We start from the raw sequence: 56890 nt of genomic DNA, 5'->3' as shown, positions 1-56890 counted from the left end.
AGCGTGCCGAGTGCGGCGGTGGACGCGGCCTGCAGGCCGATGACGAAGAACTGGGGGATGCCGCGGGCGGTCAGCCCCCGGCCGGACGTCATGATGCCGATCATCACCACGAAGGCGCCGACGGCGGCCTGCCACGTGCCGCCGGCCTGCAGCGTCACGGAGACGCCGAGCAGGCCCATCGCCAGGTCGGTCATCCATGAGGGCCACCGGGGCGGGGACTTCAAGACCTCGACGAGGCCGGCCACCGCCTCGGTCATGTCGCGGTCGTCGTGCAGCAGGTCGTCGACGATCTGGTAGACCCTCGACAGCCGGTGCAGGTTCGACCCCTCGGCGTAGATGACCCGGGTCTTGACCAACGGGTTGACGCCGGCCGGGGCGTACTGGATGGTGATCGCCGTGCCCGTGATGTCGAGTTCGAGCGGGGCCAGGTTCCACTTGGTGCTCACGGCCACGATCGCGACCTCGGTGCTGCGGACGTCGGCACCCGACGACAGCATGACGTCGCCCAGGTCGAGGCAGAAGTCGACGATCTGACGGGGCGAGTAGAGGTCGCCCCCGATGCCGTGCTCGGGCGTCGTGCCCTCGTAGATGGTGCCGCGCAGTCGCGCCCGGACGTCGCGCAGTTCGTGCTGGTTGACCAGTCGTGACTGGGCGGGCCCCTTCGGCCTGCCCTTCGGGGCCTTGGGCACCCGCGGCGGTCGGGGCTTGACCGGGGTGGGCCGCTCAGGGCGCCTGGTGTCCGACACGCTGACCTCTTCCTCGCTCACGACCGTCGGGCCGGGGCACTGCCGAGGCGGTCCCCGCGGACCCGTCCGTCGAGTCTAGGAGGCGCGGTGCCGGACGTCCGATCCCGTCGCGTCGAGCAGGTCGTCGCCCCTAGGACGCGTGGTCGGCGTCGTCGTCGTCGCCGCGCTCGGCCCGCGCCTCGCCCGCGTCGCCCCGCTCGCGACCGGCGTCGGCCATGTCACGGTGACCGTGGTCCGCGCGCATGGGGGCGTCGTCGCGGTCCCGCTCGGCGGCGTGCGCCCGGGCGTCGCGTTCGGCCTGCGCGACGAGCTCGGCGTCGTCGTCCATGTCGTCCTGCCCGCCGGCGAACGGCGACTGCGTCTGGGCCACGATGGCCTGCGAGGTCGAGCCGAGGATCACTCCCGGGTCGACTCCCTTCTCGTGGGCGAGGGCGGCGGTGAGGCCGGCCGCGAGGCTGCCGCCGGCGGTGCCGAGGGTCGCCATGACGTCCTCCTGTCGAGGCGTCAGCGGTTCGTCGGTCAGCTCGGCGACGACCTCGCGGAGGTTCTCGTCGCTGGCCTCGACGGCCTCGGGGTCGCCCTGCGTGATGGCCGCGGCCTGGGACACGATGGCGAGCGCGAGGGCGGCCGCCTCGTCTTCGGGCGTGCGACCGGTGGGCTCGTTCGTGTCCTGATCCATGGGCCGACCGTACGCCCGGGCCTCGTGGGGCCTGTCAGGCGCGAGGGGCGGGGTACGTCGGTGTGGACGCGCCGGCCGGGAATGCCGGGAGGCGCGATCGGCTTGGACCACGGATGAGCACCACCGAGACCCCCCAGACCGACAGCACCCGGCCCGCCGCCCCGACAGTTCCGGGCACCGCCCTCGTGGTGGGCGCCAGCGGCATCACCGGCACCGCCCTCGTCGAGCAGTTGACGCGCGAGGGGTGGGACGTCCTGGCCCTCTCGCGCCGCGCCTCCTCGTCCGACGGGGTGACGGGCATCGCCGCCGACCTGACGAGTGCCGAGAGCCTGCGCACGGCGCTGGCGGACGCGAAGCCGACCCACGTGTTCTTCGCCGCCTGGCAGAAGCGCGACACCGAGGCGGAGAACATCGCGGTGAACGGCGCCATGGTCCGCGACCTGCTGGCCGCCCTCGACCACGCCCCCGTGCGGCACGTGTCGCTCGTCACCGGGCTGAAGCACTACCTCGGCCCGTTCGAGGCCTACGGCACGGGCGACATGCCCGACACGCCGTTCCACGAGGACGAGGAGCGCCTGCCCTACCCGAACTTCTACTACGCGCAGGAGGACGAGCTCTTCGCCGCCGCCGAGCGCCAGGGGTTCACCTGGTCGGTGCACCGCTCGCACACCGTCATCGGGTTCGCCGTCGGCAACGCCATGAACATGGGGCTGACCATCGCCGTGCAGGCCGCGCTGAGCAAGCGCCTCGGCCGCCCGTTCACGTTCCCGGGCAGCGAGACCCAGTGGAACTCGCTCGTCGACGTCACCGACGCGGGCGTCCTCGCCGAGCAGATGATCTGGGCCGCGACCGACCCGGCGGGTGCCGACGAGCCGTTCAACATCGTCAACGGCGACGTCTTCCGGTGGCGCTGGCTGTGGCCCCGTCTCGCTGGCCACCTCGGCATCGACCCGGCCCTCGTCGAGGGCTTCGAGGGCGAGCCGCGTCCGCTCGAGCAGCAGATGGTCGGCCTCGAGCAGGAGTGGCGCGACCTCGTCGCCGAGCACGACCTCGCCGAGCCCGACCTGTCGCGCGTCGCCTCGTGGTGGCACACCGACGGCGACCTCGGTCGCGACATCGAGGTCGTCACCGACATGGGCAAGGCCCGCGACGCCGGGTTCACCCGGTACCGCCGCACCGAGCAGGCGTTCGTCGACCTGTTCGAGCGCTACCGCGCCGCCCGCCTGATCCCGTAGGGCTCGATCCGCCGAGGAGGCGCGGTGCCGGTGGCGAGACCGGCGCCGCGCCTCCTGCCGTCTACGCCCGGGGGTCGGCGCGCTCGGCGTCGGCGATCGCGTTGCTCGGCACCGGCTTCCCCCGCCGCGACACGAAGGTCACGAGCCAGAGGACGACGCCGATCGCGAGCAGGCCGCCGGCGATCGTGTACTGCTCGGCGCCGCGACCGGAGGACACCGGCAGCACCAGCCAGAGGCAGGCCACGACGCCGACGATCGGCAGGACCGTCCCCGCCCGGAAGTGTCCGTGCGACACCGTGTCGCGACGCAACACGAGGACGACGACGTTGACCAGGGCGAACACCGTCAGCAGCAGCAGGGACGTCGTGCCGCCGAGCACGGCCACGATCGGCGACTCGGGCGAGAGCGAGACGTAGCCGATCAGCACCAGGCTGAGCGCCGTCGTGAAGACGATCGACGCCCACGGGGTCTGCCGCTTCCGGTGCACCCTGCCGAGGAAGCCCGGCAACACGCCCTGCTTGCTCATGCCGTAGAGCAACCGGCTCGCCATCATCATGTTGATCAGGGCGCTGTTGGCGACGGCGAACATCGAGATGTACGGCAGCAACCCGCCGATCGGGAAGTCCGGGGCGGCGGTGTTCACCACGGTGACCAGGGGGGTCTCGTTGTCGGCCAGGTCGCCGATCGGCACGATCGCCACGGCGCAGATCGAGACGAGCACGTAGATCACGGCGGTGATGCCGAGGCCGGTCAGCATGACCTTGGGGAAGACGCGGCTCGGGTCCTTGGTCTCCTCGGCCATGTTGACCGAGTCCTCGAAGCCGACCATGGCGAAGAAGGCGAGCGACGTCGCGGTGCTGACGCTCAGCAGCAGCGACTTGTCGCCCGGCGTCTCGAAGAGCACCACCTGGCCCCAGTCGGCGTTGCCGCCGGCGATGAACCAGAACCCGATCAGGATCACCATGACGAGGCCCGACAGCTCGATCAGGGTGAGGACGACGTTCGCCTTGACGCTCTCGCTGACCCCGCGGAAGTTCACGGCCATCACGAGCAGCATGAAGGCCATCGCGATCAGCATCACCGCCGAGTTCGACAGCTCGACGCCGATGCCCGCCGCCAGGTTGGCCGCGAACGCCCGTGACGCCGTCGACGCGCTCGTGATGCCCGAACACATCACCACGAAGCACACGATGAACGTCACGAAGTGGATGCCGAACGCCTTGTGCACGTAGAGGGCCGCGCCGGCGGTCTGCGGGTACTTCGTCACGAGCTCGAGGTACGAGAACGCCGTCACGAGGGCCACGGTGAACGCGATCAGGAACGGCAACCACGCCGCACCGCCGACCTCGGCCGCGACCTGCCCGGTCAGGGCGTAGACGCCCGTGCCGAGGATGTCGCCGACGATGAACAGCAGCAGCAGCTTCGGACCGATCGCCCGCTTCAGCTCGGTGGGGCTCTCGCCCGTGTCGGTCGTGGGCGGCTGCGCCTGGTTCGCGGACCGGGGGTTCGGGGGCTGCTGGTTCGTCGTCGACATGCTGACCTCCGGGGCGCATCGGTGTGTCTCGGGCGTTCCGGTCATCCTGCTCCCGCCGGAGCGGCAGCGGAAGAGGCGGCCGGACATCGTCACACCCCCGACACAGAGGCGGCGTCCACCCAACACCAGGAGGCGCGTCCCCGGTCCCCGGGACGCAGGCGGTTCCCGAGCCACGCGTCGTACCCTGAGCCCATGTCGGTCCGCCTGTCCCCACCCGAGTCGTCGACGTCCGGCCCCGCACCGACGCCCGGCCCCACCGACCCGATGACCCCCCGCGCCGCCGGGCTGTGGGCCGCCCTCGCCGGCATCATGTCGATGGCCGCGTTCCTCGCCGCCGCGGAGGTCGTCGCCCTCGTCACCGGGCCCACCGGCAGCCCGCTCTTCGCCGTCGGCTCGGCCGTCGTCGACCTCGCCCCCGCCGGCGTGAAGGACGCCATGGTGTCCCTGTTCGGCACCGGCGACAAGGTCGCCCTCTTCGTGCTGATGGGCGTGCTGCTCGTCGTCATCACCGGCGCTGCCGGCTACGGCGAGTACCGCCGCCAGCCGATCGGCAAGATCGCCTTCGTGGCGGGCGGGGCGCTCGCCGTGATCGCGGTCCTGACCCGCGCGGACGCCGGCCAGGTCGACGCCATCCCGAGCCTCGTCGGCACCTTCGCCGCCGTGCTGCTGGTCGACAAGCTCGCCTCGCGCCTCCGTCGATGGGTCCGTTCGACGTCGGCCGGGTGGGCCGAGCAGACCCAGCCCGTCCCGCCGTTGCGCGGTCCCGGGCTCGAACGCCGGTCGTTCCTGACGTACACGGTCGTGGCCGGCGTGGCCGCGGTCGTCGTCGGCACGGGGGCCCGCGTCGTGAACGCCGGCCGGGCGAACGCCGCGGCCCTGCGGCGTGCCCTGACGCTGCCCCGCGCGAGCGTGACCGAGGCCGCGGTCCCGGCCGGCGCCTCCTTGGACGTCGAGGGCATCACGCCCTACGTCACGCCCGCCGCCGACTTCTACCGCATCGACACGGCCCTGCAGGTGCCGTCGATCGACCCGGGCGACTGGAGTCTGCGCATCCACGGCCTGGTCGATCGCGAGGTGACGATCTCGTTCGACGAGCTGCTCGCCCTGCCGCTCGAGGAGCACATGGCGACCCTCAGCTGCGTCTCGAACGACGTCGGCGGCGACCTGATCGGCAACGCGCTCTGGCTCGGCTACCCGATCCGCTCGCTGCTCGAGCGCGCGGGGCCGAACGGCGGCGCCGACATGGTGCTGTCGCGCAGCATCGACGGCTTCTCGGCCGGTACGCCGCTCGACGTGCTGCAGGACGACGGCACGGACGCCCTGCTCGCGGTCGGCATGAACGGCCAGCCGCTGCCGATCGAGCACGGCTTCCCGGTGCGGATGGTCGTACCCGGCCTGTTCGGCTACGTGTCGGCGACCAAGTGGGTCGTCGAGATGGAGGTCACGCGGTTCTCCGACGCCCAGGGCTACTGGACGCCTCGCGGCTGGGACGCCCTGGGGCCGGTCAAGCTCGAGTCGCGCATCGACGTGCCCCGCGACGGGGCCTCCGTCGACGCCGGGACGGTCTCGATCGCGGGGGTGGCCTGGCAGCCGCACACGGGCGTCGAGGCGGTCCAGGTACGGATCGACGGCGGCTCGTGGCTCGACGCGACCCTGGCCGACTCGGTCTCGGCCGACACGTGGCGCCAGTGGGTCCATCGCTGGGACGCCGGGGCCGCGGGCTCGGGGTCGCACACGATCGACGTGCGGGCGCAGGGCGCGGACGGCACCTGGCAGCGCGAGCAGTACGTCCAGCCGGCTCCGAACGGGGCCGAGGGCTGGCACCGCGTGACCGTCGAGGTCGCCTGACCCGGCGGACGAGGAGGCGCGGGTGCCAGGGTGGGAGGTCGCGGCCCGTCCGCCGCGCGGCCCGCTCCCGGGGCCGCCGCCCGATCGAAGGGACCACCATGTCCACCACCGTCCACCTCGAACTGCACGTCGACCCCGCCCGGCTCGACGTCGCCCACGAGATCGCCCGCGAGACCCTCGTCGCCACGCGCGCCTGGCCCGGCTGCGAGGGGCTCGAGGTGCTGATCGACGACGCCGACCCGTCGGTCATGATCGTCGTCGAGACGTGGGCCTCGTCGGCCGACCACGACGCCTACGTCGCCTGGCGCGCCACGCCCGAGGGGGCCAACCGCCTGCCCGAGGTCTTGCTGGCGCCGCCGACCACGCGGACCTTCGCCGAGACGGTGTCGCTGGCCTGACGCCCGCTGCCCCGGCTCGGGTCAGGCGTCGAGCAGGCCGCGGATGTCGTCGGCGGTGAGCGCCGCGTTGAACACGGCGTCGTCGTCCATCACGGCGTCGAAGAGCTGCGACTTCTGGGCCTGGAGGGCCAGGACCTTCTCCTCGATGGTGTCGTTCGCGATCATCCGGTAGACCATCACGTTGTCGGTCTGCCCGATGCGGTGCGTGCGGTCGACCGCCTGGGCCTCCGTGGCCGGGTTCCACCACGGGTCGAGGATGAACACGTAGTCCGCCTCGGTCAGGTTGAGGCCGAACCCACCCGCCTTCAGGCTGATGAGGAACGCGGGTGCGTCGCCGGTCTTGAACCGATCGATCACCTCGGCCCGACGTCGGGTCGACCCGTCGAGGTACTCGAACGCGACCCCACGCTGTTCGAGCCGGGCGGCGACCTTGTGCAAGAACGTCGTGAACTGGCTGAAGATCAAGGCGCGGTGTCCTTCGGCGATCACGTCCTCGAGTTCGTCGAGCAACTGGTCGAGCTTCGCCGAGGGGATGTCGGCGTAGGCCTCGTCGACGAGTGAGGCGTCGAGCGAGAGGAGGCGCAGCAGGGTGAGCGACCGGAAGACGATGAACCGGTTGCGGTCGAGGTCGTCCATCAGGCCGAGCAGCTTCTGTCGTTCACGCTGCAGGAAGGCGTCGTAGAGGTCGCGGTGCGCGGGGTCGAGGTCGACGCGGAGGACCTGCTCCTGCTTGGCGGGCAGGTCGGACGCGACCTGTTCTTTCGTCCGGCGCATCATCAGGGGTCGGATGCGCCGGCGGAGCTTCTGGAGCAGGTCGGGTGCCTCGCCCGTGGCGATGGGCTTGACGTAGTCGTCGGCGAAGCGGACGCTGCTGCCGAGCAGTCCGGGCGCCACCACGTGCAGCAAGGACCACAGGTCGGTCAGGCTGTTCTCGAGCGGCGTGCCGGTGATGGCGAGCTTGAACGGCACGTCGAGGTCGACCGCGCACCGGTGGGCCTGCGAGGCACGGTTCTTGACGAACTGTGCCTCGTCGAGGATCAGCCCCGCCCACCCTTCGGCCTGGTAGGCGGCGAAGTCGAGGCGGAACAGGGCGTACGAGGTGACGACGACGTCGGCATCCCGGGCGAGGTCGTGCACCGAACCGCGTCCGCCCTTGGCCTGCGTGGCGGTCACGGCGCGGACGGTCAGCCCTGGTGTGAAGCGGGCGGCCTCGGCCACCCAGTTCGACACGACCGACGTCGGGGCCACGACGAGGAAGGGCGCGGGAGGAGCGCCGGGACCGTCGGCCGCGGCCGCGGCCGGGGCCGCCTCGGCCGTGGCCGTGGCCGCTGCCGTGGCCGTGGCCGGTGCCGGGTCCGCGGCGGCTGCCGGGCCGCCTGCCCGCACCCGTTCGGTCTCGCGCACGTGCGCGACGAGGGCGAGCGTCTGCAGGGTCTTGCCGAGGCCCATGTCGTCGGCCAGCACCCCGCCGAGCCCCTGCTCGTGGAGGAAGGCGAGCCAGGCGAACCCCTCGTGCTGGTACGGGCGGAGGGTCGCGTCGACCGTGGCCGGCACGGGGGTCGCCGTGGCGGCTGCGAGGCCGCCGGCGTCGGCCAGGGCGAGCAGTCCGCCGACCGACCGCTGCCACTCGGCGGCGGGCACCGTCTCGTCGGCGAGTTCGTCGAGCTCGGACCAGAGGCTGGCCTGGTAGCGGTTGATGCGCGGCGCGACCTCCCATTCGTCGAGTGCCGACGCCTCGTCGATGAGCCTCTTGAGCTCGTCGAAGGCCGGGTGGTCGAGGGACAGGTACGAGTGGTCGACCAGCAGCAGCTTCTTGCGCCCCTTCGCGAGGGCGGTGATGAGCGGCGTGAAGGGCACGGTCCGTCCCTCGACGGTGACCAGCACGCCGAGGTCGAACCAGTCGCGCTTGTCGGTCGGCATCGTGGTGATGGTCAGTCGGGGCTCGTCGGTCAGCTCGTGGTAGTCGGGCCGCGTGCCGACGAGGTCGACCTGCACGTCGGGTCGCGCCTCGAGTGCCGGCAGCGTGCCGGTCGCGAACTCGGCTGCGGTCACCCCCTTCAGCACCTGGTCGCGGGGGACGACGTCGAGTTCGGCCAGGTCGGGGACGGGGGAGTGGGCCGTCAGCGGTCGGGGTGCCCCGTCGATCGTCCACCGCCAGGTCAGGCGGATGGTCTGCCCCTTCTCGAACCCGACGGTGAGCGTCAGCACGGGCGGCACGATCGTCGGGAACTCGATCGACGCGTCCGAGCTGACGACGTCGACGCGCCGGCGGAGGGTGGGGTAGTAGTCGCGGAGGAACTCGTCGGAGTCGGCGGCCGGGACCACGACCTCGGGCGTGATGGTCAGCAACCGCCGTTGCTCGTCGTCGAGCGGCCCCGCGGTCGGCGCGAGCGTGAAGGTCGGTGCGGGTTCGTGGGCGACGCACCACACCCCGTGGTCGGCGATGACGCCGGTCGACTCCGCGCGACGGGCCACGCCGTCGACGGTGACCCCGGCGGTCAGCAGCATCGAGCCGTCGTCGCCCCGCACCGCGTCGACCGTGACGCGGGCCTCGTCGCCGACGACGACGTCGGTCGCGCGCTTGCCCGTCACGAGCGAGATGCCCAGGCGACCGGCCTCGGCCAGCAGCGGCCACAGCAACGGGCTGGCGAAGTCGTCGACGAACAACCAGTCGGCGTCGCCCGGCGTGTAGGTCGAGACCGCCGACCGGTGGAGCGCCGCGAACTGGCCGAACCAGGCGTGCTGATCGGGCTCGATGGCCAGCCGGTTGAGCTGGTACGGCAGCGACGTCCAGGTCAGGTTGCCGCGCACCCAGTTGCCCGTGCCGCTCAGGGTGACCGGCCGTACGCCGAGTCGCTGCACCGTCGGTCCGCCCTGCCGCCGGGCCGAGGGCGCGACCGCGCGCCCCCGGGTCGAGTGCGCCCGGTCGCGCAGTTCGAAGAGCAGACCCATGCGCGTCGTCCGGACCGAGGAGGCGCGGGTCGGCTGCCCGATCGCCCCCACCGTCGACCGCCAGTCGCTCGCTCCCGTGCCGGACCGGGCCGCCCCGAGCGCGGTCACGCCCCCGGTCGTCAGCTCGTCGACGGTGGGGGCCGGGGCGCTGCGATCGGCCACGGCCCGGGAGTTGCTCTGCAACAGCGTCGCCGCGACGTGCTTGCAGTCGCTGCCGATCGGGCAGGTGCAGCGGCTGCGGACCGGTCGGCTGTACTCGCCGCGGGTCGCCCGCAGGTCGACGACGACCTGGTAGGGCGTCGACTCGGCCCCTCGGACGGTGCCCTCGAGGCGCTCGTCCGCGGGGTGCCAGGCGGTGTCGAGCACGGATCCGTCGCGGACGTATTCTTTCGCCCGGTTGAAGGCGCGCGGTCCGACGAGCCGGATGACGTCGACGGCGTCGACCATCGGCACGGCCGTCGAGTGGACGGGGCCGTCGGCGTCGCCGTCACCGGCCGGGAAGCCGTCGTGCACGTCGAACTCGTCGCCCAGGTCCATGCCGCCCATGATGTCAGCCGCCGCCGACACCTCCGGCTCGCTCCCCAGGTGTCGTGGTCCTCCCCTGGATCGTCCGCCGGCCCCCGTCGTCCCGCCCCCAGGGCGTGCGTCGTCCACACCCCCGGACGTGTGGCTAGGTGTCGGGGCGCAGCGGTGCCACACTTGACCCGTGGGGCCCACCCCGCATCACCCCGTCGGCACAGCAGCTGGCCCGCACCACCCGCTCGTCCCGTCGCCCCGCGTCATCGTCCTGCCCGAAACGTTCCCGCCTCACCGGCACCGAGCCGTCGTCGCCCCGGTGCCTCTCACCCTGCCCGCACGCTCGAAGGGATCGGCACCCCGTGTCCATCGCCACGCCCCGCGACGCCTCGCGCCTCTCGCACCTCCGCGCCCTGCTCTTCGACCTGGACGGCGTCCTGACGCCGACCGCCGAGGTCCACATGCGCGCGTGGGCCCGCCTCTTCGGCGACTACTTCGCCGCGCACGACCTCGCGCCCTACACCGAGGCCGACTACTTCGAGCACGTCGACGGTCGGCCCCGTTACGACGGCGTCCGGGCGATGCTCGCGGCCCGCGACGTCGTCCTGCCCGAGGGGTCACCCGACGACGACCCCGAGGCCGAGACGGTGTGCGGTCTCGGCAACCGCAAGAACGCGGCCTTCGCCGCCGAGCTCGCCGAGAACGGCGTCACGCCGTACCCGGGGTCGGTGGCCTTCCTCGACCGGGCCCTCGCCGAGGGCGTCCGGGTCGCCGTGGTCTCCAGCTCGCGCAACGCCGTGCCGGTGCTCGAGGCCGCGGGCCTCCGCGACCGCTTCGACGTGATCGTCGACGGCGTCGTGGCCGCGGCCGAGGGCATCGCCGGCAAGCCCGCCCCCGACACGTACCTCGAAGGCGCCCGCCGCCTCGGCCTCACCGCCGACGATTGCGTCGTCGTCGAGGACGCGCAGTCCGGCGTCGAGGCCGGTCGCCGCGGTTCCTTCGGCCTCGTGCTCGGGGTCGACCGCGGCACGGGCGCGCAGACCCTCCTCGACTTCGGGGCCGACCTGGTGGTCGACGACCTCGGCGAGTTGGTCGAGGCGCTCGACCGAACCCGCGCCTCCTCGGCTCCGAATCCCGACCAGGCGACACCGGGCACCCCCTCGACCAGCAGCAGCAGCACCGGCACCACGGAGGCACAGTCGTGAACCACATCACGTCCGACCCGCTCGACCGCTCTCGGTTCCCCGTCGACGAGTGGGCATTCGTCGAGGACGAGTACATCCAAGGCGACGAGGGCCTCACGGAGACCGTCTTCGCGGTCGGCAACGGGTACCTCGGCCTCCGCGGCAACCCCGACGAGGGGCGCGGCGGTCACTCGTTCGGCACCTTCGTCAACGGGTTCCACGAGACCTGGCCCATCCGGCACGCCGAAGAGGCCTTCGGGTTCGCCCGGGTCGGCCAGACGATCGTCAACGTGCCCGACGCGAAGGTCATCCGCCTCTACGTCGACGACGAACCGTTCGTGCTCTTCGAGGCCGACATCCTCCGCCACACGCGACGCCTCGACTTCCGCGACGGCGTCCTCACCCGCGAGATCGACTGGCGCACGCCCTCGGGCAAGCGCGTCCTGGTGACCAGCCGCCGTCTGGTGAGCTTCGAGGACCGCCACCTGGTCGTCATCGAGTACGAAGTCACGATGCTCGACTCGTCGGCGTCGCTGCTGATCTCGAGCCAGATCCTCAACCGTCAGGACATGGGCGACCAGTACCACGCCGGCATGCGGGCCGCGGCCGAGGCGTTCGACCCGCGCAAGGCCGAGTCGTTCGACGACCGGGTGCTCCAGCCCGTGCTCAACCGCAACGGCGGCACGCGGGCCGTGCTCGGCTACCGCACGACGAACTCGGGCATGACGATCGCGGTCGGCGCCGAGCACCGCATCGAGACCGACGCCGAGTGGGACCAGTCCTCGCAGATCGACGACGACATCGCCAAGCACGTCTACCGCGTGAAGGCGCAGGCCGGCCAGAAGGTCCGCCTGACCAAGACGATCACCTACCACACGAGTCGCGGCGTGCCGCCTCGCGAACTGGCCGACCGGTGCGACCGCACCCTCGACCGGGCCGCCGAGACGCCCACGGCCGAGATCTTCGAGCACCAGCGCGCCTGGCTCGACGACTTCTGGCAGCGCAGCGACGTCCAGGTCGCCGGCCAACCCGAGATCCAGCAGGCCGTCCGCTGGAACCTCTTCCAGCTCGCGCAGGCGACGGCCCGGACCGACGGTCAGGGGGTCGCGGCCAAGGGCGTGACGGGGTCGGGCTACGGCGGACACTACTTCTGGGACACCGAGATCTACGTCCTGCCGTTCCTGACGTACACCTCGCCCAACGTGGCCCGGAACGCCCTGCGCTTCCGTCTGGGCATGCTCGACGCCGCCCGTGACCGGGCCGTCGAGTTGAACCAGCGCGGCGCGCTGTTCCCGTGGCGCACCATCAACGGGCTCGAGTCGAGCGCGTACTACGCCGCCGGCACGGCCCAGTACCACATCGACGCCGACATCAGCCACGCCCTCAGCCAGTACGTCCAGGCGACCGGCGACGAGGACTTCCTGCAGAGAGGTGCCGTCGACATCCTCGTCGAGACGGCGCGCCTGTGGGCCGACCTCGGCTTCTGGCGCTCGAACGGCGACCAGCGGTTCCACATCGACGGGGTCACCGGGCCCGACGAGTACACGACCGTCGTCGACGACAACCTCTACACGAACGTCATGGCGCGGGCGAACCTCCGGGCGGCCGTCCGGGCGGTCACCCGCCTGAAGGACGACTCTCCCGTCGCGTTCGACCGGATGGTCGACCGCCTCGGCCTCGAGGAGCACGAGATCACGGGGTGGCAGCTCGCCGCCGAGGCGATGCACATCCCGTACGACGACCACCGGGGCATCCACCCGCAGGACGCCCAGTTCCTCGACAAGGAGCTCTGGGACCTCGAGGCCACCCCGGCGAACAAGCGACCGCTGCTGTTGCACTACCACCCGCTGGTCATCTACCGCTTCCAGGTGCTCAAGCAGGCGGACGTCGTGCTCGCGCTCTACCTGCAGGGCGACGAGTTCACGCCCGAGCAGAAGCTGCGCAACTTCGAGTACTACGACGCGCTGACGACGGGCGACTCGACCCTGTCCGGCGTCGTGCAGTCGATCATCGCGGCCGAGGTGGGCCACCACCAGCTGTCGCAGCAGTACTTCCTGTCGTCCCTCTACGTCGACCTGGCCGACCTGCACAAGAACACGTCCGACGGCGTCCACGTGGCGTCGACCGGCGGCATCTGGAGCGCGCTGGTCAACGGGTACGGCGGCATGCGCGACTGGCTCGGCTCGATCACCTTCGACCCGCGCCTGCCGGCCGACTGGGACGAGCTCTCGTTCCGCGTCGCGATCAAGGGCAGCCGGGTGCGCGTCGACCTCGCCCAGCACGAGATCGTCTTCACCGTCGAGACGGGCGACGCCGTGACGTTGTCCGTCCGCGGCGACGAGTTCCGGGTCACCCCCGAGGCTCCGGTGCGGGTGGCCCTCGAGGGCCAGGGGCCGCGCATCACCACGCGCGTCCCCACGACGAGCGACCTCCGCGGGCTGATGCGCGCCGACGGTTCGGTCATCACGGCGTCGATCCCGACGATCAGCGTCGACCGCTACGACGAGGACGAAGCCGCGTCCTGACCGACGCGACGTCCGACGCCCGGACGACCCGCGCCTCCCCGGCCCCGAGGGCTGAGGAGGCGCGGGTCGTCCGGGCGAGGGGGTCGCGTCAGTGCACCGGGACCGATGCGTCCACGGCGGGCGAGGCCGACGCGTCCACCTCGTCCGACTGCGGGATGCGGCGACGGAACAGCAGGGCCGCGATGACCGCGCCGACCGCGAAGAACCCTGCTCCCCACCAGTACGCCGTGGCGTAGCCGGTCACGGCGGCCTCGGCCGCGACGGCCCCGGTCGCGGGCAGGTGGTCGGCCACGTAGTTCGCGGCCGCGGTCGCCGCCAGGGTGTTGAGCAGTGCCGTGCCGATCGACCCGCCGACCTGCTGGCTCGTGTTGACCATGGCCGAGGCGACGCCCGCGTGTCCGCGGTCGACGCCGAGCGTGGCGGTCTGGATCGACGCGGGCATGATCGAGCCCATGCCGAAGCCCAACACCATCAACGCCGGCAGGACGTTGGCGGCGTACATGCTCTCGAGGTCGAGCCGGGTGAGCAGCAACATGCCGACCACGCCGAGGGACATGCCGAACGGCACCATGATCTTGGGCCCGAAGCGCGGCACGAAGATGTTCGTCGACAGCTGGGCCGCGAGGACGAGCATCGCGATCATGGGCAGGAAGGCCAGGCCGGTCTTGGTCGGCGTGTACCCGAGCGAGGTCTGCAGGTAGTACGTCACGAACAGGAAGATGCCGAACATGCCCGCACCCGCGATGGTCACCGACGCGTAGGCGGCACCCCGGTTGCGGTCGAGCACGATCGACAGGGGCAGCAGGGGGTGCTCGGCCCGGCGCTGCCACGTGACGAACGAGGTGAGCAGCACGACGGCCGCCGCCAGGAAGCCCCAGGTCAGCGGCGAGTCCCAACCCTGCGTCTCGGCGTTCGAGAAGCCGTAGACGAGCGAGAAGAGCGCGCCGGAGACGAGCAGCGTGCCGGGCACGTCGAGCTTGGGTCGCGGTCCGGTGCGGGTGACGTGCGACACGAAGATCGCGGCCCCGACGATCGCGACGGCGGCGATGACGACGTTGATGTAGAGGTTCCAGCGCCACGAGGCGTACTGGGTCAGGAACCCGCCGAGCAGCAGGCCGATGGCTCCGCCGGCACCGGCGATCGCCCCGAACACGCCGAACGCGCGGGCGCGCTCCTTCGGGATCGTGAAGGTCGTGGTCAAGACGGCGAGGGCGGTCGGGGCGAGCAGGGCGCCGAACGCGCCCTGCAGGGCGCGGGCGAAGACGAGCAGCCCGAAGGTGCCGGCCGCACCGCCGAGGGCCGAGGCGAGGGCGAAGCCGATCAGGCCGATGATGAACGTGCGCTTGCGGCCGATCAGGTCGCTGACGCGGCCGCCGACGAGCAGCAGGCTGCCGAAGGCGAGCGAGTAGGCGGTGATGATCCACTGCCGGTCGCCGTCCGAGAAGCCGAGGTCGGTCTGGGCGGCGGGCAGCGCGATGTTCACGACGGTCGAGTCGAGGACGACCATCAGTTGGGCGAGGGCGACGGTGGTGAGGGTCCACCAGCGCCGGGACGGCGGCGGGGTGGGGGAGGACGAGGAGGCGCGGGTCGCGCCGTCAGGGGAGGTGGAGGCCTGAGACATGAGCGCGAGCATATACGAGTCTCGCCAGTTTCGGATACAGGCAGTTTCGTAAACATCCGAGGTAGAGTCGCCCCCATGACCGACAGGGAAGGCGCGGCGACGACGCCCGCCGAGACCGACCCCGCGACCCCCTCGCGACCGGGTCGCAAGCGCGACCACAGCCGCGACCCCGAGATCCTCCGGTGCACCATCGACGTGCTCGCCGAGACCGGTTTCGAGGGCATGACCATCGAGATGGTGGCCGCGCGCGCCAAGGCCGGCAAGGCCACGCTCTACCGCCGCTGGGCCTCGAAGGGCGAGCTCGTCGTCGACGCGGTGGCCTGCCTCAAGCAGGGGGCCGTCGACCTCGACGGCCTGCCCGACACCGGCACGCTGCGCGGAGACCTCCTGGCGATGATCAAGCCGCACAGCATCGACGACGCCGAGAAGAAGATGCGGGTCATGGCGGGCGTCGTGACGATGCTCTCGACCACGCCCGAGCTGGCCGAGGCCGTCGACGCCGCGATCGTCCAACCCCGTGCCGAGGCCAACCGCCTGCTGCTGCGCCGCGCCCTCGAGCGAGGCGAGATCGCGGCCGACACCGACATCGAGGCACTCGCCCTCGTCACCCCGTCGATGGTGTCGTACCGGGTGCTCGTCCTCCGCAAGCCCGTCGACCGCGACTACCTCGTCGGGCTCATAGACGGCGTGCTGCTGCCCGCCGCGGGGGTGCGCCAGACCGCTCGGGTCTGACTCCGAGGCCAACGGGGCCGCGCCTCCTCGTGACCCGTTCATGTGAAATCCTCATGAAGAGGCGGGCAGAACCGGGCCACGCCCGTACTGTGCAGGCATGAGCGCAGAGCTGACGCTGGGGGCGGAAGAAGAACTGCACCTGATCGACCTCGAGACGGGGCGTCTGTCGGCCAGGGCGCCGCACCTCCTCGCCCGGCTGCCTGCCGACCGCTACGGGGCCGAACTGCAGCGCACCACGATCGAGACCAACGTCCCGGTCGTGACCACGCTCGACGACCTGCGGCGTGAGATCCTGACCCTCCGTCGGGACCTCGTCGAGGTGACGACCGCCGAGGGGCTCGCCATCGGCGCCGTCGGCACGGCCCCGCGCAGCGAGGTCGCCGACTTCGAACTGACCACGACCGGGCGCTACGGGCGCATGCACGAGCAGTACCGCCTGCTCGTGGACGAGCAGCTGATCTGCGGCCTGCAGATCCACGTGGGCGTCGCCGACCGCGACCTCGCCGTGGACGTCGCCGGGCGGATCGCCCCGGTGCTGCCCGCCCTACTCGCCCTGAGCGCCAGCTCGCCCTACCTCAACGGCCAGGACACCGGTTACGCGAGCATCCGCTCGCTCATCTGGCAACGGTGGCCGAGCGCCGGGGCGACCGGCCCGATGGCCGACGCCGCCGAGTACGACCAGCTGCTCGCCGACCTCATCGGGTCGGGCGTGATCGCCGACAGCGGCATGGCCTACTTCGACGTCCGGCCCTCGAGCCACGCGCCCACCCTCGAGCTGCGCACCTGCGACGCCTGCCCGCTGGTCGACGACGCGGTGCTGATCGCCGGCCTCTACCGCGCCGCGGTGCGCCGGGCCGAGACGGACGTCGAGGCCGGCCGCCCCGCCCGGCACCGGGCGGCGCCGCTGCACCGGGCCGCGATGTGGCAGGCGGCGCGCAGCGGGCTCGCCGGCGAGCTGCTCGACCTCGAACAGCACCCCTCGCGGTTGCCCGCGGCCGAGGCGGTCCGGCAGCTCGTGACCCGGCTGCGGCCACAACTCGAGGAGTTCGGCGACTGGCAGACCGTGTCCGACCTCGCCGAGGCCACGCTCGCCCGGGGCAACTCGGCCGACCGGCAGCGCGCCGCCTTCGCCGAGAGGGGACGGCTCGACGACGTGGTCGACCTGGTCGTCCGCGAGACGCACGGTCCCGCCGCCGGGCTCGACGACCCGGCGCCGACCCTCGTGGGGTACCGGTTCCGTGCCGGCGACGAGGCGATCGGCCCGGGACTCCACCCCCGCCCGGCCTACCGGGACGTCGCCGGCTTCTTCCAGCAGCTCGGCGCGACCGAGGCCCGCGCCCGCGCCGTCGCACGGGACGCCTGGTGCGAGCGGGCCGGTCTCGGGTTCGGCGTCGGCGGCGACCACCGGGCGTTCCACTGCGACCTCGTGCCCCGCATCGTCACGCGGCACGAGTGGAGCCGCCTCGAGGCCGGCCTGACCCAGCGCGCCCGGGCGATCGAGGCGTTCCTCCGCGACGCCTACGGTGAGCGCCGGGTCGTCGCGGACGGCGTGCTGACCCACGAGCAGGTCGTCGGCGCGGCGGGGTGGCGGACCGAGGCCACCCGGCTGCCCGCGGACGCCGTGCGCGCGGCGGTGCAGGGTTTCGACCTCGTGCGCGACGAGCTCGGTGGCTGGCGCGTGCTCGAGGACAACGTCCGGGCACCGAGCGGGGCCGCGTTCTCGATCGCCGTGCGACGGCTGCTCGACGAGGTGGTGCCGGACGCTCCGCGGCCGGCGGGGCTGCTCGACCCGACGAGCGTGTTCTCGGTGCTGAGGGCGACGCTGCTGGCGCACGCCGCGCCTCCTCGGGGCGGAGGCGAGCCGGTCGGCGCGGTCCTCAGCGAGGGCCCCGCGAGCCCGGCCTGGTACGAGCACCGCACCCTCGCCGAGGGCGCGGGGCTGCTGCTGCTGCAGGCCGACGACGTCGAGGTCCGGGAGGCGCGGGTCGTCGACCGCAGGACCGGCACCGTCGTCGACGCGCTCTACCTGCGGCTCGACCGCGAGCTGGTCGACGTGCACGCGCCGCACGACCCGTTGCTCGGCGAGCACCTGATGGACGTGGCGGCGGCGGGCGGCGTCGTGCTCGTCAACGCCCCCGGCAACGGGCTGGTCGACGACAAGGCGATGTACTGCGCGGTACCCGACCTCATCTGGTACTACCTGGGCGAGCGTCCGCTGCTCGAGTCGGTGCCGACCTACCGGACGGGCGACCCGGCCGAGCGGCTCGCGGTCCTCGACCGGGTGGGCGAGCTCGTCACGAAGCCGGTGGACGGCGAGGGGGGTCGCGGCGTCCTGATCGGCCCCTCGGCCAGCGCGGCGGTCGTGGCCGAGCGTCGGGCCGAGATCGCCCGGGACCCGTCGGGCTGGGTCGCGCAGGAGGTGGTGACGTTGTCGTCGCACCCGACCCTGACCCCGACCGGGCTGCAGCCCCGGCACGTCGACCTCCGCTGCTTCGTGTACCTCACCGGCACCGGGGCGGGCGAGAGCGTGCTCGCCGACCTGGCGCTGACCCGCGTGGCGCCCGAGGGCAGCATGATCGTGAACTCGTCGCAGGGCGGGGGCGCGAAGGACACCTGGATCGTGGGCGTCTGACCCGTCGGCGTCCCCGAGGGAGGCGCGGTGTCGGCCCGTGCCCCGTCACCGGTCAGAAGGGCCCGGCGGCCTTCGCGATCGCCTCGAACAGGGCGGTCGTGTCGTCGTCGCGGCGCTTGACCGACGTGCCGATCGTGCCGCCGGGGGAGTGGACCTCGGCCGAGACCCGGCTGCCCTTCTCGGACGGGGCGAAGTCGAGCCTCACGGTGTCCGTGCCGCTGGCCGACGCCGACCGACGCAGAAGCGTGGCCCCCGTCTCGTCGGCGTCCCCCAACGAGAACGTGGGGCTCGCCTGCAGTGCTCGACGCACGAGGCCGGGCAGCATCGCCACCGGCAGTTTCAGGTCGAGCGTCGCCCGGGTCACCTCGGGGTCGCCTCGGACGATCTGGGGTCCACGCGTGTCGGCCATGGTCGGAGCGTAGTGCCGACGGACGGCTCCGTCGATCCCCCGGGGCAGTGGACCATGAGGATCTCTCGCTCACCTGCGTCGTCCCCCTACGCTGGGCTCGTGAGTGAACAGACCCTTCCGCCTGGCTCGGGCGGCGTCCCCCTGCCCCCGCCACCCTCGGCCGACGAGATGCGGGCGACGAGCCAACGGATCGACGAGCTGACCCGGGTGTCCGAACTGCGGGGCATCGACGACACCGACGCCCAGGCCGACCTCTGGGACGCCCTCTTCGCCCTCGACCGCTGGTGGTTCATCGCCCGTGGCGAACTGCCCGACGTGCAGCCCCTGGTGGCCGACGTCGACGGACGTCCGATGGTCCTGGCCTTCACGTCGCCCGAGCGGGCGCGGCAGCACGGCTTCGCGCGAGGGCTGTCGGACGAGGAGGCCGGCCGGCTCCTCGCCCTGCCGTCGAGGGGCTTCGTCGACGATGCCGTCGCGCGGGAGCGCACCGGCGTGTTCGGCGTCCTCTTCGACGTCGAGGGGAAGGGACCCTATGCACCCCTGGGTGCACTCGACGCCATGCGGAAGTTCGGCGTCGATCGGCGGGCGCGGCGCACAGCAGACTCGAACGGCTCGACGTCCACGCCGCCGGCCGGTCCGGACCGCTTCGCCCGCCCGACGGACGCGCCGGTGCTCGTGGTCGCCCAGGACGGTCGGCGGCTCCGGCGTCAGCTGGTCGGTTCAGGCGTCGGAGTCCTCCTCGCCCTCGCCCTGCTCGCCGCCCTCGTGACGTGGGCGATCACCAGCACCGCGCTGCTCTGGTTCGTGGTCGCCCTCTGGATCTTGCCGACGTTGTTGCCGATCGCGACGTTCTCCGAGTACGTCGGAGCCGTGCGCCGCCGTGGCCGGCCGTCCTTGTCGGTCCACGCGTCGGCGATCGTCATCGACGGCAGCGTCGTCGTGCCGTGGCACTCGGTCACCCGGGTGAGCTGGGTCGACGGGCCGGCCGGCCCCCTGGCCGGCGCGGGCGGGAGGTCGGTGCGACGGCTGTCGATCGTCGCCCGTCTGTTCGCGATCGGCGACGGGAAGCGGCTCGTCAACTTCCACCTGCGGGACCACGACGAGGTGCGTCGGCACGCCGGTAGCGAGGGGACGACGCGACTGGTCGACCCGACCCGCGCAACGCCGTCGCTGCCGGCGGACGCCGCCCACGCCTACGTCGTTCTCACCGACGCCCTCGGGTCGACCGACTTCGCCGCCATGACCGGCGTGTTGCAGGGCCTGGTCGAGGACCGCGGGCTCGGCTGGTCCCGCGCGGTCGAGTAGGCGACAGGCCGCTGAGGAGCCGCGTCGGGGTCGCAGCGGGCACCGCCGCCGCACCCGGGCCTCACCCGGCCGGCCGCCCTACGCTGGACCGATGCCGAGCCCCGACCCCTCCGACCCCCGCCGTCCGTCGAGCCGTCGCGGCCCGTCGGGCACCGCAGCACTCACCTGGGGGATCGTGCTGCTCGCGATCGCCGTCGTCGGGTCGCCGATCGGCGCGTCGGTGCTGCTCGTCGGGCTCGTGGCGCCCGGTCGGCAGTCGTCCGTCGACGTCGTGGTCGCCCTCGCCGTGGTCGCCGTCCTCGTCGCCGGCGGCATCGTGCTCGTGAGGATCGGTCTGGGACAGCGCCGTCGAGCCCGGCTCGAGAAGGTCGTCGACCGGGCGGCCCCGCCGGCGGGACCGACGCCGGTGACGCGGCCCGCGCCTCCTCGGGTGGCCCCCGGCAGCGCGGCACCGGTCGTCGTGCCGCCTCCTGTGGTCGACGCGACGCCGGTGCGGACCACGGCCGTCGTGGTCGACGACCCGGTCGCCCTCTGGCGCCCGGCGTTCCGACTCGAGGCCTGGTGGTTCGTCGACCGCGGCACGGCCGGGGCCTCGAGGCCCTTCGCCGTCGTGGACGAGGGCACCCCGACGCTGCTCGCCTTCACCTCGCCCGAGCGCGCTCGGGACGCCGCCCTCGCCCGCGGCCTCGACGCGTCGTCGGCCGACCGGCTGGTCTGGCGCGCGCCCGCCCACTTCGTGGCCGACGTCGGCACCTACACGCGTGCCGGGTTGAGGCGTCTCGCCCTCGACCCCGACCAGCACGGGGCGTCCGGCACCCTCGCGGCGCTGCCCGAGATCGCACGGCTCGTCCGGCGCTGACCCGCAGGGCAGGCCGCCCGCTCAGTTCCAGCGGTAGCCGTGCTCGGGTCGGCCCGGGCTGCCGTACCGGGGCTCGCGGGTCGCCGCCCCCGTGTCGGCGAGGTGCTCGAGGTACCGGCGGGCGGTCACCCTCGACACCCCGGCGGCATCCGCCACCTCGCCCGCCGACGGTGACCCGCCGCGACGCAGCACCGCCACGACCTGCTCGAGCGTGGCCGGCGCGAGGCCCTTGGCCAGCGTCGGTGCCGGTGCCCGGCGCAGGGTGGCGAACCCCGAGTCGACGTCCGACTGGGTCACCTGTCCCTGCCCGGTCGCCAGCGACTCGCGGAACGCCCGGTAGGCCCCGAGCCGGTCGGCGAACGTCGCGAAGGTGAACGGCTTGATCAGGTACTGGACGATGCCGAGCGACACCGCGGTCCGCACGACGGAGGCGTCCCGCACGGCCGTGATCGCGATGACGTCGACGCTCGACCCCGCCGCCCGCAGGGCCCGGCAGAGCTGCAGACCGTGCGTGTCGGGCAGGTTCATGTCGAGCAGCACGAGGTCGAGACCCCGCCCGTGGGGGCCGCCGAGCGCGCGGACCGCGTCGAGGGTCTCGCGTCCGTCCCGCGCCCGGCCGACCACCTCGAAGCCGTCCAGCCGGTCGAGGTACGCGACGTGCGCCTCCGCGGTCAGGGGCTCGTCCTCGACGACGAGCACGCGGACCCGGTCGACGGACGAGGAGGCGCCGGTCACGACCGAACCCCACCCCGACGTCGGGCGGCGGTGTCGACGTCGTCCGGCCGCCGGTCGGGCAGCAGCACCGAGAAGGTGGTCCCGTCGGTTCCCGTGGCGACGTCGAGCCGACCTCCGACCCGACCCACGGCCTGACGGACGAGCGCGAGGCCGATGCCGCGTCCGCCCGCCGACGTCGGCTTGGTGCTGAACCCCCGCCGGAAGGCGAGCTCGACGTCGTCGAGCCCCGGACCGTCGTCCTCGACGTCGAGCTGGACGCCGCCCTCGACCCGGGCGACGGTCACCTCGACCCGGGGCCGGCGGGCCGGGCGGCCGCTGGGATCAGGGGAGGGGGCGGGGGCGTCGAGGGTCGGGGCGACCGCGTCGAAGGCGTTGTCGACGAGGTTGCCCAGGATCGTGACGAGGTCCCCGGGCTCGACGTCGATCGTCCCCAGCTCGGGCTCGACGTCGACGCGCAGGTCGATCGACCGTTCGCGGGCCTGCGCCGCCTTGCCGAGCAGCAGGGCGGCGAGCGTCGGCTCGTCGATCGAGGCCACGACCCGGTCGGCGAGCCGCTGGCCGAGGTCGAGCTCGTCGGCCGCGAACCGGAGGGCCTCGTCGCCACGCCCGAGCTCGATCAGCGACACGATCGTGTGCAACCGGTTCGAGAACTCGTGGGTCTGCGAGCGCAGCGCGTCCGAGAGGGTGCGCATGGTCTCGACCTCGCCGGTGAGGTGGGTGAGCTCGGTGTGGTCGCGCAGGGTCGTCACCGTCCCGAGCGTGCGGCGGGAGCGCGGGCGGGCCGCGCCGGTGACCGGTGCCGCGCCTCCTGACGGTGTCGCGCCTCCTCGTCCGGTCCAGGGCGTCGGGTGGGACGGGCCCTCGGTGGGTTCGGTGACCTCCTGGTTCACGACCAGCACGCGGTCGTCGGTCACGTGCACCTCGTCGGAGGCGCGGCGTCCGGAGGCGAGCAGCTCGCGCAGCGAGTCGGGCAGCTGCAGGTCGGTCAGCGGGACGGGAGCGGCGATGCCCCCGGGCGGCAGGTCGAGCAGTTCGGCCGCCTGGTCGTTGTAGAGCGTCAGTCGGCCGCGGTCGTCGACGAGCACGAGACCCTCGCGCACGGAGTGCAGCACGCCCTCGTAGTACGCGAACATCCGGGCGAGTTCCTCCGGGCCGCGGCCCCAGGTCACCCGCCGCAGGTACCGGCTGAGCAGCCACGAGACGACGCCGCCGAGCACCACGGTCGCCCCGGCGGCCGCGAACACGAGCGGCAGCCGCTCACCGACCGACTGCGTGATGGTGTCGACCGTGACCCCGGCCGACACGAGGGCGACGACCTCGCCGTCGCCCTCGATCGGCACGACCGCGCGCACCGACGGGCCGAGGGTGCCGGCGTAGGTCTCGGTGAACGACTCCCCGCGGAGGGCCGGGGCGATCGTGCCGACGAACGGGCGGCCGATCTCGTCGGGGTCGGGGTGCGTCAGGCGCGTGCGGTCGGGCCGCATGATCGTGACGAAGTCGGTCGACGTGTCGCTCATCAGGGCCACGGCGTAGGGCTGCAGACGGGCGCTGGGGTCGGACGTCCCCAGCGCGTCGACGACGTAGGGGTTGTCGGCGATCGAGGTGGCGAGCGCCAGGCAGGCCCGTGCCGCCGAGCGATCCGCGTCGTCGCGGGCCGACCGGATCGTCCAGGCCGTCGCCAGCAGGGTCACGGCGACGACGAAGACCACGAGCAGGGCGAACAGCCGGGTGGCGATGCTCCACCGGGTGGGGTCGACGGTCATCTCGGGCGGGCTCCTCGCTGCGCTGCGGCCGGCGTCCATCATGACGCACCACCGGCGCGACCAGTATGACCACAACGTCGACGTCCACCCGGCGACCGACGAGAGTCGCGGCGACGAACCCCGCACGACCGTCGACGACGACGCCGCCGGTCACGAGCTCGAGGAAGACCCCCATGGCAAAGACGCACAAGGGCCCGCAGACCCCCACACCCGGCGGAACGACGACGACGGGCGGCGTCCGCCCCCGGCGCCGGATCGACCGCTCGCACTGGCTCTACATCGCGGTGATCGTGGCCGTCGCGGCCGGCATCGTCGTCGGCCTCACGGCACCCGAGGTCGCCGTGCAGCTGAAACCGATCGGCACCGCCTTCGTGTCGCTCATCTCGATGATGATCGCGCCGGTGATCTTCTGCACGATCGTGCTCGGCGTCGGCTCCATCGCCAAGGCCGCGACCGTCGGCAAGGTGGGCGGGCTCGCGCTCGGCTACTTCATCGCGATGTCGACCTTCGCCCTGGCCATCGGCCTCGTGGTCGGCAACCTGATCCACCCGGGCGAGGGCCTGATGATCGGCTCGACCGGATACGAGGCGCCCGCCGCCGAGGAGGCCGGTGGCACCGCGGGCTTCCTGCTCGGCATCATCCCCGAGACGCTGGTGTCGTCGCTGACCAGCGGCTCCATCCTGCAGACGCTGTTCGTGGCCCTGCTCGTCGGCTTCGCCCTGCAGCGCATGGGCGATCGGGGCGCGACGATCCTCGAGGGCGTCCGCAACCTGCAGGTGCTGGTGTTCCGCATCCTCGCGATGATCATGTGGGTCGCCCCGATCGGCGCGTTCGGTGCGATCGCCGCGGTGGTCGGCGAGACCGGCGTCGCCGCCATCGTGGCGCTCGGCACCCTGATGGTCGCCTTCTACATCACGTGCATCCTCTTCGTCGCCGTCGTGCTCGGCACGATCCTTAAGCTCGTCACGGGCGTCAACATCTTCCGGGTGATGAAGTACCTCGGACGCGAGTACCTGCTGATCGTCTCGACCTCGTCGAGCGAGGTCGCCCTGCCCCGCCTCATCGCCAAGATGGAGCACCTCGGCGTCTCGAAGCCCGTCGTCGGCATCACGGTGCCGACCGGCTACTCGTTCAACCTCGACGGCACCGCGATCTACCTGACCATGGCGTCGCTCTTCATCGCCAACGCCATGGGCACGCCGCTCGACGTCGGTGAGCAGGTCTCGCTGCTGCTGTTCATGATGATCGCCTCGAAGGGTGCCGCCGGCGTCACGGGCGCCGGCATCGCCACCCTCGCGGGAGGCCTGCAGGCACACCGCCCCGACCTGGTCGACGGCGTCGGCGTCATCGTCGGCATCGACCGGTTCATGTCCGAGGCGCGCGCCCTGACCAACTTCACGGGCAACGCCGTCGCGACGATCCTCGTCGGCACCTGGACCAAGCAGATCGACAAGGACCGCGTCGAGACCGTGCTGTCGGGTCGTGCGCCCTTCGACGAGGCGACCATGAACGCGGACGGTCACGGCGCCTCCTCGGGGTCGGGCTCGGGCTCGGGCTCGGACTCCGCTTCGGCCGGCACGGCCACCACGCGCCTGCTCGACGGTCGCGCGGGTGGGCTGGGCTCGCTCGAGGGCACCTCGCCCGACCGCATCTCGACCGGCTCGCTGCACGCCATGGTCGGCACCGACGGACGGCGTGCCGACGAGCACCTCGCCGACGCCGCCGCGGACGACGAGCCCCGTCGCGGGTAGGGCCCGCCTCGGACCCCGGATCGTCGCCGAGACCCCCGTGCGTGCGCGGGGGTCTCGCCGACGTCCCGCGGTCTCGCCGTCGGCCCGCCGACCCGCGGCGGGTGCAGCGTGCAACATCCGTGTCGGAGGCGTACCGTCGCACCCGATGTGCGGTCACGCCCCACGGTCAGAGCCGACCGACCGGGCCCCGCAGGACGGAGCCACCATGCTCGCCGGACGCCTCGACGTCAGCACCCGCCATTTCTCGGTCACCGAGGTGCCCACCCCCGACGCCGGCCCGGGGCAGGTGCGCATCGCCGTCGCCGCCGCCGGCGTCTGCCTCAGCGACGTGCACCTGATCCAGGGGTCGCTCACGCCGCTGCACCTGCCGGGCGACACCGTCACCCTCGGCCACGAGGTGGCCGGCACGGTCGACCAGGTGGGCGACGGCGTCACGCACGTCGCCGTCGGCGACCGCGTGCTGCTGCAGGCCGGTGAGGAGCGCGACGGCCAGGTCTTCACCCGCGGCGTCGACTACGACGGCGGGTGGGCCGAGTTCGCCGTGGCCCGCGCCGACACGGTGGTGCCGATCCCGGACTCCCTCCCGTTCGAGCAGGCCTGCTTCATCCCCGACGCCGTGTCGACTCCCTGGGCTGCGCTGACCACGACCGCCGACACCCGGCCCGGCACGGCGGTCGGCGTCTGGGGCGTCGGCGGCCTCGGCGCCCACGCCGTCCAGCTGCTCTCCCTGCTCGGCGCCGCGCCGATCGTCGCGGTCGACCCCCTGCCCGGTGCCCGGGCCCGGGCGCTCGAGTTCGGTGCGGACCTCGCGCTCGATCCCGCCGACCCGGACTTCGCCGCGGCACTCGGCCGGGCGACCGGTGGCCGCGGACTCGCCCGGGCCTTCGACTTCGCGGGGGTGCCCGCCGTTCGCGAGCAGGCCATCGCCTGCCTCGGCTACCGGGGACGGTTGACGCTCGTCGGCCTGTCGGACCAGCCGATCACGATCACCGACGGCACGAAGTTCAGCTTCCTGCAGCAGCAGGTCCTCGGCCACTACGGCTCCGAGCCCGCCGACGTCACGACGCTCGTCGCGCTGACGGCCCGGGGGAGGCTCGAGTTCTCCCGGTCGGTGAGCGCGACCGTGCCCCTGGCCGAGGCCGAACGGGCGGTGCAGATGCTCGAACGCAAGGAAGGCGACCCGATCCGGATCGTGCTGGTCCCGTGAGCGACGCGACCCGCGCCTCCTCGGTCCCGGGCGAGGGCGACGACCGCCCCGCCGGTGGTGACGACCGCCCCGCCGGGGGAGGCGTCGAGCACGTCGACCTGCTCGTCGTCGGCGCCGGCCTGTCCGGGGTCGGCGTGGCGGCCCAGCTCCGCCGGGACTTCCCCGGTCGCAGCCTGGCCGTCGTCGAGGCGCGTGCTGCGGTCGGTGGCACCTGGGACCTCTTCCGCTACCCGGGGGTCCGGTCGGACAGCGACATGTTCACCCTCGGCTACGGGTTCCGACCCTGGCGCGACGCGCGGGCGATCGCCCCGGGCGAGGCGATCAGGGAGTACGTCCGTGACACGGCCGACGAGACGGGCGTCGCCGGGCTGATCCGCTTCGGGCACCGCGTGGTCGCCGCCGACTGGTCCTCCGCCGAGGCCCGGTGGACCGTCACGATCGAGGTCGCGAGCGCGGTGGCAGCGGACGCGTCGTCCGCCGCCGGCGAGGAGCCGAGCGCAGGAGGCGCGGGTGCCGCCCCGGCGGCTCGTCGCGTCACGATCACGATCACGTGCTCGTTCTTGTTCGTCTGTTCCGGCTACTACCGCTACGACGAGGGCTGGTCGCCCGCGTTCCCGGGGCAGGACTCGTTCGCCGGACGCGTCGTGCACCCCCAGCACTGGCCGGAGGACCTCGACGTGAGCGGCAAGCGCGTCGTCGTGATCGGATCGGGGGCGACGGCGGTGACCCTGGTGCCCGCCCTCGCCGAGAGCGCCGAGCAGGTCACCATGCTGCAACGTTCGCCGACCTACGTGCTGTCCCTTCCCTCGCGACGGAAGGAGCCCCGCGCCTGGCGTCGGCTGCTGCCGCAGGCCGTCGACGACCGGCTGATCCGGTGGCGCAGCATCGGCATGGCGCTGCTCAGCTTCCAGACGAGCCGACGTTCTCCCGAGAAGATGAAGGCGTTCCTCCGGGCGCAGGTGGCGCGGCGCCTGCCGGACGACTTCGACGTCGACCGGCACTTCCAGCCGAGCTACGACCCGTGGGACCAGCGCCTCTGCATCACCCCGGACGGCGCGCTGTTCCGGGCGCTGCGCTCGGGGTCGGCGTCGGTCGTGACCGACGACATCGACTCGTTCACGGCCGAAGGCATCCGGGTGGCCGGTCGCGACGGCCAGCGGGCGCACGAGCTGCCCGCGGACGTCGTCGTCACGGCGACCGGGCTCAACCTGTTGCTGTTCGGCGGCATGCGGTTGTCGGTCGACGGGGTGGAGGTCGACCCGGCGACCCGCCTGACCTACAAGGGGTTCATGCTCTCGGGGGTGCCGAACCTGGCGTTCGCCATCGGCTACACGAACGCGTCGTGGACGCTGAAGATCGACCTCGTCGTGCACTACGTCGCCCGGCTGCTGCGTCACGCCGACCGTCACGGGTACCGGTCGGCCGTGCCGATCGCGCCGGAGCGGCCGGGACCGACGAGCCCGCTGATCGACCTGACGAGCGGGTACGTGTCGCGCGGGGTGCACCTGATGCCCCGGCAGGGATCGCGGTCACCCTGGCGGATGCACCAGAACTACCCTCGCGACGTCTGGCTGATGCGGCACAGCACCCTGACCCGGGACGGCATGCGGTTCGAGCGCTGAGCGGGCCCCGGCGGTCTCGCGTCGGACGACGCGGTGGCCCGCCGGGGACGACGCGGTGGCCCGCCGGGGACGACTCAGCCGACCACCGCGAGGGCGAAGGGCAGCACGGCGGGGGCCCCGGCGCGGCGCAGGTCGCGTCCGGCCACCGTGATCGTCCAGCGGCTGTCGACCAGGTCGTCGACGAGCAGCACCGGCCCGGACACGTCGGCGAGGGCGGCGGCCAACTCGGGGCCGACCTCGAAGGACTGCCAGACGTCGGCCAGACGGTAGACGCTGTTGCCGCCCTGGCCGCGGCCGGCCGAGGGGCGGGCGCTGCCGAGCGTGCCGAGCAGCGGCAACCGCCCGACGGTGCTGATCGCTTCGGCCAGCGACCCGACGAGCTGCGGCCGTGACGTCGACGGCATCGCCACGACCCCCACCGGCCGTTCGGCCCACGGCCACTCCTTCAGGACGCGCACGACCCCGTCGAGCAGGTGCTTCGACAGGGAAGCGTCGGGGGCGTTCGCCGCGAAGACCTCGCGGAGGGTGTTGCCCCACCCCAGGTCGGTCAGTCGGGCGAGCGCCCGACCCGGCTCGACCCGTTCGCCCTCGGGGATCTTGCCCTTGACGGCGACCCCGGCCCGGTCGGCGCCCGTGGGCCACTGGGCCCGGGGGTCGATCTCGACGCCGACCCGGTCGAGGGTGCTCGCGGCCGAGGTCGCCGCCTCGCCGGCGATGTCGGTCGGGTACCAGGTGCCCGCGCAGACGTCGCACCGTCCGCAGGGCTCGGCGGCGGGATCGTCGAGGTCGACCTGCAACATCTGCATGCGGCAGGTCTCGCCGCGCTCGAACGCGAGCATCGACTCTTGCTCGGCGACCCGGGCCGCGGCGATGCGGTCGTAGCGTTCGGCGTCGTAGACCCAGGGCTCGCCCGTGCTGACCCAGCCGCCCTGGACCCGGCGGACGGCACCGTCGACGTCGAGCACCTTGAGCATCAGTTCGAGCGGGGTGCGCTTGACGTCGACCCGCGCCTCGAGGGCGGGCGTCGACAGCGGCGTCTCGCCCAGCTCGGCCAGCACGGCCGCCGCCCGCGCCTCGGAGGGCATCGAGGCCGTGGCGAAGTACTGCCAGATCTCGGCGTCCTCGGTGCCGGGCAGCAGCAGCACGTCGGCGTTGTCGGTGGCGCGACCCGCTCGGCCGATCTGCTGGTAGTACGCGACGGGCGACGACGGCGCGCCGAGGTGGATGACGAAGCCGAGGTCGGGTTTGTCGAAGCCCATGCCGAGGGCGCTCGTGGCGACCAGTGCCTTGAGGTCGTTGCCCTTGAGGCGCTGTTCGAGCTGTTCGCGTTCTTCGGGGTCGGTGCGCCCCGAGTACGACCGCACGTCGTGCCCGGCCTCGCGCAGCAGGCGGGCGGTGTCGTCGGCGGCCGAGATCGTGAGCGTGTAGATGATGCCGCTGCCGGGCAGGTCGGCGAGGTGGCTGAGCAGCCAGCCGAGTCGGTCGCGCGAGGTCGGCAGCTGCAGCACCCCGAGACGCAGGGAGGCGCGTGCCAGCGACCCCCGGATCGTCAGCACCTCGTCGCCCGGCCCCACGGCGAGTTGCTCGGCGACGTCGGCCACGACGCGGGCGTTGGCCGTGGCCGTCGTGGCCAGGACGGGCACGTTCGTGGGCAGGGTGCGGATGAGGTCGGCGAGGCGACGGTAGTCGGGCCGGAAGTCGTGGCCCCAGTCGGAGATGCAGTGCGCCTCGTCGACGACGAGCATGCCGAGCCGGGCGATGAGGACGGGCAGCTGCTCGTCGCGGAACCGCGGGTTGTTGAGTCGTTCGGGGGAGACGAGCAGCACGTCGATCTCGTCGTCGACGAGCTGCTGCTGGACGTCGGACCACTCGTGGGCGTTCGCCGAGTTGACCGCGACGGCCCGGACCCCGGCCCGGGCGGCGGCGGCGACCTGGTCGCGCATGAGGGCGAGCAGGGGGGAGACGAGCAGCGTCGGGCCGGTGCCGCGTCGACGCAGCAGCAGGGTGGCGATGAAGTACACCGCCGACTTGCCCCAGCCGGTGCGCTGGACGACGAGGGCTCGACGACGGTCGGCGACGAGCGCCCGGATGGCCTCGAGCTGCCCGTCGTGGAAGACGGCGTCGTCGCGCCCGGTGAGCGCCCGCAGCAGGTCGAGTGCCTCGGCGTCGATGTCGGTCGCGGTGCTCGTCGGTGTCATGGCCCCATGCTCGCAGAGGCCACCGTCACCCACCTGACGGACGGAGGGCGCGACCACCCGACGTCGGGGGTCGCGCCCTGGGGACGAGACGAGGGAGGCGGGTCAGCCCGCCGAGGAGTCCGAGCCCGGCTCGGCCGGGGGAGTGGCCCGCTTGCCCAGCTCGACCGCCACGAACGAGGCGACGACGCCGGCGACGAGCGCGAAGACCGTTCCGCCGGCACCCCACGACTTCTTGCCGAAGAGCTGGTCGACCGACGGCCCGCCGGGGCCCGAGGCCAGGGCGGCGGCGGCGGCGATCAGGACGGCGTTGTACTCGTAGCCGCCCTCGGTCACCCACGGGCCCTTGGAGAGGTGCACCTTGCGGACGGCGGTGACCATCGTGCCGACGATGCCGGCGGCGGCGAGCGGGGTCGCCGCGCCGAGGGCGAGGGCGGCACCGCCGGCGGTCTCGGTGACCGCGACCAGACGGGCGTTGCGGGCGGCGGGGTGCATCCCCGTGCCGGCCATCATCTGCTCGGTGCCGGCGAGTCCGGGACCGTCGAAGGCGCCGGTCAGCTTCTGGAGTCCGTGGCCGACGAAGAAGCCGCCGACGGTCAGGCGGAGGAGGGTGGATGCGAGGCTCATGCACCGTTCCTACCCGGTGTGGGCCGTCGCCGTCCGCGGCGGGGAGCGTCCGGTCCGCCCGCTCGTGTCAGGATCGGGGGATGCGCGCCGTCCAGTACGACCAGTTCGGGTCGATCCCGACCATCGTCGACCTGCCGGCACCCGTGCCGCCCGCCCACGGCGTCGTGGTCCGCGTCGCGGCCACGGGGGTGTGCCGGAGCGACTGGCACGCCTGGAAGGGTCACGACGACTCGGTGCGCCTTCCCCACGTGCCGGGCCACGAGTTCGCGGGCGTGGTGACGGCGGTGGGTGCCGACGTCGCCCGGGTCGCCGTCGGCACCCGCGTGACCGCCCCGTTCGTCTTCGCCTGCGGCACGTGCGACGAGTGCCGTGCCGGTGCCACCCAGGTCTGCTCGCGTCAGCAGCAGCCCGGCTTCACCCTTCCCGGCTCGTACGCCGAGTCGCTGGTCGTCCCGCACGCCGACGTGAACGTCATCGCCCTGCCGGACGAGGTCGGCTTCGTCGAGGCGGCGGCGCTCGGCTGCCGCTTCGGCACGGCGTACCACGCCCTGCACGCCCGGGCCCGCGTCCGGGCGGGTGAGTGGGTCGCCGTCTTCGGCTGCGGCGGAGTGGGTCTCTCGGCGGTCGCCGTGGCGGTGGCCGCCGGTGCTCACGTCGTCGCGTCGGACATCTCGCCCGCCGCCCTCGAACGGGCGGCCGACCTGGGTGCCGAGACCGTCCCCATGGACGACCTTGCCGTCGACCGGGTCCGAGCCCTCACCGGGGGAGGCGCCGACGTCGCCCTCGACGCGTTCGGCAGCCGGGTGACGTCCGCGGCGTCCGTCGCGTCCCTCCGTCCGCGGGGTCGACACGTCCAGGTGGGCCTGCTGCTCGACGACGAGGCCGCCCCGGTGATCCCGATGGGGCGGGTGATCGCCGACGAACTCGAACTGTTGGGTAGTCACGGCATCTCGGTGGGCGAGTACGCCGCGATGCTCGACGACGTCGTCGCGGGCCGACTGCGTCCGCAGGAGTCCATCGGTCGGATCATCGCCTTCGACGACCTGCCCGACGCCGTGACAGCCATGGACCGACCGGCGACCTCCGCCGGCATGACGGTGGCCGTGTTCTGACCCGATCTACCGCAGTCGTCGAAGGTTGGTGACGCTCAGCCAGATCAGGCAGAGCATGCCGATCAGCGTGAAGTACGACCCCGACTTCCCCGGATCGAGGACGATCAGGACGATCGAGGCCGCGGCGATCGTCACGGCGACGGCGAGGAGGACGCGCCACGTGGTGCGGCCCGTCGGGGGCGGGGGATTCGAGGTCATCCTCCATGCTGTCATCCCTCCCCGGCGTCCGCGAGGGGCCCGGTACGGGGAGGATGGCCCCATGACTGCACTCCAGGGAATCGACGTCGCGGCCGAACTCCGACAGGTGACCGAGCACTGGACGCCGCGGGTGGTCGGGCAGGTGAACGACCAGTACGTGAAGGTCGCGAAGCTGCTCGGCGAGCTCGTCTGGCATGCGCACGACGCCGAGGACGAGATGTTCCTCGTCGTCTCGGGCACCTTGCGCATCCAGCTCCCCGACGACCGCGAGGTGGTGCTCACCCCCGGGCAGTTCCACGTCGTGCCGCGGGGGGTGCCGCACAACCCCGTGGCCGACGACGAGGTCGAGATCGTGCTGATCGAGACCACCACGACGGCCCACACCGGTGACGTCGTCGTCGACCGCACCGTGCCCGTCGATCGTCAGGTCGGCGACTTCCGCTGACGGCGACCCCGAGGAGGCGCGGGCTGCCTTCCCGAGGACCGGGCAGGTCAGCCGCCGCGGGTCCACTCCGCGACGAGCGAGACGGTGTGGGCGTACTCGGCCAGCCGGGGCCGGTTCAAGAAGGCATGGCGGGTGCCCGGCAGGGCGTGGTGCCGCACGTCGACCCCCGCGTCGGCGAGCTCCCCGGCGAACACGTCGCCCGAGGCGCGCATGTTGTCGCGCTCGGCGGCCACCACGAGCGTCCGGGGGAATCCCGAGAGGTCGTGACCTCCGGGGAAGGCGAGACGGTCGGCCAGCGCGGTCGGCGAGCCGGCGTAGTTGCGGTTCATCACGTCGAGCGCCCACCTCGCGTGGCTGAGTCCCCGGTGTCCGCCCGACCGGTGGCGTGCCTCCGCCATCGGGGGATGCGCCGGGTGGAAGAAGCCGTAGGCGAAGACGGCGCCGACCGGAGTGCGACCCTCGTCGATCGTGCGGAGGGTGGCCGCCGCGGCGAGGCACGCCCCCGCGCTCGCGCCTCCGACGATGACGCCCTCGGGCGACCGGTCGGCCACCTCGCCGTAGGCCGTCACCACGTCGTCGAGTGCCCCCGGGTACCGGCTGCGCGACGGCATCAGCCGCCCGGCCACGAGACCGAGACCCGGAGGAGGCGCGAGGCGGTAGTCCACCGTGGCGACCCTCACCCCGCGTGCGGCGAGCGACCGCGCCACGTCGTGCGCCTCCGGCTGGTCGAGCCCCCCGCGGAAGAACCCACCGCCGTGCAGCCACAGCAGCGTCGGCCCGGGCGAACCCGTCGACACCGGCCACGGCTCGTACCAGCGGACGGGCACGGGGACCCGGTCGGTCCCGCCACCCGGGACGGCGAGTAGTCGGCTCATGCCCCGCCGACCGCGTCGTCGGGCAGGACCAACAGGTCGAGGTGGTCCCGCAACTGCTGCACCACGTCGATGCGGTCCGGGTCGAGCAGCCACTGCAGCTGGATGCCGTCCCACAGGGCCACGAGCCCGGACGCCGCCCGGTCGGGGTCGACCCCGGGGCGCAACCGACCCCGCGCCTCCAGCGCTCGCAGGGCGTCGCCGTACTCGGCACGCAGACGCTCGAAGCGCTGTCGCACGTAGTCGCTGCCGGGGTTGCCGGTCGTGACCGCCTCGCCCGCCAGCACCGCGTAGAGCGCGATGAGCCCGGGCACCGTCTCGTTGTGTCGCGCCTGCCCGAGGACGGTCCCGATCAGGTCACCTCGGTCGGGAGGCTCGGCCGAACGGTCCGAGACCGTGTCGCGACGTTCGAGCACCGCGAGCAGCAGCGCGCTCTTCGACGGGAAGTAGTGCAGCAAGCTCGTCTGGCTCATGCCGACGACGTCCGCCACGTCACGGAGCGACCCGCCTACGTAGCCCTTGGTCGAGAACACCTCGAAGGCCGCCTCGACGATCGCGAGCCGGCGTTCGGCCGACTTCGCGTACGGGCCGCGACGCGTGGGACGAGAACCGTCGGCACCACCCGCGGGCGCGCCTCCTGGGTCGCTCGTCGTCGAGCCGGTCGTCGTCATGATCGGCCACTCTACGACCTCCCGGACACCTCGCCCGTGAAATTCGAGCGACCACTCGAATTTGTGTTAGCGTCGCTGACGCCACGGCCCCACGACGAAGTGAGATGAACATGAGCCCGATTTCCCGACGGCAGTTGCTCGGCCTGGGGGTGACCGCCGGCGCCACTGCCATGCTCGCCGGCTGCGCCACGCCCGGGACGTCCTCCGTGAACTCCCTGCCGACCATCCCCGCGGCCGACGGCCCGGTCAAGCTCCAGTACTGGGCCTGGCTCAAGGGCCTCGACCAGGTCACCGCCCTGTACAACAAGAGCCAGTCGCGCGTCCAGGTCGAGACCGTCTTCATCCCCGGCGGCAACGCGGGCGGATACCAGAAGCTGTACTCGGCGCTCGCCGCGGGGGCCGGGCCCGACATCGCCCAGGTCGAGCTGCGCTCGCTGCCCGAGTTCCTCCTCGCCAACGGCGTCGTCGACCTCAAGCGCTACGGCGCCGACCAGTACGCCGACCTCTACGACCCCACGCTGTGGAACCAGGTCAGCTACACCGACGGCGTCTACGCGATCCCGCAGGACAGCGGCCCGATGGGCATGTTCTACCAGCCCGCCGTCTTCGACACGGTCGGCGCCGGCGTCCCCGCCACGTGGGACGAATGGGCCGCGGTCGGCACCGAGCTCAAGGGGGCCGGCGTGCTGATGGACTCCTTCCCCCTCGCCGACGCCTCGCTGTTCGCCGCCTACGCCACCCAGGCCGGAGCCTCGTGGCTGCGCGCCGAGGACGACGGCTGGGTCATCGACATGACCGACGAGGCGACCCTGACCGTCGCCCGGTTCTTCGACAAGGCGATCGACGACGGCATCGTCACGACCGCCTACGGCGCCTACACGCCGGCCTGGTTCTCGGCCGCCAGCGCGGGCACGATCGCCTCCGTCGCGACCGGCTCGTGGGGTGACGCCCTGATCGAGGGCGTCAGCGGCGCCGAGGGCAAGTGGAAGTGCGCCCCGCTGCCCACCTGGCAGACCGGCTACGCGTCGAGCTTCCTCGGCGGCTCGACCGCCGCGATCCTCGCGAACAGCCAGCACCCCCAGGAGGCGCTGGACTTCGCCGTCTGGATGACCACGACCCCCGAGGGCATCAACGCCCTCATCGAGTTCTGCGGCATCGGTTGGTCGCCGGCCCGTGACGTCGTCGGCTCGCTGCGCGAGCAGCCCAGCCCGTTCTTCAGCGGTCAGAACTACAACCAGGAGGTCTTCGTGCCCGCCACGAAGGAGTCCTCGCAGAACCAGGACTGGAGCTGGTGGCCCATCACCCAGCAGTCCTTCAACATCCTGAGCGACGGGTTCCGGGGCAAGGCGTCGGGCGGCACGCTCGTCGACGCCGTGGCCCAGGCCGAGAAGGACATCATGGCCGTCTTCCAGAACAAGGGCCTCACCATCCGGAAGGCGAACGCATGAGCGCCGCGACCGACACCAGGCCCGACGCGGCGACCGACTCGACCCGCGCCTCCTCGGGTCCCCGCCGCAGCAGCTCGAAGGGCGCCGTCAAGCGGGCGCCCTGGGTGCTGCTCGCGCCGTTCCTGGCGCTCTTCGCCCTGACCTTCGTGATCCCGATCGTCATCGCCCTCTTCTCGAGCTTCACGAAGGTCACCCGCAGCGGCCTGTTCGGCGAGGGCGGCGTGAGCAGCGGCTTCGCCGGCTTCGACAACTACGCCCAGGTCATCGGCGACCCCAACTTCGTCGCCTCGATCGGCCGCATGTTCCTGTTCGGCATCGTCCAGGTGCCGGTCATGCTGATCCTCTGCACGGTGCTCGCGCTGCTGCTCGAGTCGGCGTCGGCGAAGTGGCCGGGCGTGTTCCGCGCCGCGTACTTCCTGCCGTACGGCGTGCCCGGCGTCATCGCGACCATCCTCTGGTCGTTCCTGTACGTGCCCGGTCTCAGCCCGATCATCGACATCGGCGAGGTCTTCGGCGTCACCCCCGACTTCCTCGGGGCGAACACCGTGCTGTGGTCGATCGCGAACATCGTGACCTGGAGCTACACCGGCTACAACATGCTGATCATCATCGCCCAGCTCAAGTCGATCCCGGTCGAGCTGTACGAGGCCGCCAAGGTCGACGGTGCGTCGTCGTTGCGCGTCGCGTTCAGCATCCAGCTGCCGCTGATCCGTCCGGCCCTGCTGCTCACCGCCGTCTTCTCCATCATCGGCACCCTGCAGCTGTTCGCCGAGGCCCAGGTGCTGCAACGCGTCTCGCCGGCGATCGACAGCCAGTACACGCCCAACCTCAGCGCGTACACCACGGCCTTCGCCTACAACGACTACAACGTCGCGGCCGCCCAGTCCGTGCTGATCGCCCTCGTCGCGTTCGCGCTGTCGATCACGTTCCTCAGCATCACGAACAGGAAGCAGAAATGAGCCTCTCGACGAAGGGCGCCGAGCACGCCACCGAGACCGAGTCCATCGTGACGGCACAGGGTCGCGGCCGCGGTGCCGAGAAGCCCGCCCGCCGCCGTGCCCGGAGCGCCGGCCCCGACCGCACGGCCGGACGCTCGAAGGCGTCCACCATCATCGTCACGGCCGTCCTGGTCGTGGTGGCGCTGTACTTCCTGGTGCCGGTCTACTGGGTCGTCGTCGCGGCGACCAAGACCACGCCCGACCTGTTCGGCACGTTCGGCTTCTGGTTCGCCCCGACCTTCTCGCTCTGGGACAACCTCGGCCAGGTGCTGACCTACGGCGACGGCATCTTCGTGCGGTGGGTGCTCAACTCGGTGCTCTACGCCGGCGTGGGAGCCCTGATCGCGACGTACTTCGCCGCGGCCGGCGGCTACGCGCTCGCCAAGTACGAGTTCCGCGGACGCAACGTCGTCTTCGGCACGATCCTCGGTGGGGTGCTCGTGCCCGGCACCGCCACGGCCCTGCCCCTCTTCCTGCTGTTCAGCCAGATGGGCATCGCCAACACCTACTGGAGCGTGCTGCTGCCGTCGCTCGTGTCGCCGTTCGGCCTGTTCCTCTGCCGCATCTACGCGCAGGCCACGGTCGACACGTCGCTCATGGAGGCCGCCCGCCTCGACGGCGCCAGCGAGCTGCGCATCTTCCACACCCTGGGACTGCGCATCCTCACCCCGGCGCTCGTCACGGTGTTCCTGTTCCAGCTCGTGGGCATCTGGAACAACTACTTCCTGCCCCTGGTCATGCTGAGCGACGTGGACAAGTTCCCCGTCACGCTCGGCCTCAACAACTGGCTCAGCCAGACCGACCGCCTGCCCGAGTTCTACCAGCTGACGACCGGCGGCGTGCTGCTGTCGATCATCCCGCTGGTCATCGCCATGGTCGTCCTCCAGCGCTTCTGGCGCGGCGGCCTCACCGAAGGAAGCGTCAAGTGACCCCCAGCACCACACCGTCCACCGTCTCCGCCGACTACCTCACCGACACCGGCCCGGGTCAGGGTGCCCGCACACCGGCGCGGTCGTGGGTGCACACCGACGCCCCGACGCTGTCCCTCGACGGCACCTGGTCGTTCCGTCTGCTGCCCGGCGCCCCCGGCACGCTGGGCGGCCGCGGCGTGCTGCCCGAGGGCGAGCCCGTCGACGGCGTCGGCGCGGTCGACCTCGACGAGTCGTCCTGGGGCGAGATCGAGGTGCCGTCGCACTGGGTGCTCGGCGGTGATGGTTCGCGCGGCGCCCCGATCTACACCAACGTGCAGTTCCCGTTCCCGACCGAGCCGCCCTTCGTGCCCGACGCGAACCCGACCGGCGACCACCGCCGGACGTTCGAGCTGCCGTCGTCCTTCGACGGCGCCGAGCGCGTGCTGCTGCGGTTCGACGGCGTCGAGTCGCGCTACGTGGTGTGGCTGAACGGCGTCGAGATCGGCATGGGCGTCGGCAGCCGCCTCGCCCAGGAGTTCGACGTCACCGACGCCCTGCACCCGGGCGAGAACGTGATCGCGGTGCGCGTGCACCAGTGGTCGGCGTCGAGCTACGTCGAAGATCAGGACCAGTGGTGGCTGCCCGGCATCTTCCGCAGCGTCACGCTGCAGGCCCGCCCGGTCGGCGGCCTCGACGACGTCTGGCTGCAGACGCCGTTCCACGGCACGGCCGGTCAGGGCGAAGGAGGCGCGGCGATCGTCCCCGAGATCACCGCCGGCGTGGCCGCCTACCCGGTCACCCTCTCGGTGCCCCAGCTCGGCGTCGAGGTGACCTGGGCCACCCCGGCCGACGTCGCGCCCGTCGCGCTCGACGCGGTCGAGCCGTGGTCCGCCGAGACCCCGCGCCTCTACGACGCGACCGTCTCGAGCGCGGGCGGCGCCGAGACCGTCTCGCTGCGCCTCGGCTTCCGCACGGTCCGCATCGTGGGCGACCAGTTCGAGGTCAACGGCCGCCGCGTCGTGTTCCACGGCGTCAACCGCCACGAGACCCACCCCGACCGTGGCCGCGTCTTCGACGAGGAGTGGTCGCGCCGCGACCTCGCCCAGATGAAGCGGTTCAACGTGAACGCGATCCGCACGTCGCACTACCCGCCGCACCCGCGCCTCCTCGACCTCGCCGACGAGCTGGGCTTCTGGGTCGTCCTCGAGTGCGACCTCGAGACCCACGCCTTCGAACGCCAGGAGTGGATCGGCAACCCCAGCGACGACCCGGACTGGCACGACGCCTACGTCGACCGCATGGTGCGCACGGTCGAGCGCGACAAGAACCACCCGAGCATCGTCCTCTGGTCGCTCGGCAACGAGGCGGGAACGGGCCACAACCTCGCGGCGATGGCGGCGTGGACCCACGCCCGTGACGGGGGCCGTCCCGTGCACTACGAGGGCGACTACACGGGCGCCTACACCGACGTCTACTCGCGCATGTACTCGTGGATCGACGAGACGCGCGCCATCGGGTCGGGCGACGAGTCCGTCCCGCTGCTGGGCTGCACGCCGGCCGAGGCCGCGCGTCAGCGCTCCAAGCCGTTCCTGCTCTGCGAGTACGTCCACGCGATGGGCAACGGCCCCGGCGCGATCGACGAGTACGAGGACCTGGTCGACGCGTACCCGCGCCTGCACGGCGGCTTCGTCTGGGAGTGGCGCGACCACGGCCTGCGCACGCACACGGCCGACGGCGTCGAGTACTTCGGCTACGGCGGCGACTTCGGCGAGGTCGTCCACGACGGCAACTTCGTCATGGACGGCATGGTGCTGAGCGACGACACCCCGTCACCGGGCCTCTACGAGTGGGCCCAGGTCGTTGCCCCGATCCGCCTGCGCTTCGAGACGCCCACCGTCGACGGTCGACCGGGGCTCGTCGTGTCGAACCTGCGGCACTCGGCGAGCGCCTCCGACGTGGTCTTCCGCTGGGTCGCGTCACACGACGGCGAGGAGGTGCGCTCGGGCACGCTCGACGTGGTCGGCCTCGACGGCGGCGCCCTGGCCGCCCACGAGACGGTCGTCGTCCCGCTGCCCGAGGTGCCCGTGTCGGGCACCGGCGAGACGTGGTTCACGGTCACCGCCGAGCTCGCCGACGCCACCGTGTGGGCGGACGCGGGTCACGTGCTCTCGACCCAGCAGCTCGACCTCACGCCGGCACCGGTGCGGATCGCGACACCTCGCCCCGCGGTCGTGGGTGACGTGCGCGACCGCGTGGCCCGCGCCTCCTCGGGGCGCGTCGAGCTCGGTCCGGCCGTCTTCTACGACGGGCGGCTGGTCTCGCTGGCCGGACGGCCGGTCGACGGCGCCCGTCTCGAGCTGTGGCGCGCGCCGACCGACAACGACCGCGGCGAGTGGCTGACGCCGAAGGACCGCGACCGCGACGTGATGCGCAACCGCCACCGCGTCGACCTGTACGAGGTCGGCGTGCTGCCCAGCTCGCAGGACACCTGGCTGCTCGCCGGGCTCGACCGGCTCACCGCGCGCGTCGAGTCGGTGAGCGTCGCGCCGGACTCGGTCCGGGTGCGGACGCGCTACGCCGCGGCCGACACGCGCAACGCCGTGACGACCGACGAGCAGTGGCAGCTCGTCGGTGACGACCTCTGGCTGTCGGTCGACATCGTCCCGACGGGGTGGTGGGACATGGTCTGGCCCCGCGTCGGCGTGCGCTTCGACCTGCCGGGCGACGTCGACCACGCCTCGTGGTTCGGCACCGGTCCGCGCGAGTCCTACCCCGACAGCCGTCACTCGGCGTTCGTCGGACGCTACGAGTCGGGCATCGACGACCTGTCGGCCGGGTACGCCCGCCCACAGGAGACGGGGCACCGCAGCGACCTGCGCACGCTCGACCTCGGCCCCGCCGGTCGGCCGTGGCTGCGCGTCGAGGCGGTGCCGAGCGCCACGGGTGGACGACCCGGCTTCACGCTGAGCCGCCACACGGCCCAGCAGATCGGCGTGGCCGAGCACCCGCACGAGCTGCCCGCGAGTGAGCGCACCCACCTGTACCTCGACGCCGCCCAGCACGGCGTCGGGTCGCGGGCGTGCGGGCCGGACGTCGCGTCGCGGCACGTGCTGCGTCCGGGCGCCCACCAGCTGCGCCTGAAGTTCAGCGCGCTGTAGCGGGCCGACCCCGCCGAGGACGGGCGGGTCCGTACCGGGCGGGCGTCTCAGGACGCCCGTGCCGGACGGACCCGCCCGTCCTGCGTGCGGCCGCGTCCGCGTGCCGCCCGGGCGGCGCCGACCTCAGCCGTCCCGGCGCGTGGCGCGGACGACCACGTCGGCCACGTGCCAGACCTCCCCGTCGGGGCCCGTCATGTCACGCGGGCGCACCTCGGCGACGTCGACCCGCCACGAGTCGGGGGAGAGCCTGCCGACCACCTCGCCGACGGTGAAGAGCATGCCCGGGTCGCCGTGCTTCCCGGCGCCGCCCGGCAGGGCGTCGACGTCGTGGCCGACGATCAGCAGGGTGCCGCCCGGTGCCACGCCGTCGGCCAGTGCCGGGAACAGCCGCTCGCGGTCGGTGGGCGGCAGGTGCATGAAGTGCGCCGTGACGAGGTCGAAGGAGGCGCGGGTCGGGCTCCACTCCGTCAGGTCCGCCTGCTGCCAGGTGAGGTGGGCCGGGTCGACGTCTTCCTGCTCGCGGGCGAGCGCGGCCGCCTTGTCGAGGGCGTTCTGCGAGATGTCGACGCCCGTGACCCGCCAGCCCCGCGAGGCGAGCCAGAGGGCGTCGCCGCCCTCGCCGCTGCCGACGTCGAGTGCGCGACCGGGCGCCAGCTGGGCGACCTCGGCGACGAGGGCGGCGTTGGGGCGTCCGCTCCAGGCGCGGCCGGGCTGCCCGTAGCGGTCCTCCCAGTAGTCACGGCCGAAGACGGGGTGGGCGTGCCCGTTCCCGTGTCGCTCCTGCCTCTGCTCCTGCTCGAGCTCGTGGTGGTGCTGCTGCTGCCCTCGCTCCGCCTCGCTCATGCGTCGATCCTCTCCCCGGTGCGCAGGGCGGCGACGGCCGCCGCGACCTCGTCCGTCACCAGGTCCATGTTGATCGCTGCACCGGCCATCGTGCCCGCCGCGGCCGCCGCGACGACCTGCGCCATCGGCTCGGTGACGTTGCCGGCGAGCCAGACCCCCGGCACGGACGATCGGCCGGTGAGCGGCTCGATCGTGGCGAGGTGGGTGCCGACGCCGGCGGGGTGCTCGGTCGCCTCGAGTCCGAGGTCGGCGAGGAAGTCCGCCCTCGAGCGCACCCGGGCCATGACGGCCAGGGCGCCGACGTCGACCGTGCGACCGTCGTCGAGCGTCACGCCGGTGAGGGCGTCGTCCTCGACCCGGAGGCGCGCGACCGGGCCGTCGACCACGGTGACCCCGCGGGCCCGCAACTGCTCGGCCTGCTCGTCGTCGGGGGTGAACGAGGCGTTGGTGAACAGGACGATCTCGCGGCTCCACTGCCCGAAGAGCAGGGCCTGGTGCATCGCGAACGGGCTCGTGGCCAGCACGCCGATCACGCGGTCCTGCACCTCCCAGCCGTGGCAGTACGGGCAGTGCACGGCGTCGCGGCCCCAGCGCTCGGCGAGGCCGTCGACGGCGGGCAGCTCGTCGACGAGGCCGGACGTCACCAGGAGGCGCCGGGCGCGCACCTCGGACGCGTCACCGCCCCTGCCGGTGACGGTCACGACGAAGGGGGCGACGGGGTCGTCGTCGCGGCGGACGCGGGTCACGGTGCCCGACGTGATCGCGCCTCCGTACGCCCCGACCTCGGCGCGACCGAGGCGGGTGAGCTCGCGCGGGGCGACGCCGTCGTGGGTGAGGAACGCGTGGACGCCCTCGGCGGGAGCGTTGCGGGGCCGGTCGTCGTCGACGACGAGCACGGTGCGGCGGGCGCGGACGAGCGACAGGGCGCCGCTGAGTCCGGCGGGACCGCCGCCGATCACGACGACGTTGTGGACGGCGCCGACCGGGTGGGTGTTCTGGTTCATGGTGTGACCTCCTGACCCGATCCTGCGACCTGGGTCAGCGGGCTGGCAAGCTGTGTTGCCGAAGTGGCAAGATGACCGGCATGGACCACCCCACGAACGCCCCCGGTGCCGACGCCCCGAGCACCGGCGACGTCCTCGCCGCGGTCGGCCCGCGCCTCCGTGCCCTGCGCGCGCGGCGCGGCGTGACCCTCGCCGAACTGGGGGAGCGGACCGGCATCTCGGTCAGCACCCTGTCCCGGCTCGAGTCCGGGCTCCGGCGGCCGACCCTCGAACAGCTGTTGCCGCTCGCCCGCGAGCACGGGGTGCCGCTCGACGACCTCGTCGGCGCTCCCGAGACCGGCGACCCCCGCGTGCACCTCACGCCGCGGCAACAGCACGGCATGACGGTCGTTCCGCTCTCGCGCGGCGGCGGCGCGATCCAGGCCTTCAAGATGGTCATCCCCGCCGATTCGCCCCGGACCGAGCCGGTGCTCCGCACGCACGAGGGCTACGACTGGCTGTACGTGCTGCGCGGACGCATCCGGCTCGTGCTGGGCGACCTCGACCTCGTGCTGCCCGCGGGCGAGGCGGCCGAGTTCGACACGCGCACGCCGCACTGGTTCGGCCGGGCCGACGACCGGGCCGTCGAGGTGCTCAGCCTGTTCGGTCGGCAGGGCGAGCGGCTGCACCTGCGGACCGCGCCCGGCTCACCCGCGTGAGGCGTCCCGGGGTGTCGGTGGCGCCTCCTAGGCTCGGGGCGGGCGTCCAGGCCGCGTCCCGACAGAAGGAGTCCGCGTGTACCTCGACGACGACCGGGTGGTCACCAGCCCGTCCGACCTGACGACCTGGGCCGCGTGCGAGTGGTCGTTCCTCCGACGGCTCGACGCGAAGCTCGGCCGGGTCGACGCCGTCGCCGACGCGTCCGACGACATGCTCGACCGCACGGCCCGGCTCGGCGACGCGCACGAGCTCCGGTACCTCGAGGCGCTGCGGGCGACCCGTGACGTCGTCGAGTTCGACCGTCCGGCCCCGTCGGGCTACGCGGCGGCCGCCGAGGAGGCGCGGGTCGCCATGGCCTCCGGGGCCGACGTGCTCTTCCAGGCGACGTTCTTCGACGGATCGTTCATCGGCTTCAGCGACTTCGTGGTGCGCACCGACGACGGCACCTACGAGGTCTACGACACGAAGCTCGCCCGCCACGCGAAGATCCCCGCGCTGCTGCAGGTCGCGGCCTACACCGACCAGATCCGGGCGCTCGGGCTGCCGTCGGCCGACACCGTGCGCCTCGTGCTCGGCGACGGCAGCGAGAGCGTGCACGACGTCGCCGACGTGCTGCCGGTCTACCGGGTCCAGCGTGACCGGCTGCGGGCCGCCCTCGCCGAGCGGCTCGCCGCCGAGGGGCCGCTCGCCTGGGGCGACCCGGGCGTCACCGCCTGCGGGCACTGCACGGCCTGCCAGGCCCAGGTCGACGAGCACCGCGACCTCGTGCTCGTCGCCGGCCTGCGCGGCGAGCAACGTCAGCGGCTGCACCTGGCCGGCGTCGTCACGATCGACGAGCTCGCCGGGTCGGACGGGCCCGTCGCCGGCATCGGGGCGACGGCCCTCGCCCGGCTGCGGGGGCAGGCCCGGGTGCAGCTCGCCACCGAGCGCGACCACACCGGCGCGCCCGCGGTCGAGGTCGTCGACGCCGACGCCCTGCGGACGATCCCGCGGCCCGACGCCGGCGACGTCTTCTTCGACTTCGAGGGCGACCCGCTCTACACCGAGGGCGACGGGCGGGCCTGGGGCCTCGACTACCTCTTCGGGCTGGTCGAGGCCGACGGCACCTTCCGGGCCTTCTGGGCGCACGACTTCGCGGGTGAGCGGCAGGCGCTGATCGACTTCCTCGACTACCTCGCCGAGCGCCGCCGGCGATTCCCCGACCTGCACGTGTACCACTACGCCTCGTACGAGCGCAGCCACCTGCTCTCGCTGGCGGCCCGCCACGGCGTCGGCGAGGACGCGGTCGACGACCTGCTCCGCGACGGCGTGCTCGTCGACCTCTACCCGGTCGTGCGGCAGGCGTTGCTCGTCGGGTCGCACAGCTACTCGCTCAAGAAGCTCGAGCCGCTCTACATGGGTGACGACCTCCGGCAGAGCGACGTCAAGACGGCCACCGCCAGCATCACGATGTACGTCGACGCCATCGCCGAACGCACCACCGGCGACGCGTCGCGGGGTGACCAGATGCTCGACGAGGTCCGCGACTACAACGAGTACGACTGCCGGTCGACCCTGCGGCTGCGCGACTGGCTGCTCGAGCTGGCCGACCGGCACGGCACCCGGGGCGACGACCCCGACCGCCCGACCGCGCCCGACCCGCTCGAACTCGCCCGCGTGCCCCGTGAGCCGAACCCGGTCGCCGTGGGCCTCGCGACGCACGTGGCCGACGTCGACCCGCTCGACCGCACCCCCGACCAGACGGCCATCGCCCTCGCGGCGTCGGCCATCGACTACCACCGCCGCGAGGCCAAGACGTTCTGGCAAGAGCACTTCGACCGCCTCCGCGATCCGGTCGACGACTGGGCCGACACCCGCGACGTGTTCGTGGTCGAGACGGCGTCGGTCGAGCGCGAGTGGCAGAAGCTGCCCCGGGCCCGCAAGCTCAGCCGCGAGGTGCGGCTGCGCGGCCGCCTCGCACCCGGCAGTCGCCTGAGCGAAGGAGGCGCGCCCTACGCCGTCTACGACGCGCCCGTCCCCCCCGGGGTCGCCTCGCTCGGCCCCGCGCTGCGGGGTGCCGTCGGGTCGACGGTGGTCGAGGCCGGCCCGAACGGCGACCGGCACGAGGTCGTGCTGCTCGAGCGCGTCACCGGCGACGACGACCGGCACGACGCGTTCCCGGTCGCGCTGACGCCCGCCGCGCCTCCCCGGGCCACTCCGCAGCCCGAGGCGATCGCCGAATGGGGTGGGCACGTGCTCGACGCCCTGCCCGAGATGCTGCCCGACCCGGCGTTCGACCTGCTGCGGCGGCAGCCGCCGCGTCGGCGGTCGGGTGGCGGGCCCGCACGCGTGGTCGGGAACGACACCGTCTCGGCCGTCGTCGAGACCCTGCTCGACCTCGACCGCTCGTACCTCGCCGTCCAGGGCCCTCCCGGCACGGGCAAGACCTACGTCGGTTCGCGGGTCGTCGCCCGGCTCGTTCGTGAGCACGGTTGGCGCGTAGGGGTCGTCGGGCAGTCGCACGCCGTGGTCGAGAACGTCCTGCGGGCGGTCATCACGGCCGGGGTCGATCCCGAGCGCGTGGGCAAGGTGCCGAAGTCGGGCACGACCGCCGAGCAGGCCGACGAGCAGCCCTGGCGTGCCCTGAAGTCCGGCGGTGAGGCCGCGTTCCTCGCCGAGGCCGACGGTGGCGCGGGCGGTGCCGGGGTCGACGGCGGCGGGCAGGCCGTGGGGGCCGTGTTCGGGGCCACCGCCTGGGGGTTCGCCAACGCCGACAAGGTGGCCCGCGCCTCCCTCGACCTGCTGGTCGTCGACGAGGCCGGGCAGTTCTCCCTCGCCTCGACCGTGGCGGCCTCGGTCGCCGCGACGCGGTTGCTGCTGCTCGGCGATCCGCAGCAGCTGCCGCAGGTCAGCCAGGGCAGCCACCCCGAGCCGGTCGACGAGTCGGCCCTCGGCTGGTTGGCCGACGGCCACGACGTGCTTCCGGCCGCGTACGGCTACTTCCTCGCCACCACCTGGCGCATGCATCCGGCGCTGTGCGCCCCGGTCAGCGAGCTGTCCTACGGCGGGGCACTGACCGCCCATGCCTCCGACCGCCGGCTCGAGGGCGTCGCACCCGGCCTGCACGTCGAACCGGTGACGCACGTCGGCAACACGACCTCGTCGGTCGAGGAGGCCCGGGCGGTCGTCGAGATCGTGCGGTCGGTCGTCGGGCTCGACTGGTCGGACGCCGACGGCACCCGGCCCCTGACCGCGGCCGACGTCATCGTCGTCGCGCCGTACAACGCCCACGGCGCCGTGCTGCGCGAACACCTCGACGCGGCCGGCTTCGACGAGACACCCGTCGGCACGGTCGACCTGTTCCAGGGGCAGGAGGCCGTCGTGGCCGTCGTCTCGCTGGCGGCGTCGAGTGCCGCCGACATCCCGCGCGGGCTGGACTTCCTGCTGATGCCGAACCGGTTGAACGTGGCCTTGTCGCGGGCGAAGTGGGCGGCGTTCCTGGTGCACTCCCCGCTGCTCGCGACGGGCTTGCCCACCTCGATCGCGGGGCTCGGGCTGCTGAGCGGGTTCCTGCGCCTGACCGGGCAGGGCCAGCCGGCCGTCGAGGGTTGAGCCGGTCCGTGCGGAGGGGCTGGCGGTCGGGCTAGCGGACGGGGCGCCGCGTCAGCACCTCGGCGCCGTCCTCGGTGATGGCGATCGTGTGCTCGCTGTGGGCCGTCCGGCAGCCCGTCGCGCTGCGCAGCGTCCAGCCGTCGGCGTCCGTGACGAGCTCGTCGGTGTCGGTCATCACCCACGGTTCGAGCGCGAGCAACAGCCCGGGCCGCAGGCGGTAGCCCCGCCCCGGGCGCCCGGTGTTCGACACGTGCGGGTCCTGGTGCATGGTCGAGCCGATGCCGTGGCCGCCGAATTCGACGTTGATCGGGTAGCCCGCGTCCGACAGCACCGAGCCGATCGCGTGCGACAGGTCGCCGATGCGCGCCCCTGGCCCGGCCGCCGCGATGCCGGCCTCGAGCGCCCGCTCGGTCGTCTCGATCAGGCGGACGCTCTCGGCCGGACGGGAGTCGCCCACGACGAAGCTCACCGCCGAGTCGGCCGCCACCCCGTCGAGCACGACGGCGAGGTCGAGCGTCAGCAGGTCGCCGTCGACGAGTCGTCGGTCGTGCGGCAGCCCGTGCAGCACGGCGTCGTTCACGGCCGTGCAGACGTAGTGGCCGAAGGGGCCCCGGCCGAACGACGGCGCGTAGTCGACGTAGCAGGAGACCGCCCCGGCCTCGTCGATCATCGTCTGGGTCCACGAGTCGACGTCGAGCAGGTTCGTGCCGACGGTCACCCGGTCGCGCAGCGTCTGCAGGATGGTGCCGACGAGTGCGCCGGTCGCCCGGGCCCGTTCGATCTCGGAGGGGTTCAAGATCTCGATCATGGGTGTCCTGCCGTTCGCGTGCCGAAGATCATCCCGGTAAAGGTATCCCACTCGGGCCGTCGGCGCACTACGCTCGGGGCATGGTCCGTCTGCCGCTCACGCCCGCCGAGATCGAACGCGGTCGCCGCCTCGGGGTGCTGTTGAGGCGGGCCCGTGGCTCCCGGCCGATGCTGCAGGTCGCCCTGGACGCCGGGCTGTCGCCCGAGACCCTGCGCAAGATCGAGACCGGTCGCGTGGCGACCCCGGCCTTCTCGACGATCGCCGCGATCGCCGCCGTCGTCGAGGTGTCGCTCGACGACGTCTGGGCCGAGATCACGCGCGACGGAGCCGGGGGAGCAGCCGACGCACCGTCCGTCGTCGACGCGGCCCGCGCCTCCTGACCCCGTCGGGGTGTCGCTCACGTGCCGGGGCGAGCGTCCCGTCGGGACGCCTCGGCCACCCGAGGAGGCGCGGTGTCAGCCCTGCGGACGCGCCAGCGACCCGAGGTCGAGCCGGGTCGACACCTCGTGCCAGACGGCGTCGGCGAGTTCGTCGGTCGAACGGTCGGCGTCGACCGTGACGACGACCTCGTCGGCCCGCTCGATGGCCTCGGCGTAGCGTTCGCGGGCTGCCCGGAGCCGCTCGTCGACCTCGAACCGGTCGGTCGTCGTGCGTCCGCTGGCGAGGCGCTCGAGGGCGACCTCGGGCGAGACGTCGAGGTAGATCGTCAGGTCGGGCAGCATCATGTCGGTGCTGATGGAGTTCGACGAGGCGATCCAGTCGCTGCCCACGTCGGACGCCTGGTAGGCCTGTGACGACAGGTGGTACCGGTCGCAGAGGACGGTCGTGCCCCGCTCGACGATGCCGAGCATGCCGTCGTGGGCGTTGGTGATGTGGTCGAGGCGGTCGGCGACGAAGAGCGACGCGATGACGCGGTCGTCCAGGTCGACCCGGCGGTTGAAGCCGTTGCGGATCAACGTGCCGACGGGGCCGTTCGTCGGCTCGGCCGTTTGGTGCACCGGCACCGCCGCGTCCTGGAGGCGGGCGGCGAGCAGACGCGCCTGCGTCGACTTGCCCGACCCGTCGATGCCCTCGAACACGATGAACGCCCCACGGGCTGCCTGATCCGTCACCCGGCGAGCCTATCGATCGTCGCACCCGCCGCGGGACGGACCGCGACGCGGACGTCTGCCGACGGAGGCAGCCCCAGGAGGCGCGGTGAGGTCCCCGATCCCGCCCTCGACGTCTCCGGTCAGCACACGGTGATGAACGATGCAGGGTGCGCGGTCACCGGTGATCGGTGCGGGGCTGAGTGGTGACGACGTGAGTCGTGGCGCTGCCCTCCGCGCCTGCAGGGTGACCGGGATGACCGCCGGTCGCGGTTCGTGCTCGCCCCGGTGACGTCTACCGACTCACCGCGCAGGTCAGTTCTGCAGTTCGGCCTCCCAGTTGGTCTTCTGGATCTCGACGTCGAGTTCGCGGAGGTCCTTGGCGACGGCGTCGGCACGGTCCCGCAGCTCGGCGACCGGCAGGGCCGAGAACATCCGGAGCTCGCTGCGCAGCTGGCGGTAGCCGCCGGAGGCGCCGCGGGCCGCGTCGGAGGCGGTCATGAGCAGGGCGTGGGTGGCGCGCAGGGTCTCGCGGCGGGCCAGGGCAGCGGTCATCGTGCTGCCGTCGGCGAGGGTCGTGCGGGCGTTGGTGAGGTTGATGCGCACGACGAGCGACTCGAGGACGTCGAGGGTGTCGACCGCCTGGCGCAGCAGCTCGGCGGCGTCCTCGGTGGGCTCTTCGCCCTCCTGGTAGCGGGCGTTCGCGGTGACGCGATCACGCAGCTGGTCGACCCGGCGCTGGGCGTCGGACCGTTGCAGGAGGGCTTCGGCGAGCTTCATGATGAGAAATCCTACGCAGGTCGGGTGCGCGGCGCGTCGTGCGTGTCGCCGGCGCCCGGTCGCCGGTCGTTCATCGGGACACCTTTTGGCGCTCGATCTGGTCGGCGGAGGTTAAGTGGCACCTGGCCTGCGGATTCGCGTATGCCTGTCCCGCAAAATTGCCCGGTGATGGGGGCTTGAACGCTACAGTCGCTTCATGCTCATCGGCTACGCCCGCGTGTCAACGTCCGGACAGGATCTCGCAGCACAACGCGACGGTCTTGCAGCACTTGGTGTTGACGATCAACACGTGCATGTTGACCATGGTCTCTCGGGCACGACTCGAGCCCGGCCGGGCCTCCGCGAAGCGTTGGCCGCGTGTCGCGCCGGCGACGTCCTGGTCGTCACGAAGCTCGACCGTCTCGCTCGATCTCTGCGCGACGCTACCGACATCGCGGACGAGCTCACGAAGAAGGGCGTCGCCCTGAACCTCGGGGGAGCGGTCTACGACCCCACCAACCCCGTCGGCCGGCTCCTGTTCAACGTCCTCGGCATGGTCGCCGAATTCGAGGCCGACCTCATCCGTGCCCGCACCCGGGAGGGCATGGCGATCGCCAAGGCCGCCGGCAAGCTCCGCGGCCGCAAGCCCAAGCTCACCCCCTCTCAAGAGAAGCACCTCGTGCAGCTGCACCGCACCGGCGCCCACACGACGAGCGAGATCGCTGAGCTCTTCGGCGTTGCCCGCTCAACCGTTTACCGCGCCATCCAGCGAGCCGAGCAGGCGTAGATACGGTCAGGGAGCCGACTCGACGCCGCAAAAGTGGCAAAGGTGCCTGAACTCAGGCGCATTCTTGGGTGCGCGTTGAGGCCTTACTGTCGTCAATATAAAGACAGGGAGAACGATGCTCTACCTTGAGATCGACCCGCCCGCCGGCCTATTTGCACCTCGACGCCTACGAGACGATGAGCGTCAGCTGGTTTTTACGCATGTGGGCACTTTTGACAGAGCTACCGTCGATGCTTTCGAGTTGCAGTGGGGCGAACTTCATATTCCATTTACGGCGCGATACGAGCGACGAAGTCGAGCCGATGGCACCACTTTCCTTGTCTACCGGGAGCTCCAGAACGATGGCATGGCGGCCAGCGCTCCGGGCTTCTCTGGTGTCTTGGCCACGCTCGGAGGGGACGATCGAGTGTCTGCCACGCGACTGGCGACGGAATGCGTCCTGGCCTTTGGTCAGGCGTACGACGGTCTCGAAGCGCCAGTCGGCGCCTACGCAGTGGAGACGCCCGACGGGTTGTTCTCGCTGACGGACTTCGGCTACTGAACTGATGATGAACTGCCGACCACCTAGCGCGGAAGCGCTCTCATCACCTCGGAGCTGACCCCGCCCGGCAAGCGATCGTGCACCGGGCTGCGGCCAGACGGATTCGTCAGGGCCCGCGTCAGGGCCTTCCGGTGATGTCGAGGTCCGCGAGAGCATCGAGGACGCGCTCGGGGTGTTCGGCCATCCGGTTCAGGACGTAGAGCCACCATTCGGGGCCGTAGACGACGTACTCGCGGGTGGTGAACCCGTCGTGACGCAGGGAGTCGAGCAGTTCGGTACCGAGGCCCTGCAGCATCTCGAACTCGACGTGCTCGGCCATGAGGTCGGTGCCCAACGTGTCGCGCAACGACGAGACCAGAAGCGGGTCGTGGGTGGCGAGATTCACTCGGTGTCCCGAGCCCACCAGGCGTCTCGCGGCCTCGAGGTAGGCCGTGGTCAGGGGCTCGCTGTCTCGGGCGTAGGCGACGTCGGCGGATTCGAGGAACGCGCCTTTGACGAGGCGGATGGGCCCGGGGCGCTGGATGAGCCGGTCGAGATCCCCGGGGGTGCGGTGGAGACGGGCCTGGAGGGTGACGCCGGTCTCGGGGAACTCGTCGGCGATCTGGTCCGTGATCGAGAGGACGAGATCCGTGCGGTCGGACCCCTCGGCGGAGATCATGATCGACGTGCCCGCCTCGCGGGCTGCGCGGGCGATGGCGCGGCCGTTTCGCAAACCGACCTCGGGCGACACGACGGCACCCACATGTGACAGGTCGAAGGAGATTGTCGCCCGTCCGGGAACCTGCCCCAGACGATGGGCCAGATCGACGAACTCGTCGGTTTGCTGATCGGCGACGGCCTCGTCCCGGATCGACTCGCCGACGAGTTCGACGCTGCCGAGGTGGCCACGGGACGTGTTCGCCTCGAGCAGCGCCACTGCCGCGTCGACGTCCGAGCCGGCGGTGTAGCGGCGGGCGATCTTCGCCGCCATGGTCGCCAGTGCGGGGTTCGCGAGCGTGCGTGCTTTGAGGTCTTCGTCGAGGGCGAAGGCCCGGAGGGTGTCGGCCGCGCGTCGCAGGGTGTTGTCGCTCGTGGTCATCAGAAGAACCTAGCGAATCTCTCTAAACGCAGACGCCCGGGGAGCCTCGGTCGAATCCGGTCCTGATCGGAGATGAACCGTCTTCCATCCGAGACGCCCGATAAGGGATCGTCTAGCGGGGCCTCTCGGGAGGATCAGGCTGCTGCTGCTGCTGTTGCTGCTCTTCCTCGAAGGCCCTGAGCTTCTTCAGCTTCGCCCACGGGTAGAAACCGATCCACGCCACCGAAGCGATGGCGGCTCCCATGATCATCGAGCTCGTGTCCATGGTTCGACGGTACGTGCGGTTCGGCGGTCACGGATCAGCCGTGTGGTGGAGTCTGGTCGACGGCGGCTCTCGCAAGGGGGCTTGATGGCCGATCGCAGAGTCAGGGGCTACAACTCGGATGCGCGGACGAGTCCTGTGATGGTCGGCAGTTCCGCGTGGGCCACGGCGCCGGCCTCATCGACGATCACCGCGGCGGAGACGAGCAGGGCGTCGCAGTCGGCGACCAATGCCTTGGTCGCGATCGCCTGGCTTCCCGTCTCGATCCAATCGTCGACCAGGACGACGCGCTGGCCGGGTGACATCAGGTCTCGCCGTGCGGACAGGGTTCGTCGGTTGCCCCGGTAGTCCGGCCCGGTCATTCGCTCGACCTTCGGGCCGGGGAAGAGGGCGCCGTCTCTGCGGACGGGGGCGAACCCGGTGCCGAGCGCGAGTGCCACGGCGGGTGCGAGGACGAAGCCCCTGGACTCGATGCCGATGATCACGTCCGGTCGCTCTGACTCGACGAGCGCGGCCAGGCCTGCAACGACCAGTGCGAGACTCTCCGCCGATCGGAGCATCGACCAGGTGTCGGCGTCGCCCTCCATCCACCGGAAACGCTCTAGCACGGCCTGGCGTCCGGCGAGGATCGCGCCTTCTTCGTTCACCCGTCCGAAGCTAGCCGCTCAGATGAATTGAGTCGTCCCGAATGGGGATCGCTGGCCGGTCATGATCTGCTTGGAGGCTGTCGAGACTGCCACAGTTCCCCCACCGTGGGCACCGCGGTCGAGGGCTCCGCTCACGGCCTGTTGCGTCTGACTCTGGTCCATTTGTGCCACGGACCAAGCGACGGCGACTTAGAGCGGGGAGTCGTCGCGGTGGGCTGGTTGCCTCGGTTCTGCCAGGTGATGAACTCGCGGTGCAGAGCAGCACTGTCTTCGTAGATGCCCCGCGCGTCGTCCTGACCGATGTCGAGTCCGAGCTGGCGCCGCTGCACCCGGCTCAGGAAGTGTTGCTTGACGGTCGCGAACTCGACGTCGATGGCACCCGAGGTCACGACGACAGCTCCACGGGCGCCCTTACCCGAGTGGCCGCGATCCGGTCACTGCCAGCACCAGCGATCACTGTGCCGTGGGGCTGGGAGTACTTCTTCGGGGCGAGGGTCGGGACGTCCCCGGCCTCGGTGGTGACGACGAGGCCGCGGGAGCTCTCGGCGGAGTCCGCCAACTCGCGCAACCACCGCTCGTTGATTGCAGGTACACGGCTGCCGTCGAACTTGAAGTAGATGAGCACTTGGGGATGCATCCAGATCGCGCTCCGGCCGGACCCGGCCTCAACACTGTCCTTGCAGGACATCAGGAACGCCTCGCCGCGGCGGAGCTTGTTGACGATGACGATCTGGAGGTGCGTGAGGGTGCGGTCGTCGACGACGACCACGAGCCCGTCGTAGCTGATGGAGCCCATGAGTGGTCCGTTCAGACCACCGAGATGAATGGGGCAACGCACCGTTTCCCGAGACACCCGGGGTCTGGGGATGCCTCATGAACATTCAATCAACGCTCGGTAGGCGCGACTCTATCCGCAAAGCAGCCCTGCGCAAGGGGCCTCGTCTGCGACTTCACGCCTCCGCTGCCCCAAAGGCCCGGTTGCATGAAAGCCTCCTCGATACCGGCCATCTGTTGGGCGATCAGGAACTCCACGGTGTCCGATAGACGATCGTCCCGTGGGACGCCCTGAACCTCTCGACTCTTCCCGTTGCGGCCCTGTGTCTTAGCAAGGCCAGCCAGCGATCAAGTATCTGAGGCTTCGTCGCGGACCGATATGGTCATCGAGGTGCGACGCCCGGTCCGCCCTCGCTCGCGCCCCAGGAGAACGCCCGTGACGAACGCCCGCCTCAGGACCGCAGGAGGCGTGGTCTCGACGCTACTGGCCTGCCTGCTCGTGGCATCCTGCGCCACCGCGCCTCGCGCCTCCGTCGTCCCGGGCCTCGGGGGAGGCGCCTCCGAGCTGACGACCGCCGAGGCGAATGCCTGGCTCGACGGGTTCGTCCCGGCCGCCCTCGAGCGGGAGAACATCGTCGGCGCGACCGTCTCGATCGTCGCCGACGGCGAGGTCGTCACCGAACGAGGCTGGGGCTGGTCCGACCTCGGTGACGAGCGGGCGGACCGACGTCCCGTCGATCCCGACAGCACGCTCTTCCGGATCGGGTCGATCTCGAAGGTCGTCACTGCGACCGTCGTCATGTCCCTCGTGGAGGAGGGCGTGCTCGATCTCGACGATCCCGTCCAGGACCGCCTCGACGTCACGCTGCCCCGCGCGTTCGACCGTCCGGTGACCCTGCGCCACCTGCTGAGCCACACCGCGGGCTTCGAGGACGAGCTGGCTGGCGTCATCGCAGGCCCGGGGGAGGGACCGACGACGCTGCGGGACGCCGTGTCCGTCGAGCCGCCCGAGCAGATCTACGAGCCCGGCACGACCCCCGCCTACTCGAACTGGTCGAACGGAGTCGCGGCGTACGTCGCCGAGCGGGCCACCGGACGCCCGTGGGCTGACCTCGTCCAGGAACGGGTCTTCGACCCCGCAGGCATGGTGTCCGCGACGCTCGACCAGCCCCTCTCCTCCAGCGCCGCTGCCGTGGTCTCCGGGGGCTGGGACGCCGCTGGGGCAGCGGCGGTGCCTTTCGAGATCGTCTCGCCGGCGCCCGCCGGCGCGGTCTCAGCCACGGCGTCGGACATGAGCGCGTTCATGCTCGCTCAGCTCGGGTACGCCGACGGCGTGCTCGGGCCGGAGGCCCTCGAGGAGATGCACGCACCTGCCCTCGATCGTGACGACCTCGGCGGTCTCGCTGCCGGGCCTCGCATGACGCTCGGCCTCTTCGAGGAGGACCGGAACGGACGCCGCGTCCTCGGGCACGGCGGCGACCTCACGGCCTTCCATGCCCAGATGGACCTCTGGCCCGACGACGGCGCGGGCATCTACGTCTCCCTCAACAGCACGGGCGCTCGGGGCGACGCCACGACGGCCGTGCGCGAAGCCCTGGTGGAGGGGTTTGCCGACCGGTGGTTCCCGTCGGACGCCGCGGAGGGGGCGGCCGTGACTGCCACTGAGACTGCCGGGGAGCACGCGGACGCCCTGGTGGGCAGCTACCAGGTGTCGAGGCGTGCGGAGTCGACCTTCGTCCGGCTCTTCTACGCCCTGTCGGCGGTGGACATCTCTCGAGGCCCCGGCGACTCCGTCCTGATCTCGGCTCTCACGGACACGTCGGGGGCGCCGGTCGAGCTGGTGGAGGTCGAGCCGTGGGTCTGGCAGGAGGTCGACGGAGACCGCAGGGTCGCCGTGGACCAGGTCGACGGTGCCGTCCAGGCCGTCGGGCTGAACCCAGCGTTCACCCTGCAGCCGATGCCGGCGACGCGGCAGGTGCTGCCCCTCGTCCTCGTCGCGTCCCTGGCCGTGCTGATGCTCGCCCTGATGGGCACCGTCGTGGCGGGCGGACGCCGAGTCTGGTCCGGGAGGCGTGTGACCAATTCCGCCCAGTCGCGTGCGGAGACGATCGGTCGAGTCGGGGTCGCCGTCGCCCTGCTGGCCCTCGTGGTCGCCGGCGTGCTCTGGGCCACGGTCGCGTCCGCCCTCCTCAGCGACGCCGGACCGCCTGCTGCGTTCGTGCTGCGGACGGCGCAGGTCCTGACGGCCGTCGCCGTGGCCGGGGTGCTGCCTGCGGTGGTCGTGCTCGTCGGTCGGGTGAAGCGCGCGCCTGCTGAGCGGGCTGCTGGGGGCGGGGCGCCCCCGCGCCTCCGGAAGGTCGTCGCCGTCGCCGGTCAGGCGCTGCTGGTCCTCGCGTTCGCGGGGCTCGGGTACGCCGCCCTGACCGGTGGCCTGCTGCTCCCCGACATCTCCTACTGAGGGGCGGCGGAACCGCCCGACGCAGGCCTGGGGATCGCTGCATGACCCTGCGCCGCCGACCGGAAATGAGCTGCAACGTGTTCGGGCCCCCACGTGTGACACCTCCGAAGCTGCCGGTTAGCGTAGAGGTCCGGAGAGGAGGGCTTCATGACTGTCTGGACTGTCATCGCGTTGGCGGCTGTCGCGGCCGCGGTCCTTGCATTGCTGGCACCGCACGCACGCACGAGCTCCAGCGAGGCGATACGCCTGTTCAGGTTGCCGGCCGTCACCAGTGCTGCCTCACGTCGTGCCGCCACCTGGGCCCTGACTCCACCCGCGGCACTGGCGATCGGTGTCAGCCTCATCGGTCTCGCCGTGAACGGCGGAGGACCAGGCTCAGGCGTGACGTCCTTGATCGCGTTGCTCCTTGTTGGCGCTGCCCTGGTCGCCGGCCACGTTGCGGCGCTTCGCGCCGAAGACGCATAGGCGTCAGAGCGACCCAGCCGTCGCGTTTGTCCAACATGAAGACGGTCCGCTCAGATTGGTGCCAGGGCGCTCGTCTGGTCGTCAGTGATCGCGCCCGATAGGGGATCGGCTGTCGAACAGGTCGCGTCTATGCTGGCGACGTGTCTGCCGCCGAGGTCGTCGAGCTCCTTCGAGAACGACGTGTCGCCCTCGAGGCGG

At 72.2% G+C, this 56890-nt stretch carries 47 protein-coding genes (1 of these 47 cut by a window edge); 24 read left to right on the top strand and 23 right to left on the bottom strand.

The window, feature by feature from the left end; genetic code table 11:
• Together ACVJ1F_RS10935 and ACVJ1F_RS10930 are read right to left on the bottom strand one after the other, a co-directional pair.
• A protein-coding gene (locus ACVJ1F_RS10935) for a threonine/serine exporter family protein (RefSeq protein WP_456886175.1) crosses the window boundary here: on the bottom strand, window positions 1-746 show its start. The gene continues 985 nt to the left of window position 1, outside the view; 746 of the gene's 1731 nt are visible here — the first part of the coding sequence; its start codon is at window positions 744-746; the stop codon falls past the left edge of the window.
• 130 nt (window positions 747-876) lie between these two features.
• The gene (locus tag ACVJ1F_RS10930; RefSeq protein WP_456886173.1) at window positions 877-1425 is read right to left on the bottom strand and encodes a hypothetical protein; all 549 of its coding nucleotides are present in this window, start codon (window positions 1423-1425) and stop codon (window positions 877-879) included.
• 113 nt (window positions 1426-1538) lie between these two features.
• On the opposite strand from ACVJ1F_RS10930, the gene ACVJ1F_RS10925 reads away from it, so the two are divergent.
• Window positions 1539-2660 carry an SDR family oxidoreductase gene (locus tag ACVJ1F_RS10925; RefSeq protein WP_056044810.1) on the top strand — a complete coding sequence of 374 codons (1122 nt, stop codon included), beginning with the start codon at window positions 1539-1541 and terminating at the stop codon, window positions 2658-2660.
• A 61-nt stretch (window positions 2661-2721) separates the two neighbouring features.
• On the opposite strand, the gene ACVJ1F_RS10920 is transcribed toward ACVJ1F_RS10925, so the two are convergent.
• Window positions 2722-4194, bottom strand: a complete 1473-nt coding sequence (locus ACVJ1F_RS10920) for an APC family permease (RefSeq protein ID WP_456886171.1) — start codon at window positions 4192-4194, stop codon at window positions 2722-2724.
• A gap of 192 nt (window positions 4195-4386) precedes the next feature.
• On the opposite strand from ACVJ1F_RS10920, the gene ACVJ1F_RS10915 reads away from it, so the two are divergent.
• Window positions 4387-6042, top strand: a complete 1656-nt coding sequence (locus ACVJ1F_RS10915) for a molybdopterin-dependent oxidoreductase (RefSeq protein ID WP_456886169.1) — start codon at window positions 4387-4389, stop codon at window positions 6040-6042.
• A 98-nt stretch (window positions 6043-6140) separates the two neighbouring features.
• Window positions 6141-6440, top strand: coding sequence for a putative quinol monooxygenase (locus ACVJ1F_RS10910; RefSeq protein ID WP_456886167.1), 300 nt, complete (start codon window positions 6141-6143; stop codon window positions 6438-6440).
• Window positions 6441-6461: 21 nt separating this feature from the next.
• On the opposite strand, the gene ACVJ1F_RS10905 is transcribed toward ACVJ1F_RS10910, so the two are convergent.
• Window positions 6462-9929 (bottom strand): DEAD/DEAH box helicase, encoded by a 3468-nt coding sequence (locus ACVJ1F_RS10905; RefSeq protein WP_456886165.1) that lies wholly within the window; start codon window positions 9927-9929, stop codon window positions 6462-6464.
• Between the two features lie 341 nt (window positions 9930-10270).
• On the opposite strand from ACVJ1F_RS10905, the gene ACVJ1F_RS10900 reads away from it, so the two are divergent.
• Window positions 10271-11113, top strand: a complete 843-nt coding sequence (locus tag ACVJ1F_RS10900; protein WP_456886163.1) for an HAD family hydrolase — start codon at window positions 10271-10273, stop codon at window positions 11111-11113.
• Window positions 11110-13617, top strand: a complete 2508-nt coding sequence (locus tag ACVJ1F_RS10895; protein WP_056044802.1) for a glycoside hydrolase family 65 protein — start codon at window positions 11110-11112, stop codon at window positions 13615-13617. Before ACVJ1F_RS10900 ends, ACVJ1F_RS10895 begins: the two co-directional genes overlap by 4 nt.
• A gap of 88 nt (window positions 13618-13705) precedes the next feature.
• Here the strand turns inward: ACVJ1F_RS10895 and ACVJ1F_RS10890 are convergent, their stop codons facing one another.
• The gene (locus ACVJ1F_RS10890; RefSeq protein ID WP_456886161.1) at window positions 13706-15238 is read right to left on the bottom strand and encodes an MFS transporter; all 1533 of its coding nucleotides are present in this window, start codon (window positions 15236-15238) and stop codon (window positions 13706-13708) included.
• Window positions 15239-15313: 75 nt separating this feature from the next.
• On the opposite strand from ACVJ1F_RS10890, the gene ACVJ1F_RS10885 reads away from it, so the two are divergent.
• Complete coding sequence (locus tag ACVJ1F_RS10885; protein ID WP_456886159.1) at window positions 15314-15970, top strand: TetR/AcrR family transcriptional regulator; 657 nt, start codon at window positions 15314-15316, stop codon at window positions 15968-15970.
• A 97-nt stretch (window positions 15971-16067) separates the two neighbouring features.
• Window positions 16068-18602, top strand: a complete 2535-nt coding sequence (locus tag ACVJ1F_RS10880; protein ID WP_456886157.1) for a glutamate--cysteine ligase — start codon at window positions 16068-16070, stop codon at window positions 18600-18602.
• 52 nt (window positions 18603-18654) lie between these two features.
• Here ACVJ1F_RS10880 and ACVJ1F_RS10875 read toward each other — a convergent pair whose 3' ends face one another.
• Window positions 18655-19011, bottom strand: coding sequence for a hypothetical protein (locus ACVJ1F_RS10875; protein ID WP_456886155.1), 357 nt, complete (start codon window positions 19009-19011; stop codon window positions 18655-18657).
• A 99-nt stretch (window positions 19012-19110) separates the two neighbouring features.
• Between ACVJ1F_RS10875 and ACVJ1F_RS10870 the strand changes: the two genes are divergently transcribed.
• Together ACVJ1F_RS10870 and ACVJ1F_RS10865 are read left to right on the top strand one after the other, a co-directional pair.
• Complete coding sequence (locus ACVJ1F_RS10870; protein ID WP_456886153.1) at window positions 19111-20316, top strand: hypothetical protein; 1206 nt, start codon at window positions 19111-19113, stop codon at window positions 20314-20316.
• Window positions 20317-20407: 91 nt separating this feature from the next.
• Window positions 20408-21175 carry a hypothetical protein gene (locus ACVJ1F_RS10865; RefSeq protein WP_456886151.1) on the top strand — a complete coding sequence of 256 codons (768 nt, stop codon included), beginning with the start codon at window positions 20408-20410 and terminating at the stop codon, window positions 21173-21175.
• A 21-nt stretch (window positions 21176-21196) separates the two neighbouring features.
• Here the strand turns inward: ACVJ1F_RS10865 and ACVJ1F_RS10860 are convergent, their stop codons facing one another.
• Together ACVJ1F_RS10860 and ACVJ1F_RS10855 are read right to left on the bottom strand one after the other, a co-directional pair.
• Window positions 21197-21910: a response regulator gene (locus tag ACVJ1F_RS10860; protein WP_056044794.1), complete on the bottom strand. Its 714-nt coding sequence runs from the start codon at window positions 21908-21910 to the stop codon at window positions 21197-21199.
• Complete coding sequence (locus tag ACVJ1F_RS10855) at window positions 21907-23673, bottom strand: sensor histidine kinase (RefSeq protein ID WP_456886149.1); 1767 nt, start codon at window positions 23671-23673, stop codon at window positions 21907-21909. The genes ACVJ1F_RS10860 and ACVJ1F_RS10855 overlap by 4 nt, the downstream gene beginning before the upstream one ends.
• Before the next feature lie 173 nt (window positions 23674-23846).
• On the opposite strand from ACVJ1F_RS10855, the gene ACVJ1F_RS10850 reads away from it, so the two are divergent.
• From ACVJ1F_RS10850 to ACVJ1F_RS10840, 3 genes are all read left to right on the top strand, one after another.
• The gene (locus ACVJ1F_RS10850) at window positions 23847-25424 is read left to right on the top strand and encodes a cation:dicarboxylate symporter family transporter (protein ID WP_456886147.1); all 1578 of its coding nucleotides are present in this window, start codon (window positions 23847-23849) and stop codon (window positions 25422-25424) included.
• A gap of 205 nt (window positions 25425-25629) precedes the next feature.
• Window positions 25630-26631 (top strand): alcohol dehydrogenase catalytic domain-containing protein, encoded by a 1002-nt coding sequence (locus tag ACVJ1F_RS10845; RefSeq protein WP_456886145.1) that lies wholly within the window; start codon window positions 25630-25632, stop codon window positions 26629-26631.
• Complete coding sequence (locus ACVJ1F_RS10840) at window positions 26628-28253, top strand: flavin-containing monooxygenase (RefSeq protein WP_456886143.1); 1626 nt, start codon at window positions 26628-26630, stop codon at window positions 28251-28253. The genes ACVJ1F_RS10845 and ACVJ1F_RS10840 overlap by 4 nt, the downstream gene beginning before the upstream one ends.
• Before the next feature lie 74 nt (window positions 28254-28327).
• Here ACVJ1F_RS10840 and ACVJ1F_RS10835 read toward each other — a convergent pair whose 3' ends face one another.
• Both ACVJ1F_RS10835 and ACVJ1F_RS10830 read right to left on the bottom strand, forming a co-directional pair.
• The gene (locus tag ACVJ1F_RS10835) at window positions 28328-30451 is read right to left on the bottom strand and encodes a RecQ family ATP-dependent DNA helicase (protein WP_456886141.1); all 2124 of its coding nucleotides are present in this window, start codon (window positions 30449-30451) and stop codon (window positions 28328-28330) included.
• 102 nt (window positions 30452-30553) lie between these two features.
• Window positions 30554-31075 carry a DoxX family protein gene (locus tag ACVJ1F_RS10830; protein ID WP_056044783.1) on the bottom strand — a complete coding sequence of 174 codons (522 nt, stop codon included), beginning with the start codon at window positions 31073-31075 and terminating at the stop codon, window positions 30554-30556.
• 80 nt (window positions 31076-31155) lie between these two features.
• Between ACVJ1F_RS10830 and ACVJ1F_RS10825 the strand changes: the two genes are divergently transcribed.
• Window positions 31156-32187: an alcohol dehydrogenase catalytic domain-containing protein gene (locus ACVJ1F_RS10825; RefSeq protein ID WP_456886139.1), complete on the top strand. Its 1032-nt coding sequence runs from the start codon at window positions 31156-31158 to the stop codon at window positions 32185-32187.
• A gap of 6 nt (window positions 32188-32193) precedes the next feature.
• Here ACVJ1F_RS10825 and ACVJ1F_RS10820 read toward each other — a convergent pair whose 3' ends face one another.
• Window positions 32194-32385, bottom strand: coding sequence for a hypothetical protein (locus tag ACVJ1F_RS10820; protein ID WP_173150752.1), 192 nt, complete (start codon window positions 32383-32385; stop codon window positions 32194-32196).
• Between the two features lie 61 nt (window positions 32386-32446).
• On the opposite strand from ACVJ1F_RS10820, the gene ACVJ1F_RS10815 reads away from it, so the two are divergent.
• Entirely contained in the window at window positions 32447-32830 is a 384-nt protein-coding gene (locus ACVJ1F_RS10815; RefSeq protein ID WP_173150753.1) for a cupin domain-containing protein, read from the top strand.
• A 47-nt stretch (window positions 32831-32877) separates the two neighbouring features.
• Here ACVJ1F_RS10815 and ACVJ1F_RS10810 read toward each other — a convergent pair whose 3' ends face one another.
• Together ACVJ1F_RS10810 and ACVJ1F_RS10805 are read right to left on the bottom strand one after the other, a co-directional pair.
• The gene (locus tag ACVJ1F_RS10810; protein WP_456886136.1) at window positions 32878-33705 is read right to left on the bottom strand and encodes an alpha/beta hydrolase; all 828 of its coding nucleotides are present in this window, start codon (window positions 33703-33705) and stop codon (window positions 32878-32880) included.
• Complete coding sequence (locus ACVJ1F_RS10805) at window positions 33702-34373, bottom strand: TetR/AcrR family transcriptional regulator (RefSeq protein WP_456886135.1); 672 nt, start codon at window positions 34371-34373, stop codon at window positions 33702-33704. The genes ACVJ1F_RS10810 and ACVJ1F_RS10805 overlap by 4 nt, the downstream gene beginning before the upstream one ends.
• Window positions 34374-34483: 110 nt before the next feature.
• Here ACVJ1F_RS10805 and ACVJ1F_RS10800 point away from each other — a divergent pair, with 110 nt between their 5' ends.
• From ACVJ1F_RS10800 to ACVJ1F_RS10785, 4 genes are read left to right on the top strand one after another with little or no spacing between them, the layout of a single operon-like run.
• The gene (locus ACVJ1F_RS10800; protein WP_456886133.1) at window positions 34484-35821 is read left to right on the top strand and encodes an extracellular solute-binding protein; all 1338 of its coding nucleotides are present in this window, start codon (window positions 34484-34486) and stop codon (window positions 35819-35821) included.
• Window positions 35818-36780, top strand: coding sequence for a carbohydrate ABC transporter permease (locus ACVJ1F_RS10795; protein WP_456886131.1), 963 nt, complete (start codon window positions 35818-35820; stop codon window positions 36778-36780). Before ACVJ1F_RS10800 ends, ACVJ1F_RS10795 begins: the two co-directional genes overlap by 4 nt.
• Window positions 36777-37748 carry a carbohydrate ABC transporter permease gene (locus ACVJ1F_RS10790; protein WP_082059946.1) on the top strand — a complete coding sequence of 324 codons (972 nt, stop codon included), beginning with the start codon at window positions 36777-36779 and terminating at the stop codon, window positions 37746-37748. The genes ACVJ1F_RS10795 and ACVJ1F_RS10790 overlap by 4 nt, the downstream gene beginning before the upstream one ends.
• Window positions 37745-40888: a glycoside hydrolase family 2 TIM barrel-domain containing protein gene (locus ACVJ1F_RS10785; protein ID WP_456886129.1), complete on the top strand. Its 3144-nt coding sequence runs from the start codon at window positions 37745-37747 to the stop codon at window positions 40886-40888. Before ACVJ1F_RS10790 ends, ACVJ1F_RS10785 begins: the two co-directional genes overlap by 4 nt.
• 123 nt (window positions 40889-41011) lie before the next feature.
• On the opposite strand, the gene ACVJ1F_RS10780 is transcribed toward ACVJ1F_RS10785, so the two are convergent.
• Window positions 41012-41731, bottom strand: coding sequence for a class I SAM-dependent methyltransferase (locus ACVJ1F_RS10780; RefSeq protein WP_456886127.1), 720 nt, complete (start codon window positions 41729-41731; stop codon window positions 41012-41014).
• Window positions 41728-42735 carry an NAD(P)/FAD-dependent oxidoreductase gene (locus ACVJ1F_RS10775; protein WP_456886126.1) on the bottom strand — a complete coding sequence of 336 codons (1008 nt, stop codon included), beginning with the start codon at window positions 42733-42735 and terminating at the stop codon, window positions 41728-41730. The genes ACVJ1F_RS10780 and ACVJ1F_RS10775 overlap by 4 nt, the downstream gene beginning before the upstream one ends.
• Window positions 42736-42815: 80 nt before the next feature.
• On the opposite strand from ACVJ1F_RS10775, the gene ACVJ1F_RS10770 reads away from it, so the two are divergent.
• Together ACVJ1F_RS10770 and ACVJ1F_RS10765 are read left to right on the top strand one after the other, a co-directional pair.
• On the top strand, window positions 42816-43433 hold the full coding sequence (locus ACVJ1F_RS10770; protein WP_456886124.1) for a helix-turn-helix domain-containing protein: 618 nt from the start codon (window positions 42816-42818) through the stop codon (window positions 43431-43433).
• 76 nt (window positions 43434-43509) lie between these two features.
• Window positions 43510-47025, top strand: a complete 3516-nt coding sequence (locus ACVJ1F_RS10765; protein ID WP_456886122.1) for a TM0106 family RecB-like putative nuclease — start codon at window positions 43510-43512, stop codon at window positions 47023-47025.
• Between the two features lie 31 nt (window positions 47026-47056).
• Here ACVJ1F_RS10765 and map read toward each other — a convergent pair whose 3' ends face one another.
• Window positions 47057-47833 carry a type I methionyl aminopeptidase gene (gene map / locus ACVJ1F_RS10760; RefSeq protein WP_159825165.1) on the bottom strand — a complete coding sequence of 259 codons (777 nt, stop codon included), beginning with the start codon at window positions 47831-47833 and terminating at the stop codon, window positions 47057-47059.
• Window positions 47834-47913: 80 nt separating this feature from the next.
• On the opposite strand from map, the gene ACVJ1F_RS10755 reads away from it, so the two are divergent.
• Window positions 47914-48213: a helix-turn-helix transcriptional regulator gene (locus ACVJ1F_RS10755; RefSeq protein ID WP_267659622.1), complete on the top strand. Its 300-nt coding sequence runs from the start codon at window positions 47914-47916 to the stop codon at window positions 48211-48213.
• 75 nt (window positions 48214-48288) lie between these two features.
• On the opposite strand, the gene tmk is transcribed toward ACVJ1F_RS10755, so the two are convergent.
• Together tmk and ACVJ1F_RS10745 are read right to left on the bottom strand one after the other, a co-directional pair.
• Window positions 48289-48945, bottom strand: coding sequence for a dTMP kinase (gene tmk, locus ACVJ1F_RS10750; RefSeq protein ID WP_456886119.1), 657 nt, complete (start codon window positions 48943-48945; stop codon window positions 48289-48291).
• A gap of 291 nt (window positions 48946-49236) precedes the next feature.
• Window positions 49237-49701 carry a DIP1984 family protein gene (locus tag ACVJ1F_RS10745; RefSeq protein WP_456886117.1) on the bottom strand — a complete coding sequence of 155 codons (465 nt, stop codon included), beginning with the start codon at window positions 49699-49701 and terminating at the stop codon, window positions 49237-49239.
• A gap of 196 nt (window positions 49702-49897) precedes the next feature.
• Between ACVJ1F_RS10745 and ACVJ1F_RS10740 the strand changes: the two genes are divergently transcribed.
• Window positions 49898-50467: a recombinase family protein gene (locus ACVJ1F_RS10740; RefSeq protein ID WP_456886115.1), complete on the top strand. Its 570-nt coding sequence runs from the start codon at window positions 49898-49900 to the stop codon at window positions 50465-50467.
• Window positions 50468-50582: 115 nt separating this feature from the next.
• A complete protein-coding gene (locus ACVJ1F_RS10735) occupies window positions 50583-51008 on the top strand; it encodes a hypothetical protein (RefSeq protein WP_456886114.1) in 426 nt (141 codons plus the stop codon).
• 118 nt (window positions 51009-51126) lie between these two features.
• Here ACVJ1F_RS10735 and ACVJ1F_RS10730 read toward each other — a convergent pair whose 3' ends face one another.
• The 5 genes from ACVJ1F_RS10730 to ACVJ1F_RS10710 form a co-directional block, all read right to left on the bottom strand.
• Window positions 51127-52086 (bottom strand): proline dehydrogenase family protein, encoded by a 960-nt coding sequence (locus ACVJ1F_RS10730; RefSeq protein WP_456886112.1) that lies wholly within the window; start codon window positions 52084-52086, stop codon window positions 51127-51129.
• Window positions 52087-52198: 112 nt separating this feature from the next.
• Window positions 52199-52351: a hypothetical protein gene (locus ACVJ1F_RS10725; RefSeq protein ID WP_456886110.1), complete on the bottom strand. Its 153-nt coding sequence runs from the start codon at window positions 52349-52351 to the stop codon at window positions 52199-52201.
• 107 nt (window positions 52352-52458) lie between these two features.
• Complete coding sequence (locus ACVJ1F_RS10720) at window positions 52459-52995, bottom strand: phosphoribosyltransferase family protein (RefSeq protein ID WP_456886108.1); 537 nt, start codon at window positions 52993-52995, stop codon at window positions 52459-52461.
• Between the two features lie 131 nt (window positions 52996-53126).
• On the bottom strand, window positions 53127-53384 hold the full coding sequence (locus tag ACVJ1F_RS10715) for a hypothetical protein (protein WP_456886106.1): 258 nt from the start codon (window positions 53382-53384) through the stop codon (window positions 53127-53129).
• On the bottom strand, window positions 53381-53791 hold the full coding sequence (locus tag ACVJ1F_RS10710; RefSeq protein WP_456886104.1) for a DUF7882 family protein: 411 nt from the start codon (window positions 53789-53791) through the stop codon (window positions 53381-53383). The genes ACVJ1F_RS10715 and ACVJ1F_RS10710 overlap by 4 nt, the downstream gene beginning before the upstream one ends.
• A gap of 414 nt (window positions 53792-54205) precedes the next feature.
• On the opposite strand from ACVJ1F_RS10710, the gene ACVJ1F_RS10705 reads away from it, so the two are divergent.
• Complete coding sequence (locus ACVJ1F_RS10705) at window positions 54206-56227, top strand: serine hydrolase domain-containing protein (RefSeq protein WP_456886102.1); 2022 nt, start codon at window positions 54206-54208, stop codon at window positions 56225-56227.
• The last annotated feature ends 663 nt before the right edge of the window (window positions 56228-56890 follow it).

The organism is Frigoribacterium sp. 2355 (assembly GCF_054060695.1).
This window is presented reverse-complemented; position numbering and strand designations above follow the sequence as displayed.

Coding starts and splice junctions, on each gene's coding strand:
- ACVJ1F_RS10930 (WP_456886173.1), bottom strand. CDS start 1,425: ATGGATCAGGACACGAACGAGCCCACCGGTCGCACGCCCGAAGACGAG.
- ACVJ1F_RS10925 (WP_056044810.1), top strand. CDS start 1,539: ATGAGCACCACCGAGACCCCCCAGACCGACAGCACCCGGCCCGCCGCC.
- ACVJ1F_RS10920 (WP_456886171.1), bottom strand. CDS start 4,194: ATGTCGACGACGAACCAGCAGCCCCCGAACCCCCGGTCCGCGAACCAG.
- ACVJ1F_RS10915 (WP_456886169.1), top strand. CDS start 4,387: ATGTCGGTCCGCCTGTCCCCACCCGAGTCGTCGACGTCCGGCCCCGCA.
- ACVJ1F_RS10910 (WP_456886167.1), top strand. CDS start 6,141: ATGTCCACCACCGTCCACCTCGAACTGCACGTCGACCCCGCCCGGCTC.
- ACVJ1F_RS10905 (WP_456886165.1), bottom strand. CDS start 9,929: ATGGACCTGGGCGACGAGTTCGACGTGCACGACGGCTTCCCGGCCGGT.
- ACVJ1F_RS10890 (WP_456886161.1), bottom strand. CDS start 15,238: ATGTCTCAGGCCTCCACCTCCCCTGACGGCGCGACCCGCGCCTCCTCG.
- ACVJ1F_RS10885 (WP_456886159.1), top strand. CDS start 15,314: ATGACCGACAGGGAAGGCGCGGCGACGACGCCCGCCGAGACCGACCCC.
- ACVJ1F_RS10880 (WP_456886157.1), top strand. CDS start 16,068: ATGAGCGCAGAGCTGACGCTGGGGGCGGAAGAAGAACTGCACCTGATC.
- ACVJ1F_RS10875 (WP_456886155.1), bottom strand. CDS start 19,011: ATGGCCGACACGCGTGGACCCCAGATCGTCCGAGGCGACCCCGAGGTG.
- ACVJ1F_RS10865 (WP_456886151.1), top strand. CDS start 20,408: ATGCCGAGCCCCGACCCCTCCGACCCCCGCCGTCCGTCGAGCCGTCGC.
- ACVJ1F_RS10855 (WP_456886149.1), bottom strand. CDS start 23,673: ATGACCGTCGACCCCACCCGGTGGAGCATCGCCACCCGGCTGTTCGCC.
- ACVJ1F_RS10850 (WP_456886147.1), top strand. CDS start 23,847: ATGGCAAAGACGCACAAGGGCCCGCAGACCCCCACACCCGGCGGAACG.
- ACVJ1F_RS10845 (WP_456886145.1), top strand. CDS start 25,630: ATGCTCGCCGGACGCCTCGACGTCAGCACCCGCCATTTCTCGGTCACC.
- ACVJ1F_RS10835 (WP_456886141.1), bottom strand. CDS start 30,451: ATGACACCGACGAGCACCGCGACCGACATCGACGCCGAGGCACTCGAC.
- ACVJ1F_RS10830 (WP_056044783.1), bottom strand. CDS start 31,075: ATGAGCCTCGCATCCACCCTCCTCCGCCTGACCGTCGGCGGCTTCTTC.
- ACVJ1F_RS10825 (WP_456886139.1), top strand. CDS start 31,156: ATGCGCGCCGTCCAGTACGACCAGTTCGGGTCGATCCCGACCATCGTC.
- ACVJ1F_RS10820 (WP_173150752.1), bottom strand. CDS start 32,385: ATGACCTCGAATCCCCCGCCCCCGACGGGCCGCACCACGTGGCGCGTC.
- ACVJ1F_RS10815 (WP_173150753.1), top strand. CDS start 32,447: ATGACTGCACTCCAGGGAATCGACGTCGCGGCCGAACTCCGACAGGTG.
- ACVJ1F_RS10810 (WP_456886136.1), bottom strand. CDS start 33,705: ATGAGCCGACTACTCGCCGTCCCGGGTGGCGGGACCGACCGGGTCCCC.
- ACVJ1F_RS10805 (WP_456886135.1), bottom strand. CDS start 34,373: ATGACGACGACCGGCTCGACGACGAGCGACCCAGGAGGCGCGCCCGCG.
- ACVJ1F_RS10800 (WP_456886133.1), top strand. CDS start 34,484: ATGAGCCCGATTTCCCGACGGCAGTTGCTCGGCCTGGGGGTGACCGCC.
- ACVJ1F_RS10795 (WP_456886131.1), top strand. CDS start 35,818: ATGAGCGCCGCGACCGACACCAGGCCCGACGCGGCGACCGACTCGACC.
- ACVJ1F_RS10790 (WP_082059946.1), top strand. CDS start 36,777: ATGAGCCTCTCGACGAAGGGCGCCGAGCACGCCACCGAGACCGAGTCC.
- ACVJ1F_RS10780 (WP_456886127.1), bottom strand. CDS start 41,731: ATGAGCGAGGCGGAGCGAGGGCAGCAGCAGCACCACCACGAGCTCGAG.
- ACVJ1F_RS10775 (WP_456886126.1), bottom strand. CDS start 42,735: ATGAACCAGAACACCCACCCGGTCGGCGCCGTCCACAACGTCGTCGTG.
- ACVJ1F_RS10770 (WP_456886124.1), top strand. CDS start 42,816: ATGGACCACCCCACGAACGCCCCCGGTGCCGACGCCCCGAGCACCGGC.
- map (WP_159825165.1), bottom strand. CDS start 47,833: ATGATCGAGATCTTGAACCCCTCCGAGATCGAACGGGCCCGGGCGACC.
- ACVJ1F_RS10755 (WP_267659622.1), top strand. CDS start 47,914: ATGGTCCGTCTGCCGCTCACGCCCGCCGAGATCGAACGCGGTCGCCGC.
- ACVJ1F_RS10745 (WP_456886117.1), bottom strand. CDS start 49,701: ATGAAGCTCGCCGAAGCCCTCCTGCAACGGTCCGACGCCCAGCGCCGG.
- ACVJ1F_RS10740 (WP_456886115.1), top strand. CDS start 49,898: ATGCTCATCGGCTACGCCCGCGTGTCAACGTCCGGACAGGATCTCGCA.
- ACVJ1F_RS10735 (WP_456886114.1), top strand. CDS start 50,583: ATGCTCTACCTTGAGATCGACCCGCCCGCCGGCCTATTTGCACCTCGA.
- ACVJ1F_RS10730 (WP_456886112.1), bottom strand. CDS start 52,086: ATGACCACGAGCGACAACACCCTGCGACGCGCGGCCGACACCCTCCGG.
- ACVJ1F_RS10725 (WP_456886110.1), bottom strand. CDS start 52,351: ATGGACACGAGCTCGATGATCATGGGAGCCGCCATCGCTTCGGTGGCG.
- ACVJ1F_RS10710 (WP_456886104.1), bottom strand. CDS start 53,791: ATGGGCTCCATCAGCTACGACGGGCTCGTGGTCGTCGTCGACGACCGC.